The 54826-nt window shown below is 68.8% G+C and carries 54 protein-coding genes and 4 tRNA genes (1 of these 58 cut by a window edge); 28 read left to right on the forward strand and 30 right to left on the reverse strand.

All coding sequences use genetic code 11. The annotated features are described in order from the left end of the window. From Q8L83_RS05005 to Q8L83_RS05015, 3 genes are all read right to left on the reverse strand, one after another. Positions 1–201 (reverse strand): GTP-binding protein (locus Q8L83_RS05005; protein ID WP_305285002.1); only part of this gene is annotated, 201 nt, incomplete at its 3' end. A gap of 52 nt (positions 202–253) precedes the next feature. Beyond that, positions 254–327, reverse strand: a tRNA-Gly gene (locus tag Q8L83_RS05010). A 47-nt stretch (positions 328–374) separates the two neighbouring features. Beyond that, positions 375–460, reverse strand: a tRNA-Tyr gene (locus Q8L83_RS05015). Between the two features lie 132 nt (positions 461–592). Between Q8L83_RS05015 and rlmB the strand changes: the two genes are divergently transcribed. The 6 genes from rlmB (at position 593) to Q8L83_RS05045 (ending at position 6510) form a co-directional block, all read left to right on the forward strand. Beyond that, positions 593–1384 (forward strand): 23S rRNA (guanosine(2251)-2'-O)-methyltransferase RlmB, encoded by a 792-nt coding sequence (gene rlmB, locus Q8L83_RS05020; RefSeq protein WP_370868355.1) that lies wholly within the window; start codon positions 593–595, stop codon positions 1382–1384. 115 nt (positions 1385–1499) lie between these two features. Beyond that, on the forward strand, positions 1500–2672 hold the full coding sequence (locus Q8L83_RS05025; protein ID WP_305285117.1) for a hypothetical protein: 1173 nt from the start codon (positions 1500–1502) through the stop codon (positions 2670–2672). Positions 2673–2808: 136 nt separating this feature from the next. Further along, positions 2809–3537 carry a TerC family protein gene (locus tag Q8L83_RS05030; RefSeq protein ID WP_305285118.1) on the forward strand — a complete coding sequence of 243 codons (729 nt, stop codon included), beginning with the start codon at positions 2809–2811 and terminating at the stop codon, positions 3535–3537. Between the two features lie 53 nt (positions 3538–3590). Continuing rightward, positions 3591–4640, forward strand: coding sequence for a DUF2157 domain-containing protein (locus tag Q8L83_RS05035; protein ID WP_305285119.1), 1050 nt, complete (start codon positions 3591–3593; stop codon positions 4638–4640). Then, positions 4637–5284 (forward strand): GDYXXLXY domain-containing protein, encoded by a 648-nt coding sequence (locus tag Q8L83_RS05040; RefSeq protein WP_305285120.1) that lies wholly within the window; start codon positions 4637–4639, stop codon positions 5282–5284. Before Q8L83_RS05035 ends, Q8L83_RS05040 begins: the two co-directional genes overlap by 4 nt. A 2-nt stretch (positions 5285–5286) precedes the next feature. After that, entirely contained in the window at positions 5287–6510 is a 1224-nt protein-coding gene (locus Q8L83_RS05045; RefSeq protein ID WP_305285121.1) for a TIGR03862 family flavoprotein, read from the forward strand. Here the strand turns inward: Q8L83_RS05045 and metG are convergent. Together metG and Q8L83_RS05055 are read right to left on the reverse strand one after the other, a co-directional pair. Continuing rightward, positions 6507–8321 carry a methionine--tRNA ligase gene (metG, locus tag Q8L83_RS05050; RefSeq protein WP_305285123.1) on the reverse strand — a complete coding sequence of 605 codons (1815 nt, stop codon included), beginning with the start codon at positions 8319–8321 and terminating at the stop codon, positions 6507–6509. The genes Q8L83_RS05045 and metG overlap by 4 nt on opposite strands. A 91-nt stretch (positions 8322–8412) precedes the next feature. Beyond that, positions 8413–8796 carry a DMT family protein gene (locus Q8L83_RS05055; protein ID WP_305285124.1) on the reverse strand — a complete coding sequence of 128 codons (384 nt, stop codon included), beginning with the start codon at positions 8794–8796 and terminating at the stop codon, positions 8413–8415. Between the two features lie 93 nt (positions 8797–8889). Between Q8L83_RS05055 and Q8L83_RS05060 the strand changes: the two genes are divergently transcribed. From Q8L83_RS05060 to Q8L83_RS05085, 6 genes are read left to right on the forward strand one after another with little or no spacing between them, the layout of a single operon-like run. After that, the gene (locus tag Q8L83_RS05060) at positions 8890–10002 is read left to right on the forward strand and encodes a polyamine ABC transporter substrate-binding protein (RefSeq protein WP_305285125.1); all 1113 of its coding nucleotides are present in this window, start codon (positions 8890–8892) and stop codon (positions 10000–10002) included. Positions 10003–10036: 34 nt separating this feature from the next. Next, complete coding sequence (locus tag Q8L83_RS05065; protein WP_305285126.1) at positions 10037–11194, forward strand: ABC transporter ATP-binding protein; 1158 nt, start codon at positions 10037–10039, stop codon at positions 11192–11194. Continuing rightward, on the forward strand, positions 11191–12141 hold the full coding sequence (locus Q8L83_RS05070; RefSeq protein ID WP_305285127.1) for an ABC transporter permease subunit: 951 nt from the start codon (positions 11191–11193) through the stop codon (positions 12139–12141). The genes Q8L83_RS05065 and Q8L83_RS05070 overlap by 4 nt, the downstream gene beginning before the upstream one ends. Continuing rightward, complete coding sequence (locus tag Q8L83_RS05075; RefSeq protein WP_305285128.1) at positions 12141–12932, forward strand: ABC transporter permease; 792 nt, start codon at positions 12141–12143, stop codon at positions 12930–12932. The genes Q8L83_RS05070 and Q8L83_RS05075 overlap by 1 nt, the downstream gene beginning before the upstream one ends. A gap of 56 nt (positions 12933–12988) precedes the next feature. After that, positions 12989–13165, forward strand: coding sequence for a hypothetical protein (locus Q8L83_RS05080; protein WP_300574980.1), 177 nt, complete (start codon positions 12989–12991; stop codon positions 13163–13165). Further along, the gene (locus Q8L83_RS05085) at positions 13162–13356 is read left to right on the forward strand and encodes a hypothetical protein (RefSeq protein WP_305285130.1); all 195 of its coding nucleotides are present in this window, start codon (positions 13162–13164) and stop codon (positions 13354–13356) included. Before Q8L83_RS05080 ends, Q8L83_RS05085 begins: the two co-directional genes overlap by 4 nt. Positions 13357–13469: 113 nt before the next feature. On the opposite strand, the gene Q8L83_RS05090 is transcribed toward Q8L83_RS05085, so the two are convergent. Beyond that, positions 13470–14879, reverse strand: coding sequence for an amidase (locus tag Q8L83_RS05090; RefSeq protein ID WP_305285131.1), 1410 nt, complete (start codon positions 14877–14879; stop codon positions 13470–13472). A 156-nt stretch (positions 14880–15035) separates the two neighbouring features. Here Q8L83_RS05090 and Q8L83_RS05095 point away from each other — a divergent pair, with 156 nt between their 5' ends. Next, the gene (locus Q8L83_RS05095; protein ID WP_305285132.1) at positions 15036–15779 is read left to right on the forward strand and encodes a dienelactone hydrolase family protein; all 744 of its coding nucleotides are present in this window, start codon (positions 15036–15038) and stop codon (positions 15777–15779) included. Positions 15780–15785: 6 nt separating this feature from the next. On the opposite strand, the gene Q8L83_RS05100 is transcribed toward Q8L83_RS05095, so the two are convergent. Beyond that, positions 15786–16937: a DSD1 family PLP-dependent enzyme gene (locus tag Q8L83_RS05100; RefSeq protein WP_305285133.1), complete on the reverse strand. Its 1152-nt coding sequence runs from the start codon at positions 16935–16937 to the stop codon at positions 15786–15788. Between the two features lie 318 nt (positions 16938–17255). Between Q8L83_RS05100 and Q8L83_RS05105 the strand changes: the two genes are divergently transcribed. Both Q8L83_RS05105 and Q8L83_RS05110 read left to right on the forward strand, forming a co-directional pair. Beyond that, positions 17256–17331, forward strand: a tRNA-Thr gene (locus tag Q8L83_RS05105). 71 nt (positions 17332–17402) lie between these two features. Beyond that, positions 17403–19316, forward strand: a complete 1914-nt coding sequence (locus Q8L83_RS05110; RefSeq protein ID WP_305285135.1) for a DEAD/DEAH box helicase — start codon at positions 17403–17405, stop codon at positions 19314–19316. Positions 19317–19333: 17 nt separating this feature from the next. Here the strand turns inward: Q8L83_RS05110 and Q8L83_RS05115 are convergent, their stop codons facing one another. After that, positions 19334–20884, reverse strand: a complete 1551-nt coding sequence (locus tag Q8L83_RS05115; RefSeq protein WP_305285137.1) for a class I adenylate-forming enzyme family protein — start codon at positions 20882–20884, stop codon at positions 19334–19336. 201 nt (positions 20885–21085) lie between these two features. Between Q8L83_RS05115 and Q8L83_RS05120 the strand changes: the two genes are divergently transcribed. Beyond that, complete coding sequence (locus Q8L83_RS05120; protein WP_305285139.1) at positions 21086–21616, forward strand: cytochrome c family protein; 531 nt, start codon at positions 21086–21088, stop codon at positions 21614–21616. 222 nt (positions 21617–21838) lie between these two features. On the opposite strand, the gene Q8L83_RS05125 is transcribed toward Q8L83_RS05120, so the two are convergent. From Q8L83_RS05125 to glpK, 4 genes are all read right to left on the reverse strand, one after another. Continuing rightward, the gene (locus Q8L83_RS05125; protein WP_305285140.1) at positions 21839–24955 is read right to left on the reverse strand and encodes an efflux RND transporter permease subunit; all 3117 of its coding nucleotides are present in this window, start codon (positions 24953–24955) and stop codon (positions 21839–21841) included. Then, positions 24952–26091: an efflux RND transporter periplasmic adaptor subunit gene (locus Q8L83_RS05130; protein WP_305285141.1), complete on the reverse strand. Its 1140-nt coding sequence runs from the start codon at positions 26089–26091 to the stop codon at positions 24952–24954. The genes Q8L83_RS05125 and Q8L83_RS05130 overlap by 4 nt, the downstream gene beginning before the upstream one ends. A 247-nt stretch (positions 26092–26338) precedes the next feature. After that, entirely contained in the window at positions 26339–27109 is a 771-nt protein-coding gene (locus tag Q8L83_RS05135; protein ID WP_305285143.1) for a class II aldolase/adducin family protein, read from the reverse strand. 73 nt (positions 27110–27182) lie between these two features. Beyond that, positions 27183–28679: a glycerol kinase GlpK gene (gene glpK, locus Q8L83_RS05140; RefSeq protein ID WP_305285144.1), complete on the reverse strand. Its 1497-nt coding sequence runs from the start codon at positions 28677–28679 to the stop codon at positions 27183–27185. A 125-nt stretch (positions 28680–28804) separates the two neighbouring features. Here glpK and Q8L83_RS05145 point away from each other — a divergent pair, with 125 nt between their 5' ends. From Q8L83_RS05145 to Q8L83_RS05155, 3 genes are all read left to right on the forward strand, one after another. Next, a complete protein-coding gene (locus Q8L83_RS05145; protein WP_305285148.1) occupies positions 28805–29932 on the forward strand; it encodes a DUF2336 domain-containing protein in 1128 nt (375 codons plus the stop codon). 57 nt (positions 29933–29989) lie between these two features. Then, the gene (locus Q8L83_RS05150) at positions 29990–30772 is read left to right on the forward strand and encodes an NAD kinase (protein WP_305285149.1); all 783 of its coding nucleotides are present in this window, start codon (positions 29990–29992) and stop codon (positions 30770–30772) included. Between the two features lie 62 nt (positions 30773–30834). Further along, positions 30835–31326, forward strand: coding sequence for an Hpt domain-containing protein (locus Q8L83_RS05155; RefSeq protein WP_370868356.1), 492 nt, complete (start codon positions 30835–30837; stop codon positions 31324–31326). A 4-nt stretch (positions 31327–31330) separates the two neighbouring features. Here Q8L83_RS05155 and Q8L83_RS05160 read toward each other — a convergent pair whose 3' ends face one another. Further along, positions 31331–32116 carry an NUDIX hydrolase gene (locus Q8L83_RS05160; protein ID WP_305285152.1) on the reverse strand — a complete coding sequence of 262 codons (786 nt, stop codon included), beginning with the start codon at positions 32114–32116 and terminating at the stop codon, positions 31331–31333. Positions 32117–32174: 58 nt separating this feature from the next. Further along, the gene (locus Q8L83_RS05165) at positions 32175–33314 is read right to left on the reverse strand and encodes a DUF2336 domain-containing protein (protein ID WP_305285153.1); all 1140 of its coding nucleotides are present in this window, start codon (positions 33312–33314) and stop codon (positions 32175–32177) included. A 162-nt stretch (positions 33315–33476) separates the two neighbouring features. Between Q8L83_RS05165 and Q8L83_RS05170 the strand changes: the two genes are divergently transcribed. Further along, positions 33477–35276, forward strand: a complete 1800-nt coding sequence (locus tag Q8L83_RS05170) for an ATP-binding protein (protein ID WP_305285155.1) — start codon at positions 33477–33479, stop codon at positions 35274–35276. Between the two features lie 124 nt (positions 35277–35400). Continuing rightward, positions 35401–36597, forward strand: coding sequence for a CaiB/BaiF CoA-transferase family protein (locus Q8L83_RS05175; protein ID WP_305285156.1), 1197 nt, complete (start codon positions 35401–35403; stop codon positions 36595–36597). Here Q8L83_RS05175 and Q8L83_RS05180 read toward each other — a convergent pair. Together Q8L83_RS05180 and Q8L83_RS05185 are read right to left on the reverse strand one after the other, a co-directional pair. Continuing rightward, entirely contained in the window at positions 36594–37424 is an 831-nt protein-coding gene (locus Q8L83_RS05180) for a transglycosylase SLT domain-containing protein (RefSeq protein WP_305285157.1), read from the reverse strand. The genes Q8L83_RS05175 and Q8L83_RS05180 overlap by 4 nt on opposite strands. A gap of 56 nt (positions 37425–37480) precedes the next feature. After that, the gene (locus Q8L83_RS05185) at positions 37481–38500 is read right to left on the reverse strand and encodes an FAD-binding oxidoreductase (protein ID WP_305285159.1); all 1020 of its coding nucleotides are present in this window, start codon (positions 38498–38500) and stop codon (positions 37481–37483) included. A gap of 94 nt (positions 38501–38594) precedes the next feature. Here Q8L83_RS05185 and Q8L83_RS05190 point away from each other — a divergent pair, with 94 nt between their 5' ends. Further along, positions 38595–39107: a CinA family protein gene (locus Q8L83_RS05190; RefSeq protein ID WP_305285160.1), complete on the forward strand. Its 513-nt coding sequence runs from the start codon at positions 38595–38597 to the stop codon at positions 39105–39107. Between the two features lie 38 nt (positions 39108–39145). Here the strand turns inward: Q8L83_RS05190 and Q8L83_RS05195 are convergent, their stop codons facing one another. Both Q8L83_RS05195 and Q8L83_RS05200 read right to left on the reverse strand, forming a co-directional pair. After that, a complete protein-coding gene (locus tag Q8L83_RS05195) occupies positions 39146–40276 on the reverse strand; it encodes a ferritin-like domain-containing protein (protein ID WP_305285162.1) in 1131 nt (376 codons plus the stop codon). An 88-nt stretch (positions 40277–40364) separates the two neighbouring features. Next, positions 40365–40952: a TetR/AcrR family transcriptional regulator gene (locus Q8L83_RS05200; RefSeq protein WP_305285163.1), complete on the reverse strand. Its 588-nt coding sequence runs from the start codon at positions 40950–40952 to the stop codon at positions 40365–40367. Positions 40953–41126: 174 nt separating this feature from the next. On the opposite strand from Q8L83_RS05200, the gene Q8L83_RS05205 reads away from it, so the two are divergent. Continuing rightward, positions 41127–41267, forward strand: a complete 141-nt coding sequence (locus Q8L83_RS05205) for a hypothetical protein (RefSeq protein WP_305285164.1) — start codon at positions 41127–41129, stop codon at positions 41265–41267. Positions 41268–41352: 85 nt separating this feature from the next. On the opposite strand, the gene Q8L83_RS05210 is transcribed toward Q8L83_RS05205, so the two are convergent. Beyond that, positions 41353–42171, reverse strand: a complete 819-nt coding sequence (locus tag Q8L83_RS05210; RefSeq protein ID WP_305285165.1) for an RNA methyltransferase — start codon at positions 42169–42171, stop codon at positions 41353–41355. A 105-nt stretch (positions 42172–42276) separates the two neighbouring features. Between Q8L83_RS05210 and Q8L83_RS05215 the strand changes: the two genes are divergently transcribed. Then, positions 42277–43533: a cytochrome P450 gene (locus Q8L83_RS05215; RefSeq protein ID WP_305285167.1), complete on the forward strand. Its 1257-nt coding sequence runs from the start codon at positions 42277–42279 to the stop codon at positions 43531–43533. Between the two features lie 103 nt (positions 43534–43636). Further along, entirely contained in the window at positions 43637–44311 is a 675-nt protein-coding gene (locus Q8L83_RS05220; protein WP_305285168.1) for a spermidine synthase, read from the forward strand. A 46-nt stretch (positions 44312–44357) separates the two neighbouring features. Here Q8L83_RS05220 and Q8L83_RS05225 read toward each other — a convergent pair whose 3' ends face one another. Beyond that, positions 44358–44759, reverse strand: coding sequence for a type II toxin-antitoxin system VapC family toxin (locus Q8L83_RS05225; protein ID WP_305285169.1), 402 nt, complete (start codon positions 44757–44759; stop codon positions 44358–44360). Further along, positions 44756–44989 carry an antitoxin gene (locus Q8L83_RS05230; protein WP_305285170.1) on the reverse strand — a complete coding sequence of 78 codons (234 nt, stop codon included), beginning with the start codon at positions 44987–44989 and terminating at the stop codon, positions 44756–44758. Before Q8L83_RS05230 ends, Q8L83_RS05225 begins: the two co-directional genes overlap by 4 nt. Before the next feature lie 146 nt (positions 44990–45135). On the opposite strand from Q8L83_RS05230, the gene Q8L83_RS05235 reads away from it, so the two are divergent. Then, entirely contained in the window at positions 45136–45609 is a 474-nt protein-coding gene (locus tag Q8L83_RS05235; protein WP_305285171.1) for a hypothetical protein, read from the forward strand. Between the two features lie 116 nt (positions 45610–45725). Here Q8L83_RS05235 and Q8L83_RS05240 read toward each other — a convergent pair whose 3' ends face one another. The 6 genes from Q8L83_RS05240 to Q8L83_RS05265 all read right to left on the reverse strand — a co-directional run bounded on the left by Q8L83_RS05240 (position 45726) and on the right by Q8L83_RS05265 (position 49994). Then, positions 45726–46394, reverse strand: coding sequence for an alpha/beta hydrolase (locus Q8L83_RS05240; protein WP_305285173.1), 669 nt, complete (start codon positions 46392–46394; stop codon positions 45726–45728). A gap of 6 nt (positions 46395–46400) precedes the next feature. Then, on the reverse strand, positions 46401–47480 hold the full coding sequence (locus Q8L83_RS05245) for a fatty acid desaturase (protein ID WP_305285174.1): 1080 nt from the start codon (positions 47478–47480) through the stop codon (positions 46401–46403). 205 nt (positions 47481–47685) lie between these two features. Continuing rightward, entirely contained in the window at positions 47686–47859 is a 174-nt protein-coding gene (locus Q8L83_RS05250) for a hypothetical protein (protein WP_305285175.1), read from the reverse strand. A 59-nt stretch (positions 47860–47918) separates the two neighbouring features. After that, on the reverse strand, positions 47919–48647 hold the full coding sequence (locus Q8L83_RS05255) for a dienelactone hydrolase family protein (RefSeq protein WP_305285177.1): 729 nt from the start codon (positions 48645–48647) through the stop codon (positions 47919–47921). Then, positions 48644–49213 (reverse strand): hypothetical protein, encoded by a 570-nt coding sequence (locus Q8L83_RS05260; RefSeq protein ID WP_305285179.1) that lies wholly within the window; start codon positions 49211–49213, stop codon positions 48644–48646. The genes Q8L83_RS05255 and Q8L83_RS05260 overlap by 4 nt, the downstream gene beginning before the upstream one ends. Positions 49214–49223: 10 nt before the next feature. Beyond that, positions 49224–49994 (reverse strand): SDR family NAD(P)-dependent oxidoreductase, encoded by a 771-nt coding sequence (locus Q8L83_RS05265; protein WP_305285180.1) that lies wholly within the window; start codon positions 49992–49994, stop codon positions 49224–49226. A 187-nt stretch (positions 49995–50181) separates the two neighbouring features. Between Q8L83_RS05265 and Q8L83_RS05270 the strand changes: the two genes are divergently transcribed. Together Q8L83_RS05270 and Q8L83_RS05275 are read left to right on the forward strand one after the other, a co-directional pair. Beyond that, entirely contained in the window at positions 50182–51381 is a 1200-nt protein-coding gene (locus tag Q8L83_RS05270; RefSeq protein ID WP_305285181.1) for a parallel beta-helix domain-containing protein, read from the forward strand. Then, positions 51378–52439 carry an SO2930 family diheme c-type cytochrome gene (locus Q8L83_RS05275; RefSeq protein WP_305285182.1) on the forward strand — a complete coding sequence of 354 codons (1062 nt, stop codon included), beginning with the start codon at positions 51378–51380 and terminating at the stop codon, positions 52437–52439. Before Q8L83_RS05270 ends, Q8L83_RS05275 begins: the two co-directional genes overlap by 4 nt. 29 nt (positions 52440–52468) lie before the next feature. Here the strand turns inward: Q8L83_RS05275 and Q8L83_RS05280 are convergent, their stop codons facing one another. From Q8L83_RS05280 to Q8L83_RS05290, 3 genes are all read right to left on the reverse strand, one after another. Further along, the gene (locus Q8L83_RS05280; RefSeq protein ID WP_305285183.1) at positions 52469–53923 is read right to left on the reverse strand and encodes an alkaline phosphatase; all 1455 of its coding nucleotides are present in this window, start codon (positions 53921–53923) and stop codon (positions 52469–52471) included. 289 nt (positions 53924–54212) lie between these two features. Further along, positions 54213–54289, reverse strand: a tRNA-His gene (locus tag Q8L83_RS05285). A 134-nt stretch (positions 54290–54423) separates the two neighbouring features. After that, positions 54424–54826, reverse strand: the 3' portion of a protein-coding gene (locus Q8L83_RS05290; protein WP_305285185.1) for an energy transducer TonB. 302 nt of this gene lie beyond the right edge of the window; 403 of the gene's 705 nt are visible here — the last part of the coding sequence; the start codon falls outside the window, past its right edge; it ends in the stop codon at positions 54424–54426.

The raw sequence follows: 54826 nt of genomic DNA on the forward strand, positions 1-54826 counted from the left end.
GTGCGCGGTGTTGATCGTGATCCCGCGGGCCTTCTCTTCCGGCGCCGCATCGATCTCGTCGTACTTCTTCGCCGTCGCACCGCCAGACTTCGCCAGCGTCATCGTGATCGCCGCCGTCAACGTCGTCTTGCCATGGTCAACATGACCAATCGTGCCGATGTTGCAATGCGGCTTATTGCGTTCAAACTTCTCTTTGGCCATCAGGGTCCTGCCGGCGATGCGCGCGAGGCGCTCTGTAAAAGGTGTCGGTTATTGGAGCGGGTAGCGGGAATCGAACCCGCATCCTCAGCTTGGAAGGCTGCTGCACTACCATTGTGCTATACCCGCGCCGAAGGATGCGGGGGCGCCGCAATACTCCTTTTTAAACCGAGGCGTGGTGGGGGAAGTAGGACTCGAACCTACGAAGGCTAACGCCAGCGGATTTACAGTCCGCCCCCTTTGCCACTCGGGACATTCCCCCGCGCGCTCGGAACCGTCCTGAGCCCTGAACAAATTCCTTCCGCTCGGGGTTGCGGCCTCTGCTAGAAGCATCGCCAACACCCCCGGAACGGGCGGAGACCTGTCCCGGCCTCAAAATGGAGCGCGTCTTATAGTGTCGTCGATCCGGGAACGCAACGCGCCCCGAAACAAGCGTCGAAATGGGCGTGAAACCCCTTCCCCCACAAGGGCCGAAGCCCCCTCAGCCGCCTGGATCTGGGGCTGGCACGCCATGCTGGCGGCCCTCGAAAATCCGCTCAGAGCCCCTCCGGAGCGAATCCTCGCCACCGCCGAGCGGGCCGCCGATCTGGCCAAGCGCTTTCCGGATTTCGCCATCGAGGTGGCGGACGCCCAGCGCCTGAGCAATCTGCTGCCCGGCGCCGTTCACCAGGGGGTGGCCCTGCGCCCGGGCGAACTGCCCGACGTAGATCTGGAGTCCTTCGAGGCCAGGCCCGGCGCGGTGCTGTTGATGCTGGATCAGGTGACCGATCCGCAGAATGTGGGCGCCATCCTGCGTTCGGCCGCCGCCTTCGGCTGCGTCGGGGTCATCCTGCAGGATCGCAACGCACCGCAGCTGACAGGCGCTCTGGCCAAGGCCGCCGTGGGGGCGGTGGACAAGATCCCCGTGGCTCGGGTGGTGAACCTTTCCCGCGCCCTGGACGCCCTGGCCGATATGGGCTGGCGCGCCGTGGGGCTGGATGGCGAGGCCAAGGTCAATCTCGACCAGGCCATGGACGGCGCCCCCAGCGTGCTGGTGATGGGTTCGGAGGGCGCAGGTCTCCGGCGTCTGGTGGCCGAGCATTGCGATGTGCTGGCCAAGATCCCCATGCCTGGCGGATTCGAGAGCCTGAACGTCTCGGCCGCCGCCGCCATCGCCCTCTATGAGGCCGCCCGGCCTCGCCCCTAAGGCGAAGCTTGTTCCCTTAAGCCGATCCCGGCTTTGATTTCACTGTTATGTCGTGGTTTGGTTGTTAACCATAGATGCGACACTCGAAGTCGGGCACGGGTACGGGGGACGTCCCATGGCGATCAGGATCTTCAGGCGGACGCTTGGCGAGCAAGGCCTCGGACTCCTAGCGACCGCGGGCCTGCTCGCCGTCGCTGGCTGCAGCGCCCCCTCGGGTCCCTCGGCCCAGAACAGCGACTATTACGCTGAAGCCCCGCCGCCCCCGCCGCCGCTGATGGGCGGGGCGCCGGGCGCGGCCGACGACGGAACCGGCCTGATGGGCGGCCCGCCGCCCGCGCCGGGCGAGGTGTCCCAGTCGCCCCTCGAGTCGGCCCAGGCTCGCAACGAAGCCGTGGTCAGATTCCGCAGCGCCGACGGCATGCTCGTCACCACCATGCGGCCGGTGGCCAATCCCGAAGACATGGATGCCGCCGAGCGCCAGCGCGTCTATGGCGCAGCCAGCGCCGCCCGGGCCCCAGCCCCGACGGAGACGCGCGCCCGGGCCTACAGCGCCGACGCCCGCGTCGCGCCCGCCCCTCGCCCGGCCCCAACGCCCACCGTCACGCCGGCTGCGCCCCAGGTCGCCCAAAGCGTGACGCCAGCGCCCGCCCCCGCCGCGCCTGGCCCCCTCGCCAAGGCGCCCCAGCCCAAGCTCGCGCCAACGCCGGCCCCGGCTGCGCCCCCGACCACCGCCCAGGCGCCCAGCGCCGCGGTCGACGCCGAGGCCGAGGCGAAGACCGGTGAGCCGAAGACCGGCGGCCTCTTCAGCTTCCTGGAGCGGTTCAAGTTCTGGGATCGCGAGGTCACCCCGCCCGACGCCGGCGAGGCCGCCGAGCAGGCGGGCCAGGCCGCGCAACAGGCGGGCCAAATGGCTAACCAGGCGGTCGAGGCCGCCCGCACGGCGGCCGGTGACGCCACCGCCGATCAGGATGGGTTCTCCACCCGGAACATTCTGCTGGCCCTGGCCGTCCTGGCGGGCGTCCTGATCCTGGCCGCCATCTCGCGCAACGCCACGTCGCGAAAACAGGCCCAGCGTCGCCGCCGGTTCCAGACCTATGGCTATGGCGCCGGCGAATCCAATTTCGACCGTGACGATGACCGTGGACCGGGCCTGGCCGCGCCCCTCGCCGCCGCCGCGGCGGGCGCCGTGGCCGCCACCGCCTACGCCCATCATCGGGAGAAGGCGGAGAACGAGGCCGAGGCTGGCGCCGAGACAGAGGCGCCTGCCCGAGAGCCTGAGCCCGCCTAGAACATGAGCGCCTCTCACGCGGTAAAACGGGATTTCAGCCATATGGAACGCGCTCTGCCGCGCCCCATAAAGATTCTATAGTCGACCTTAAGAATAGGCGTTGCGGCGGCCCTGAGCCTGTCGCATTGAGGCGGCCATGTTTGAGTCATTGCTCGCCGAATACGGCCCCGCCCTAACCGCCCTCTTCCAGGTCCTTTTGATCGACCTCGTCCTGGCCGGCGACAACGCCGTCGCCGTGGGCCTGGCCGCCGGCGCCCTGCCGGCCGACCAGCGCAAGAAGGCCATCCTCTACGGCCTGATCGCCGCCGTGATCATGCGGATCGGCTTTGCGCTGATCACCACACAGCTTCTCGGCATCATCGGCCTGTTGTTCGCCGGCGGCCTCCTGCTGCTGTGGGTCTGCTGGAAGATGTGGAAGGAGCTGCGCGAGCAGGCCGTCCACGACGAGGCCGACGCCGAGGCCGTGCTCGATGGCGACCCCACCACCGAGCCCACCGCCCGGCCGGTCAAGAGCTTCCGCGCCGCCTTCATCCAGATCCTGATCGCCGACCTGTCCATGTCGCTGGACAATGTGCTGGCCGTGGCCGGCGCGGCCCGCGAGCATCCCGGCATCCTGGTCTTCGGCCTGATCCTCTCCATCGCCCTGATGGGCGTGGCCGCCACCTACATCGCCAGCCTGCTGCACAAGTATCGGTGGATTGGCTATATTGGTCTGGCCGTCGTGCTCTACGTCGCCCTGTCCATGGTCTGGGAAGGCCATCGCAACGCCATCGTGAAGCTCGACAATGTGGACTCCTACAACGCCGTGATGCCGGGCTTCCTGGACATCTCGCCTGAAGAGGCGGCAGAACACCGCCTCCACTAGTCGGAGGGCCCGGGCGATATCGCCCGGGCCCTCCCCTTTGGCCGGAGCGCAGTATGGCGGGCTACAAGGCGCGGCTGAGCGGGGATCTCGATCGCTGGATCGACCAGGGTCTGGTCGCGCCTGAATCCCGCCAACCCATTCTCGCCAGCGTGGCCGAGGCCCGCCGCATGGACGCCGGGGTCGCCCTGGCCGTCATGGGGGCGATCCTGGCCGGTCTCGCCGCCATCGCCTTCGTCGCCGCCAACTGGGACGTCATTCCCCGCCTGGCGCGTTTCGCCCTGATCCTCAGCGTCTTCGCGGCCACCTGTGCGGGCGCCGCCTGGGCCGCCTGGCGCGGCCGGCCCCTGGTCCGCGACGTGCTGCTGGGGGTGGCGGCGCTGATCTATGCCGGGGCCATCGGCCTGACCGGGCAGATTTTCGACCTGGCGGGCGATCCGCAGGCCGCCCTGCGGGGAGCGGGCCTGGCGGCGGCCCTGCTGGCCCTGGCCGGCCGCGCCAATGCTGCGGCCATCGCCTCGGTGGCCCTGATCGCGCTGGGCGACTTCGCAGGGCCTGAGGGCCTGTTCGGCCTCCAGCTGCGCTGGCTCGCCATCGCCGCGCCAGCCGGGGTGCTGCTGGCGCTCGCCTGGCGCAGCCGCAGCCTGGCCCATCTGGCCGGTCCGGCCATGGTCGTCGGCTGGCTGTTCGCCGCGCCGGACATCAAGCCCGAAGCCTATCTCGCCCTGGCGGCGGCCTTCGCCATCGCCGCGGGCGCCAGTCGCTGGGCCAGCGAGCGCGAGCTGCGGGCGGGCGGCGTTATCTATGCCTGGATGGCTGCCGGCGCCCTGCTCGCCTTCGCCGTAGCCGGCTTCGCCGACGAGTCCCTGGGCCTGATCCACCGCCTGGCCTGGCTGATCCTGTCGGGCGCCGTCATCGCGCTTGGCCTCCACGACCGGGCCGGCGCCGTCACCGCCGCAGGCGTGCTGGCCGCCATCGGCGCCGTCAGCACCATCCTGATGGATCTGGGCGTCAGCCTGATGACCGCCGCAGGCGTCTTCGCCGGCTGCGCCGTGCTGGCGCTGGCGGCCGGCGGCCTGCTACGCCGCAGGAGGGCCAAGGCATGAACCGGTTTTCGAGCCCCCGGGCCCTGGTCCTGCGCATCGGCCTCGTCGCAGCCCTGCTGATCCTGGCCCTGATCGGCCTGCTGGTGCGCGAGGATCGCGCCCGGGCCGGCGGTCAGGAGGTCCGGCTGACCATGGAGGCGGTCGATCCCCGCAGCCTGCTCAGCGGCCACTATGCGGCCCTCCAACTGGTCGAGACCCTGCCCCAGGGCCAGGACTGCCCGCCGGACCTGGAAGCCCACTATGGCGGCGACGAGAGCTGGGTGGCCCTGTCGCCAACCGCGGACGGTCATCACCGCGTCACGGGCGCCGGCGCGAGCCGCGAAGCCGCTCTGCGTCACGGCCCCCTGGCGGTGCGCGGCAGCGCCAGCTGCCGCCAAGCATTCGCAACCCCGCCGCGGGACCCCGCCAGCGGCGAACCTCCCGAAGACGATCGCCCCCGCGAGACCGCGGTCACCCTGGATGTCGGCGTCGACCGATTCTATGCCGACCAGGAGAAGGCTGTGGCGCTGGAAGAGGCCCTGCGGGAGGCTGGCCAGCCCGGCGGCCCGGCCGCCTTCGCCATCGTCTCCATTGGCCAGGACGGCCGCGCCCGGCTCAAGGGCGTCGAGGTCGATGGGACCCGCGCAGACCTGAACTGGTTCTAGATATGAATGCGCCCAAGCGCGACGTCGCCGTCATCGGCGGCGGGCCGGCCGGTCTCATGGCCGCCGAGACCCTGGCGGGCCAGGGCCGGTCGGTGGATGTCTATGAGCGCATGCCCAGCCTCGGCCGGCGCTTTCTCATGGCCGGGCGGGGCGGGCTGAACCTGACCCATTCCGAACCCCTGGACGACCTCATCGCCCGCTATGGCGAGGCTGCCGCGCACCTGCGCGCTTCGGTGGAGGCGTTTGACGCCCAAGCCCTCCGCGCCTGGGCCGAGGATCTGGGCCAGGAGACCTTTGTCGGCTCCAGCGGCCGGGTCTTTCCCCGCGCCCTGAAGGCCTCGCCCCTGCTGCGGGCTTGGCTCGGACGGCTGGACGCCGCCGGGGTTCGCTTTCATCTGCGCCACGACTGGACCGGCTGGAGCGCCGACGGGGCCCTGAGGTTCGCCACGCCCGCGGGCGAGGTCGAGGCCCGCCCCGCCGCCACGGTGCTGGCGCTCGGCGGCGCGAGCTGGCCAAGGCTCGGCGCCAATGGGGCCTGGGCAGGCCCCCTGGCCGAGGCCGGCGCGCCCCTTGCCCCGTTCGCCCCGGCCAATATGGGCGTGCTGACCGGCTGGAGCCCGGGCTTCGCCGCGCGCTTCGCCGGCGCGCCGCTCAAGGCGGTGGCGCTGACCTTCGGCGACCACACCGTCCGGGGTGAGGCCCTGGTGGCCGCCTATGGCCTGGAAGGCGGCGGAGTCTACGCCCTGTCCGGCGACATCCGCCGCGCCCTGGCTAAAGGTGGCGAGGCGCAGCTCCTCATCGATTTGCGGCCGGAGATGCGCCGGGGCGACCTGGCCTCTCGCCTCATCGGCGGCCGGGCCGGCGACAGTCTGTCCAACCGCCTGCGCAAGATGCTGAAGCTCTCGCCCGTGGAGATCGGCCTGCTGCGCGAAGCCTTCGGCGCAGACCTGGCCCGCAGCCCCGTCGGCCTGGCGCAGGCGATCAAGGCCGTTCCTGTCACCCTGACCGGGACCGCCGGCATGGACCGCGCCATCTCCAGCGCCGGGGGGCTGAAGTTCGAGGGCCTGGACGCGCGCCTGATGGTCAAGGCGCGCCCGGGCGTCTTCGCCGCCGGCGAGATGCTGGACTGGGAGGCGCCGACCGGCGGCTATCTGCTGCAGGCCAGCTTCGCCACCGGCCGCGCTGCGGCGCTGGGCCTCAAAGCCTGGTTGGCTGAGCAAACCTAGGCCGGCTCGACCTCGGCCCCGAACCGCTCGCGCCACTCCGCCACCTGGACGTCCTCGATCTTCCGGAACAGGACGTCAGGGGCCGCGACCTTCGTGCCTGGCTGCACCGCATTCAGCAGGGCTGCGCCCTCCCCTTGCGGCCAGCGTCCGGGGAAGGCCTCGCCCACCCCGCCGGCGATCTTCTCGGCGGCGAACGGGATGAAGGGCTCGGACACCTTGGCGAACAGGGCCACCAGGTTGAGACCCGTCCGGACAGCGACGGCGGCGCGGTCCCGATCGGTCTTGATGGCGGTCCAGGGGGCGGCCTCGGTCAGGTACTGGTTGCCCAGCACCCAGAGCTGGCGCAGCGCCTGGGCCGACTTGCGCATCTCCATGGCTTCCATGAGCTCGGTCAGCTCGGCGAGCTTGGCCGATACGTCGGCGGCCAGCTTGATCTCCAGCTCGCCGGGCTCGCCGCCGTCAGGCACGACAGCCTCGAAACGGGTCTCGGTGAACTTCAGGATGCGGTTGACGAAATTGCCCAGCACATCGGCCAGGTCGGCGTTCACCTGGGTCTGGAACTGCTCCCAGGTGAAGGTGGCGTCAGACCCTTCCGGCGCATTGGCCACCACCCACCACCGCCAGTAGTCGGCGGGCAGCAGTTCGAGCGCCTGATCCATGAACACGCCGCGCTTCTGCGAGGTGGAGAACTTGCCGCCGTAATAATCGAGCCAGTTGAAGCCCTTGAGCCGGTCCACCAGCTTCCAGGGCGCATTGTTGACCGCACGCCAGGCGCCATCGGGACCGCGCTGCTCGTTGGCCCCGATCAGGGTGCAGGGGAAGCCGACGGTATGGAAGGGCACGTTGTCCTTGCCCATGAACTCCACATAGGTGACGTCGGCCGCCAGGGGCTGGCGCCACCAGCGTTCCCACTCCGCCTCATCGGCCGCGCCCCGCCCTTCGGCCGCGGCCTTGGCGTCCGCCCACTCCCAGGTGGCGCCGATATATTCGATGGGGGCGTCGAACCAGACGTAGAAGACCTTACCGGCCAAGCCTTCCACGTCGGGCGTGGCGCCGTCGGGATTGGGGCCCCAGTCGGCGGCGTTGACCGGCACGCCCCATTCCAGGTCGCGGGTGATGCCCCGGTCCTGCAGGCCTTCATCCAACCATTTCAGGGCGATGGAGGTGACCAGCAGCGGCCAGTCGCCCTTCTTGCCGTCGATCCAGGTCCGCAGCTTGTCTGAGAACAGGCTCTGGCGAAGGAAGAGGTGCTTGGAGGGGCGAATCTCGATGTCGTCCGAGCCCGAGACCGCCGAACGCGGCGAGATCAGGTCGGCGGGATCGAGCACCCGGGTGCAGTTCTCGCACTGGTCCCCGCGGGCGGCCGGATAGGCGCAGTGCGGACAGGTGCCGATGACGTAGCGGTCGGGCAGGAAGCGCTTGTCGGCGTTGGAATAGACCTGCTGGGTGACCTTCTCCTCGATGAAGCCGGCCTCCCACAGGGTCTGGGCGAAGCGCTGGGTGAGCTTGTGATTCTGCGGCGAGGATGAACGGCCGAAATGATCCCAGGACAGGCCGAACTTGGCGCCGAGCTCGGCCTGAACCTCATGCTGGCGGGCGCAGAAGGTCGCCGGGTCGATGCCGGCCTCAGCCGCCGCCAGCTCGGTGGGCGTGCCGTGTTCGTCGGTGGCGCAGATATAGAGGGTCTCGCGGTCCCGGGACCGCTGGAACCGCGCATAGACGTCGGCCGGCAACATGGAGCCCGCGAGCGTCCCCAGGTGCTTGATCCCGTTGATGTAGGGCAAGGCCGAGGTGATGAGGATGCGGGACATGGGGCTGCCGGTCGTGTGTGAGGGGTCGTGAGGGCGGGCTTATATGGCGCCGCGTCCGGCTTGCCAAAAGCCGTGACCAGGGCGGCGCATCTCAGACCCGGATCGGCCCCTTGAAGATGAACAGGGCGCCAGCCGCGATCAGGCCAAAGCCGATGGCGTGGTTCCAGGTGAATCGCTCCCCCAGATAGGTCACCGAGAAGACGGCGAAGACGGCGAGCGTGATCACCTCCTGCATCGTCTTCAGTTCGGCCGGGGAATAGACGGCCCGGCCCATGCGGTTGGCGGGCACGGCCAGGCAGTACTCGAAGAAGGCGATCCCCCAGCTGACCAGGATGATGATCCACAGCGGCCGGTGCTCCACCTTCAGGTGGCCGTACCAGGCGAACGTCATGAATATGTTGGAAAACACCAGCAGAACGACAGGCGCGGCGAACGCCATCAGGGGCGTCAGCCCAGTCGCCAGGGTCGGGGGCATGGCAAGGCTCCATAACGATCGGCGCCGATTGGGCTCTTAACCCCCGCGCCATCGGCCTTATAAGCTGAGGTTGGGCTGATCAGGGAGATCGAGATGCGGGCTTGGGGTGTGAAGACGGGGCTGGCTGTCGCCAGCGTGGCGGCCTTGCTGGGCCTTGGCGCCTGCGGCCAGGGCGAGAGCGCCAACGAGACGGTGCGGATTTACAACTGGTCGGACTATATCGACCCCCAGTTGCTGGAGGCTTTCACCAGCGATACGGGCCTTGAGGTCGTCTACGACACCTTCGATTCCAACGAGGTGCTGGAGACCAAGATGCTCCAGGGCGGCACCGGCTATGACGTGGTCACGCCGTCCAACCACAACATCCCGCGCTATATCGAGGCCGGCGCCCTCGCCGAGCTCGACAAGGCCAAGCTGACCAATATCGGCAATCTCTCGCCGCGCATCATGGCCTATATGGAGCCCTTCGATCCGGGCGGTCGCTACACCGTGCCCTACATGTGGGGCACCATCGGCATCGGCTTCAATCCGCAGAAGGTGGCCGAGCGCCTGCCGGGCGTGACCATCGATTCCTGGGACGTGCTGTTCAAGCCGGAGAACATGGCCAAGCTGGCCGACTGCGGCGTCCACTTCCTGGACGCCTCAGAAGACATGTACGCCGTGGCCCTGAACTATCTGGGGAAGGATCCCAACTCGACCACCGTGGCCGACTATGAGGCCGCCACAGAGATGCTGATGGCCGTGCGCCCGCATGTGCGCAAGTTCCACTCCTCGGAGTACGTCAACGGCCTGGCCAATGGGGATATCTGCGTGGCCATCGGCTATTCGGGCGACATCTTCCAGGCCGCCGACCGGGCCGAGGAGGCCGGCGCCGGCGTCGAGGTGGACTATGTGATCCCCACCGAAGGCAGTCAGGTCTGGTTCGACGTCTTCGCCATCCCCGTGGACGCGCCCAATCCAGACGCGGCCTACGCCTTCCTGGACTTCATGCTGCGGCCCGACGTGATCGCCACGGCGTCCAACTACACCGCCTACGCCAACGCCAATGAACCGGCGACGGCCCTCGTAGACGCCGAGGTGCGTGACGATCCGCGCATCTATCCCAGCGAAGAGGTGATGAGCCGCCTGTTCGTCACCACGTCCAAGGGTCAGGACCTGGTTCGCGAGGTGAACCGGCTCTGGACCCGGGTCCAGACGGGCCAGTGACCCGCCGCGCCGCATCCCCGGAGCTCGACCTTTCGTGAACGCCAAGCCGCGTTTGAACATCGGCGCGGTGCGCTCGAGCTTCGCCCCCTGGGCCGACGCCTCGGCCAAGCCGCTGGTGCGGTTCGAGGCCGTGACCAAGCGGTTCGGGGGCGAGACCGCCGTCGATGCGGTGTCGCTGGACATCTATGAGGGCGAGTTCTTCGCCCTGCTGGGTCCCTCCGGCTGCGGCAAGACCACCCTGATGCGGATGCTGGCCGGCTTCGAGACCCCGGACGCAGGGCGCATCACCCTGGCCGGGCAGGACCTGGCGGGCCAGCCGCCGCATCTGCGGCCGGTGAACATGATGTTCCAGTCCTACGCGCTCTTCCCTCACCTGAGCGTCGCCCAGAACATCGCCTTTGGCCTGCGCCAGCAGAAGAAGCCCAAGGACGAGGTCGCCGCCCGGGTGGATGAGATGCTGGCCCTGGTGCGCCTGGAGGGCCTGGCCCACCGGAAGCCCCACCAGCTCTCCGGCGGTCAGAGGCAGCGGGTGGCGCTGGCCCGCGCCATCGCGCCCAAGCCCAAGATGCTGCTGCTGGACGAGCCCCTGGGCGCCCTGGACCGCAAGCTGCGCGAAGAGACTCAGTTCGAACTCATGGCCCTGCAGCAGCGGCTGGGCATGACCTTCCTGATCGTCACCCACGACCAGGAGGAGGCGATGATCACCGCCGACCGGATCGCCGTGATGCGGGCCGGCCAGTTGGCGCAGATCGGTCGTCCGGCCGAGGTCTATGAGGCGCCCAATTCCCGCTATGTCGCCGACTTCATCGGCGACGTGAACCTGTTCGAAGCCCGGGTGACGGAGGACGGCGGCGACATTATCCGCCTGATGAGCCCCGAAGCGCCGGACGGCCTGGAAGCCATCGAGGACGACGAGGTCCCGGTGGGCTCCACCGCCTGGCTGGCGGTGCGGCCGGAGAAGATGCGGGTGCATCTCGATCCGCCCCCGCCCGGCCCCAACCGGCTGGAAGGCCAGGTGGCCGACATCGGCTATCTGGGGGACTGGACCACCTATCTGGTGGAGCTGCCCGGCGGACGCACCATCCGGGCGGCGCGCGCCAACGCCAGCCGCGTGGTCGAGCGCCCCGTGGACTGGGATGACAAGGTCTGGCTGACCTTTGCGCCGGATTCCGCCGTGGTCCTGACCCGATGAGCGTGACGGGCGCCCCGCGCCCACGTCGTCCCTGGAAACGGCTGGGGCGCCCTCGGCTAAGCCCGAGCTGGGAAGCCCGGGCGGCCTTCCTCCCCTATCTATGGCTGGGGCTGTTCTTCCTCGCGCCCTTCCTGCTGGTGGCGAAGCTGTCCCTGTCGGACGTGGTCCTGGCCATTCCGCCCTACGCCCCCAAGCTGGACTGGAGCGCCGGATTGGGCGGCGTCGTGGCCTTCGTCCGCGCCCTGGACTTCGAAGCCTATGCCCGCATGGGCCAGGACGGGCTCTATCTGGCGGCCTATCTCTCCAGCCTGAAGTTCGCCGCGGTGGCGACTCTGATCCTGCTGCTGACCGGCTACCCGCTCGCCTATGGCATGGCCCGGTGCCGGCCCAGCGTGCGCCAGGCCCTGCTGATGGCGGTGATCCTGCCCTTCTGGACCAGCTTCCTGATCCGAGTCTATGCCTGGATCGCCATCCTCAAGCCCGCCGGCCTGCTGAACATGGCGCTGGCCCAGGTCGGCCTGCCGGCGGTGGACATCCTCAACACCGACACGGCGGTCTATATCGGCCTGGTCTACGCCTACCTGCCTTTCATGGTCCTGCCGCTCTATGCGGTGCTGGAGCGGCAGGATGACAGCCTGCTGGAGGCCTCAGCCGACCTGGGCTGCACGCCCTTCCAGACCTTCTGGCGGGTGACCTTCCCCCTGTCCCTGCCCGGCGTCGCGGCCGGCGCCCTGCTCTGCTTCATCCCCATGGTCGGCGAGTTCGTGATCCCCGACCTGCTGGGCGGCTCGGGCACCCTGATGCTGGGCAAGACCATCTGGACGGAGTTCTTCTCCAACCGCGACTGGCCGGCCGCCAGCGCCGTGGCCATCGTGCTGCTGGCCACCCTGGTGATCCCGATCGTGCTGTTCCAGCGCCAGCAGACCAAGATGATGGAGCAGCGCTGATGCGGCGGGGACCCAGCGCCTTCAACATCGCCGCCATCACGCTCGGCATGGGATTCCTCTACCTGCCCATCCTCCTGCTGGTGATCTATTCGTTCAACGCCAGCCGGCTGGTGACCGTCTGGGGCGGCTTCTCCACCCGCTGGTACGCCAGCCTCTTCCAGAACGAGCAGCTCCTGGCGGCGGCCTGGGTCACCCTGCGGGTGGCCTTCGTCTCGGCCACCCTGGCGACCGTCCTTGGCGCGCTGGCCGCCCTCGGCCTGGTGCGGGCCGGCCGGTTCCGGGGCCGCACCCTGTTCTCCAGCATGACCTATGCGCCCCTGGTCATGCCCGAGGTGATCCTGGGCCTGTCGCTGCTGCTGCTGTTCGTCTCGGTCGGCCTGCCGCGGGGCTTCTGGACGGTGACCATCGCCCACACCACGCTGACCCTCTGCTACGCCACCGTGGTGGTGCAGGCGCGCCTGGTCTCTTTCGACGAGGCCCTGGAAGAGGCCGCGCGGGACCTGGGCGCCCCGCCGTGGAAGGCCTTCGTCCTGGTGACCCTGCCCAATATCGCGCCAGCCGTGGCGGCGGCCTGGATGCTGGCCTTCACCCTGTCCCTGGACGACCTGGTCATCGCCAGCTTCACCTCAGGACCCGGCGCCACCACCCTGCCGATCCGCATCTACAGCGCCGTGCGCCTGGGCGTCAGTCCGGAGATCAACGCCATCTCGACCCTGCTGATCGGCCTGGTGGCCACCGGCGTCATCGCCGTCTATCTGCTGAACATGCGCAGGCGGACGCCCGGGGCCTGATGTGTCATAGGTGGGGTGGCCCTGGAATCGGGGGGCCTTCACGCCGCGATGACCCCATGAAGCCGCCGCCCAAACGACTGTCCGATCTGAAGCCGGCGGCCCCGCCCATGGAGGTCTATGCGCCGCCCAAACCACGGGTGTCGCGCCAGAAGCCCGGCAAGGTGCTCAGCGCCGCCGAGCGGGCCGCCTTCCTGGCCGCCCGTCCAGACCTCGACGCCGGATCCAAGACATGAACGACACGCCTGCAGACGATGGTCCCCCAGAAGGCGGTCCCGAGGACGAGACCCCAATTCAGCGGGCCCTGCGCCTGAAGAAGGCCGCCCTCGATGCCAAGCCCAAGCCGCCCCGCGGCGGGCGGTTCCAGCGCGAGCAGGCGGCCGCCCACCAGTCCTCGTCCAAGTCCAAGCCCTGGATGGGCCGTTAGGTCACGTACAGGGTCACGGCCGCGCCTGCCGCGGCGCCGAGCAGCGCCTCAGGGGGCCGCCGTCCGCCAGGTGGGCAAGCGGCGCACCCTGCGGCCCGCAGCCTCTGTATCCCTCATAGCGGCGCCACCCGGTCGAACCAGGGCCTGGCCTGCTCCAACTGGCCGGCCAGTCGGAAGAGCCGCGCCTCCTCCCCCATGGGCGCGACGAACTGCAGGCCGATGGGCAGGCCCTCGTCGCTCCAGGCCAACGGCACGCTCATGGCCGGCTGGCCGGTATTGTTGAAGGCCTGGGTGTTGCTCATGAACGAGAAGAGCCGCCGGGCGTACTGGCTGAGGTCCTCGGTCAGCCAGCTCACGGGCGGCGGGGGCCGACCGGTGGTGGACAAGAGCAGGATGTCGTAGTCGGCGAACAACCCGGCCACGGCCCGGCCGAAGGCATGCACCGCGGCCACAGCCTGGACGTATTGCGGCGCAGACAGCTCGCGCCCACGGCGGTAGCTCATCCAGGTGGTGAACTCGACCTCGTCCTCGCCGATGGGCCGGCCGCGCCGCTCGGCCTCGGCGTCCAGGGTCGCCGCGACGCTGGCGGCGATGATCACGCCCGCGGCCTGCGAGAGGGCGGCCAGATCGCCCGGCAGGCTCGCCTCTTCCACCCGATGCCCCAGGCTCTCGCAGAGGCGGGCGGCGTCGCGCACGGCCTCGGCGCACTCAGGATCGAGCTCGGGGCTGGCGAGGGACGCCGTGGTGAAGGCGATGCGCAGCTTGCCGGGGTCGCGGCCGACCTCCTGGGCGAAGGGCCGCCCCGGCGGAGCCAGGAAATAGGGATCGCCCGCCTGCGGCTGGCAGACCACATCCAGCAGGGCGGCGCTGTCGCGAACCGAGCGGGTGAGCGCATGCTGCATGGAGGCCCCCGCCCACCCCTCTCCGGCCGGCGCGAAGGAGACGCGGCCCCGCGACGGCTTCAGGCCGAACAGGCCGCAGGACGCCGCCGGCACGCGGATGGAGCCGCCGCCGTCGCTGGCGTGGGCGCCGGGCGTGATCCCGGCCGCCACCGCCGCCGAGGCTCCGCCAGAGGAACCGCCCGGCGTGTGGTCCAGATTCCAGGGATTGCGGCTGGGACCAAAGAGCGCGGGCTCCGTCACCGGCGCCAGGCCGAATTCCGGCGTGTTGGTCTTGCCGAAGATCACCAGGCCCGCCTGGCGGTAGGCCGCGACGATGGCGCTGTCGGCCTCGGCGCGGACATCCTTGAAGGCGCGCGAGCCACTGGTGGTGACGGTTCCGGCCAGCTGAGCGCCCAGGTCCTTCAGCAGAAAGGGCACGCCCGCGAAAGGGCCCTGGGGCTCCCGAGCTATCTCGGCGCGGGCGAAGTCGGCCAGGTCCTGGGTGATGGCGTTGATCTGCGGATTGACCGCGTCCGCCCGGGCCAGGGCCGTCTCCAGCAGCTCGCCCGCCGACACGTCCCGGCGGGCCACAAGCTCGGCCAGGGCGGTCATGTCGTGGCGGCGATAGTCCTCGAACTTCATGGCGCGTCTCCCAAGCGCTTTTCCCTGTTTTGACCAGGGGAGCCGATCCCGCGCGGGAAAGCCAGGGCGGTTGTCGAGGCTTTCACGCCGCGCCCTTTGCGAAAGCGCCGCATCGGCCGACTATCGCTGGGCAGACAAGACCAGGGACGACGACCCATGCGCCAGGACATCAGCATTCCGACCAAGGACGGCGCCATGCGCGCCTTCGCCTTTATGCCCGACGCCGGCGAAGGCCCCTGGCCCGGCGTGATCTTCTACATGGACGCGCCCGCCATCCGCCCGGCCCTGTTCGACATGGGCGAGCGACTGGCCGGCCACGGCTATGTGGTGGTGATGCCCGACCTCTACTGGCGCGCTGGCGCCTACGAGCCCATCGACATGGCCACGATCCGCAACGACGAGGCGCGGCGCGAGGCCTTTGGCCGTCTGCGCGCCTCCACCAACCCCCAGGCCCAGATGGTCGACACCGAGGGCGCCCTGGCCTGGCTCGACCAGGAGCCGCGGGCCAAGGCCGACAAGGTGGGGCTGACCGGCTACTGCATGGGCGGCGGGATCGCCCTGCGGGCCGCGGCGCACTTCCCCGACCGTATTGCGGCGGCCGCCAGCTTCCACGGGGGCAATCTGGCCACCGAGGAGCCCGACAGCCCGCACAGGCTGGCCGACCAGATCAAGGCTCGCGTCCTGGTGGCCGGCGCCGACGAGGACCGCAGCTTCCCGCCCGAGCAGAAGGCCCGGCTGGAGGCGGCGCTGCAGGCGGCCGGCGTCGAGGCCGAGGTGGTCATCTATCCCGGCGCGCGCCACGGCTATGCGCCCACCGACATGGCCGCCTATGACCGCGAGGCCTCCGAGCGGCACTGGCGCGAGATGTTCGAACTGTTTGACGCCACCCTGAAGGGCTGAGGCCGATCAGCGGCTGCGGCCCCGCGCGCTGACGGGCCAGATGTCGGCCAGGGTGTCGCCGGCGACCACGTGATAGCTGTCATAGAGGTTCACGGTCGGGTCGCAGTGGGGCACGGCCAGGGTGACCAGGGCGGCGATCTGCAGGGCTTCGCCGATGTCCTTGGCGATCACCGCCCCGTGCTCGTCCCCCATGAAGGCGAACCGCGCGCCCTCAGGCGCGCCGGCCAGGACCTGGGGCGGGGCGGCGTCGGTGGAGAAGGCCTTGAAGCCTGCATCCACCGTCACCAGCATCGGGCTGTTGGCGCTGACCACCCGGGCGTCCACGAACAGGCTGCGCTCATAGGGCGACGGCCCCTCGGCCGTCAGCGCGCAGGCGGCGTACTGATCGTCCATGAAGACATAGGAGCCCACCTGCCACTCGGTGAAGACGCCGAGCTCCAGGTCGATCCGGTGGGTTCCGGTGCCCCCGCCCGTCACAACCGGGGGCGCAAGGCCCGCAGCCGCCAGCGCCGCGATGGTGGCCCGCAGCGCCTCGGTCTCGGCGACGATGGCGGTGCGGCGCTCGTCATAGGCCTCGATATGCTGCTCGCGGCCGCAGTACTTTTGCACGCCCTCATAGGTCAGGCCCGGCGCCTGCGCGATCTGGCGCGCCAGGGCGACAGCAGCCTCGTCGGAGGCCACGCCCGTGCGGCGGAGGCCCGGATCGATGTCGACGAACACGCCGAGCGGGCGGTCGACCGAGGCGGCGGCGGCCAGGGCGGCGACATTGGCCGGATGGTCAGCCACTACCGACAGGCGCTCGGTCCGGGCGTTGAGCGCCATCAGGCGGGCGATGGCCGGCGCGGAGACCACCGGCGAGGTGATGTGCAGGCCCTCGATCCCGCCCTCGGCCAGAACCTCCGCCTCGCCGAGCTTGGCGCAGCAAAGGCCGACGGCGCCGGCGGCCACCTGCCGCCGGGCGATATCAACGCTCTTGTGGGTCTTGGCGTGAGGCCGCAGGCGCACCCCGGCCTGGGCCGCCAGGTCGGCCATGGCGGCGATGTTGCGGTCCAGGGCTTCGACATCCAGCACCAGCACCGGGGTGTTGAGCGCCCGGCGGGAGCCCTGCTGGCCGATCAGGTGGCCGTGCAGGCGGCGGTCGTCGGAAAGAGCGGTCATGAAAGCTCCGGCTTGGCTGAAGCGGTCAGCCCGTGGGGTGAGCGGCGGCTTGCCAGGACGCCGACGCCCCTTCCCCATTTCCCTGCAGGTGATCAAAGACCAAGGGCGCTGGCAATGGGCGGCCAGGGGGCGCCGGGCTCAATTGGCCGCAGGGTTTGGGCCGGCCGATCAGGTATTCGGCCTTGGCGCCGGTGCGACGACGTGGCATCCGTCGCCACAACAAACGTCTTGCGGCTACGTCCAGTGTCCCATGCGTGCTCCCCAAGGGAGCGGAACAGGATGAGGCTGCACGATGATCTCTTTGATATTCCAAGGTTCGCCGGTTTAGCTCAGCTGGTAGAGCAGCGGTTTTGTAAACCGAAGGTCGCGGGTTCGAGTCCTGCAACCGGCACCACCTTCTCAGGCGATATCAGATCAAAAGGCGCGCGCCGACCGGCGTGAGCCGCCACCGGAAAGAGGATTCCGATGTCATTTCCCGCCACGCATCCGGCGCTCGGCCGGGCGCTCGAGGCGCAAGGCTATGCGACCCCCACCCCCGTCCAGGCCGCCGTGCTGGAGGCGCCGGAGGGCCGCGACCTGCTGGTGTCGGCCCAGACCGGGTCTGGCAAGACCGTCGCCTTTGGCCTCGCCGCCGCCGCCACCCTGCTGGGTGAAGCCGAGACCTTCGACCAGGCCGGCGCGCCGCTGGCCCTGGTGATCGCGCCCACCCGCGAACTGGCCCTGCAGGTCAGCCGCGAACTTGAATGGCTCTACGCCCAGGCTAAGGCCCGCGTGGTCACCTGCGTCGGCGGCATGGATGCGCGGCGCGAGCAGCGCGCCCTGGGCGCCGGCTGCCACATCGTGGTCGGCACCCCCGGCCGCCTGCGCGACCACCTCGAACGGGGCAATCTGGACCTGTCGGCTCTGAAGGTCGCGGTGCTGGACGAGGCCGACGAGATGCTCGACCTGGGCTTCCGCGAGGACCTGGAAGAGATCCTGGATTCCACGCCGATCACCCGCCAGACCCTGCTGTTCTCGGCCACCCTGGCCAAGGACATCGTCGCCCTGGCCCGTCGCTATCAGCGCGACGCCACCCGCATCGACACCACCCGCCGCGACGAGGCCCACGGGGATATCGCCTATCGCGCCGTCCGCGTGGCGCCCAACGAGGTCGAGAAGGCCGTCGTCAACCTGCTGCGCTATTACGAGTCGCCCGGCGCCCTGATCTTCTGCGCCACCCGCGAGGCGGTGCGTCACCTGTATGGCGCCCTGCGCGAGCGCGGCTTCTCGGCCGTGCAGCTGTCGGGCGAACTGAGCCAGAAGGAGCGCGCCGACGCCCTGCAGGCCCTGCGCGATGGCCATGCCCGCGCCTGCGTGGCCACAGACGTCGCCGCCCGTGGCCTCGACCTGCCCGATCTGGGTCTCGTCATCCACGCCGAGCTGCCGGTCAACAAGGCCGGCCTGCTCCACCGCAGCGGCCGCACCGGCCGGGCCGGGCGCAAGGGCGTCTCGGTTCTGGTCGTGCCCTATACCCGCCGCCGCAAGGCCGAGCAGCTGATCGCCTCGGCCGGCGTCGAAGCCGAGTGGGCTGGGCCGCCTTCGGGCGAAGAAATCCGCATCCGCGACCAGGAACGCCTGCTGGCCGACCCGATGCTCAATGAGCCCCTGACCGGCGAAGACCTGACGCTTGCGCAAAAGCTGCTGGCCGACCGCGGGCCTGAGGCCGTGGCCGCGGCTCTGGTGCGTCTGCACCGCTCGCGGATGCCGGCCCCGGAAGAGCTGTTCGACGATGTGCGCGACCGCTCGCCGTCCGAGCCGCGCCCGGCGCGGCCCGAGCGCGGCCCCCGCCCTGACGCCATCTCCGACGGCGTCTGGTTCCGCATGCCCGTCGGCCGCAGCAAGAACGCCGATCCCAAGTGGATCCTGCCGATGATCTGCCGCCTGGGTCACGTGACCAAGAAGGACATCGGCCAGATCCGCATCTTCGACCGCGAGACCAAGTTCGAGATTTCCAAGGCCGCCGAAGAGCGCTTCCGCGAGGCGATCAAGGCCGCAGGCTCCACCGCCGAAATCCCCGTCGAGGCCAGCGAGCCCCCCGGCGCCGCGCCGCCGCGCCGCGCCGGTCCGCCGCGCAATCGCGAGGATGGCGACATGTCCCGTCCGGCCCGGCGCGACTTCGGCCCCCGCCCTGACTCCCGTCCTGACACCCGGGGCGACGCCCGTCCCGACCGCGGCCCGCCCCGCGACCGTCCCCGCGGCGATGGCCCGCCGCCCCGCGGACCGCGCTCGGGACCGCCGGGCGCCGGCTTCGCCGGTCCCAAGGGTCCGAAGAAGCCCTGGGACCCCACTGCGCCCAAGGGCCCCAAGGGTCCCGGCAAGCCGCGGAAACCCCGGGACTAGGGCTTAAGAGCCTGCGCTCACGCGGTGAGCGCAGGGCCCTTGTAGCTGCCGCGCAGGTCCTTCTTGAGGACCTTGCCGATGTGGCTGCGGGGCAGATTGTCGATCAGCACCACGTCGGCCAGGCGCTGGGTCTTGCCGACCCGGGCGTTCAGCCAGGTCTTGATGTCGTCCGGCGTCGCGGTCTTGCCCGGGCGCAGGGTGACATAGGCCACCGGCGTCTCGCCCCAGCGGTCGGACGGCACGCCGACCACGGCCGACTCCAGCACGTCCTCGTGCTTGGCCAGTTCCAGCTCCATGTCGCTGGGATAGATGTTGAAGCCGCCTGAGATGATCATGTCCTTCTTGCGGTCCATGAGCGTCAGGAAGCCGTCCTCGTCGAAGCGGCCTACATCCCCGGTACGGATGAAGCGCAGCCCGTCTGGGCTGTACCACTCGGCGTCGCGGGTCTTGCCGGGCTGATTGTGGTAGCCGACCATCATCGCGCCCGAACGGCCGACCACCTCGCCCACATGGCCCTGGGGAACCTCCTTGCCGTCCTCGTCGATCAGCCGGATGTCGTGACCGTTCATCGGCTGGCCGACCGTGTGCAGCTTGTCGGGATGCTCGTGGGCCACCAGCATGCAGGAGCCGCCCCCCTCGGTCATGCCGTAGAACTCGATCAGGCCGCCGGGCCAGCGCTTCAGCACGTCGGCCTTCACCTCCGGTGAGAAGGGCGCGGAGGTGGAGAACTTCAGCTTGAAGCTGGAGAGGTCATAGGTGTCGAAATCCGGCCGCTCCATGATCCGGCGGTACTGGACCGGCACCAGCATGGCATGGGTGGCCTTGTGCCGCGCCGCCATCTCCAGGAACTTCTGGGCGTCGAACTTGGGCATCAACACCGCGGCGCCGCCATTGCCCAGCGTCGGCAGGAAGCTGACCAGGGTTGTGTTCGAATAGAGCGGCGTGGAGACCATGGTCACCGCATCGGTGGAATAGATCCCCCGCCGCACCTGGCCCCAGCGCATGGCGTGCGGCTGGACGATGCCCTTGGGCGTGCCCGTGGTGCCCGAGGAATAGATGATGTTGAACGGGTCATTCGGCCCAACCGTGACGGCCTGCGGCTTGGCGTCCTCAGGCGCCAGCCAGTCCTGGAAGGCCACGCCGGCCGAGGATCCGTCGAGGGCCACGCGCTTGGCGGTGATCTGATCAGCCACAGGCTCGAGCAGGGCCGCGACGCCTTCGTCCAGGAAGAAGACCTTGGCGCCGCAATCGTTGAGCATCATCACCAGGCTGTCGGCCGTGGATGACGGGGCCAGGGGCGCGGCGGCCGAACCGGCGCGCAGGGCGCCCATGAAGACCGCGGCATATTCCAGCGAGGTCGTGGCGCAGATGGCGGCGGCCTCATGCGGGCCGACGCCGTCGCGCTGAAGCGCCGCAGCGATACGGTCCATCAGCAGGGTCAGGCCCGCATAGTCGAGGGTGCGCTCGCCATCGACCAGGGCTATGTGGTCCCCCCGCTCGCGGGCCTGCGAGGCGATCAGTTCCGCCAGGGTCCCGAAGTCCTGGCCCATCAGTTCCTCGGTGGTCATGGCGGCGTCCCTTCCTGTGCGAAATTCAGGGGTCGGAAGTAGCGCGGAAACCCGAGGCGCAGCAACTGCGGCGAGCCTGGATCGCGCTCTGAGGCGGCTGCGCCGTGCGGCTGTCGGCGAATGGACGCAGAAGCCTCGTCGCCCATTGCATGCCCAGCCGGCTTCGCTAGCTTGCGCGCAGATTTCCAGGGGTCAGCCGACATGCGCACAGTATCGAATTGGGTCGCCGGGGCGATCGTCGCCACAAGCCTGGCCAGCTGCGGTCAGGGCGACAACACGGCGGCTTCGGGCGCTCAGCCCACGCCGGCGCCGACCGCAGCCGAGCAGCAGGCCCTGCTGGCCGCCCTGCCCGCCCCCTACAACACCGCCGACCTGGAGAACGGTCGTCGGCAGTTCGGCCTCTGCCGATCCTGCCACACGGTGGTGGAGGGCGGTCCGAACATGACCGGCCCCAATCTGCACGGCGTTTTCGGCCGTCCGGCGGCCTCGGTCGAGGGCTATCGCTATTCCGAGGCGCTGCAGAAGGCCGGCTTCGTCTGGGACGCCGAGCGTCTCGACGCCTGGCTGGCCAACCCGCGCACCTATCTGCCCGGCAATCGCATGACCTTTGTCGGCCTCGACGATCCCAAGAAGCGCATCGACCTGATCGCCTATCTGAAGGTGGAGTCGGGTTTCGCCCCCGGCGAGGCCCCGGCGCCTGATCCGGAGGCTGTGGCGCCCGCCGGTTCGTAAAACACGAATGACGTGCGATTTCGAGCGCCCACAACCTTGACGATTTGTGTGGCCGACCCCACCTTGATGAGGTCACGGTCACGTTGCATCTGTCGATCGCGGCAATCGCCCCGAAGCCACACAAGGTTTCGGGGCGCCCCCCAATCCTGACGACTGGGCCTTCCCCTGCCCCCCGGGGGAAGGCCTCTTTCGTTTGAGGGCGCCGCCCAGCAGTCCGCGAGACTATTCCGCAGCGTTGGCGACGCGGGCCTGCTCGGCCTCTTCGAAGGCTTCGATGCGCCGGGCCATGTGCTCGGGCGACTTCGTGAACCGGGCCAGCAGGTTGTAGAACACCGGCACGATGAACAGGGTCAGCATCGTGGCGAAGATGGCCCCGAAGAAGATGACCACCCCGATGGACCGGCGGGACTCGCCGCCTGCCCCGCCCCAGACGATCAGCGGGATGGCGCCGGCCGCCGCCGAGATCGAGGTCATGATGATCGGACGCAGACGCAGGGTCGACGCCTCGATCACGGCCTCGCGGATCGACAGGCCCTCGTCGCGCAGCTGGTTGGAGAATTCGACGATCAGGATGCCGTTCTTGGCCGCGATGCCGACCATGATGATCAGGCCGATCTGACTGTAGGTGTTGATGGTCGAGCCTGCGACCAGCAGGCCAAACAGCCCGCCCAGGGCGGCCACCGGCACGGTCAACATGATCACCGCCGGATGGATCCAGCTTTCAAACTGGGCGGCCAGCACCAGGAAGACCAGCAGCAGAGCAAGCCCAAAGGCCAGGCCAACGGCGCCGCCGGCCTCCAGATAGTCTCGAGCGCCGCCGCCCCACAGGACGCCCACCCCGCCAGGCTGCTTCTCCACCTCGGCCTCGAAGAAGGCGATAGCGTCGCCCATCGTATAGCCCGGGTTGAGCTGAGCGCTGAGGTTGATGGACCTGGACCGATCCGTCCGTTCGCGGTCTGGCGTGTCACCGCGCACCTCTGAGGTGACGACAGAGGCCAGCGGGATGGTCGCCCCCGACTCCGATCGCACATAGAGGTTGTTGAGGTCCTCCTGCGTCATCCGCTGGTCGCGGCCCGTCTGAAGGATGACGTCATACTCGCGGCCCTCGCGAATATAGGTGGTGACCCGTCGCGAGCCGAACATGGTCTCCAGCGCGCGACCGACCGCCTGGGTCGAGACGCCAAGAGCGGCCGCCTTTTCCCGGTCGATAGTGACCAGCAGGCGCGGCGACGTCGGCTCATAGTTGAGCCGCACCCGGGCAAGCCCTGGATTCTGCTCGGCGGCGGCCTGAAGCGGCCGGAGCCACGCGGCGATCTGCTCATACTCTGTGCCGACCGCGATCAGATCGACGCTGTTGCCTTCGCTGCCGCGCAAGGCCGGACGGACAAAGGCGATCGCTCGGACCCCGGTGACCTGTTCCAGCTCCTTGTTCAGCTGGGCCGCGAGTTCGTTGGAGTCGACGCCGCCTTCGGGGACGGTCACATTGCCGTTGCCGGTGTTGTACTGCGTGCCGCCGAACCGGGGCATGGAGATGAGGTAGCGAGACACCTCGCCGGCCTCATACATCTCCATCAGACGCGCCTCGATCTGCTTCACAGCATCGTAGGTGTAGTCGAAGCCCGCGCCCTCCGGACCATTGATGCTGATGTCCACGCGGCCGCGATCTTCCTCGGGCACAAGCTCGCTGGGCAGATATCGGAAGACGCCAAACGCCGCGACCGCCAGGACGAGGACCACAAGCCCGGTCGCCCAGGTGGCCGCCCGCTTGCCCAGGAGAAAATCCAGGGACGCGTGATAAGACGCGCGAAGCTTGTCCATAGACCCATCGACCGTGCGGGCGATGATCCCCTGCCCCTTGGCCGGGCGCAGAAGCTTGGAGGCCAGCATGGGCGACAGGCTGAGCGCCAGCACGGAGGAGAAGGCCACGGCCGCAGCGACGGCGACGGCCAGTTCGACGAACAGCCGGCCAATATAGCCCGGCAGGAACATGAGCGGCGCAAAGACCGCCATCAGCACAATGGTGGTCGCCATGACGGCGAAGAACACCTGCCGGGCGCCCCGCTGGGCGGCCACGGGGGCCGGCTCGCCCTCGTCCACCCGTCGCTGGATGTTCTCGACCACGACGATGGCGTCATCCACCACGAGGCCGATCGCGAGCACCAAGGCCAGCAAGGTCAGCAGATTCAGGGAGAAACCAAGCGGGGCCAGGACAATGAAGGTCGAAAGAATGCAGATGGGCGCGACCACGGTCGGAATGATCGCCGCCCGCCAGGTGCCCAAAAAGATGAAGTTCACCAGCCCGACGATCGCCAGGCAGATGCCCATCGTGATCCAGACCTCTTCCAGGGCGTGCCGGGTGAAGACGGTGAAATCGACCGCAACCTCCAGCTGGGTGCCCTCGGGAAGGCCGCGGTTCAGTTCCGGCAGCAGGGCGCGGATGCCGTCGGAGATTTCCAGGTCATTGGCCTGGGACTGACGGGTAACGGGAATGCCGACCTGGTCCCGTCCGTTGGACCGGAACATGCGGCGACGCTCATCGGCCTCTTCGGACACGCGCGCGATATCGCCCAGACGGGTCACATAGCCGCCGGGGCCCGACGTGGTGACCGGCAGGTTCGAAAATTCTTCGGGCGTCGTGTAACCGCGGGCGACCCGGATGGTGAAGTCCTTGGCCTCGGCCTCCAGCGAACCGGCCGGCAGCTCGAGGTTCTGGCTGTTCAGCGCGTTCTCGACATCGGCGACCGTGACGTTGCGAGCCGCCATCGCCTGGGGATCGAGCCAGATCCGCATGGCGTAGTTCTGAGCGCCGCCCACTCCGACCTGGGCGACCCCTGGCACTGTCGAGATGCGCTCCACAAGATAGCGGTTGGCGTAGTCCGTCAGCTGCAGGCGGTTGAGCGTCGTCGACGACAGGGCCAGGAAGATGATCGGCTGGGCGTCGGCGTCGGCCTTACGGATCTGCGGCGGGTCGGCCTGCAGCGGCAGGTTGGCCGAAACGCGAGACACCGCATCGCGCACGTCATTGGCCGCGGCGTCGAGGTCGCGGCTGAGCTTGAACTGGATGTTGATCCGCGACGAGCCGTCCCGTGACCCCGAGGTCATCCGGTCGACGCCTTCGATGCCGGCGACCTGGCGCTCGATCACCTCGGTGATCCGCTCCTCGATCACCTCGGAAGATGCGCCGCGGTAGTCGGTGCTGATCGAAATCACCGGGGGATCGACGGCCGGCAACTCCCGCACCGTCATCTGGGTGAAGGAGGCGAGCCCGACCACACACAGGATGATCGCCGCAACCGCAGCAAATACCGGACGACGGACGGAGAGGTCCGAGAGGGTCATGCGCCTGGCCGTTCCGATGCGGGCTCGACGCCGGCGACGTCAGAGGGCGATTGGGTCTCGGCGACGCGGACCGGCTGTCCGCCGGTGACCTTGTTCACGCCGTTGGCGACGATGCGATCACCAGCCTCCAGGCCACTACGGATCTCGACGAAGCCATTCTGGCGCATGCCGGCCTCCACTGGGCGCTGCTCGGCCCGCGTGCCGTTCTCGCCATCGGCGATCAGGAACACGAAGGAGGACGAGCCCTGCACCGAGACCGACGCCTCAGGCACCGCCAGGCTTTCGCGTTGGCCGCGGGAAAGGGCCACCCGCATCATCATGCCAGGCCTCAGCAGCCGGTCAGGATTGGGGAAGATGGCGCGGGCGGTGATCGCCCGTGTGGACTCATCGACGCGGGTGTCCAGGGTTTCGATCGTTCCGCGGATCTGGGTGTCCGGATAGACGTCGCTGGTGGCGACGATGGTCTGGCCCGTCCGCAACCCGGCCAGGTAACGCTCCGGCACCTGGAAATCGACGCGAACCGAGGACAGGTCGTCCAGGGTCACGATGGTCGTGCCCGGATTGACCAGGGCGCCTGGGGTGATGTCCGTCAGGCCGACCACCCCGGCGAAGGGCGCGCGGATCAGGCGATCGCCGCGACGGGCCTCGGCGGCGGCTAGGTCGGCCTGGGCCGTCAGATAGGCCGCCTGGTGTTCGTCCACTGCGGCCTTCGAAGCGAAGCCCTGCTCGGCCAGCGTTTTCCAGCGCTCCAAGGTGCGCTCGGCCTGCAGGGCGCGAGCCCGGGCCTGCTCGACCCCGGCATTCTGTTCGGCGTCCTTGAGTTCAACGAGAACATCGCCCCGCGACACGAACTGGCCGTCGGTGAACCTCACCCGCTCGACGAGCTGGGTGGCCGCCGCCGTCAGCGTCACCGACTGACGCCCCTTGGCCACGCCGAGGAGTTCGACCGTATCGTTGAAGTTCCGGGTGCTCACCGCCGTGGCCGCCACCGGCACGCCGCCGCCGGGGCCGCCCGGCCCCCCGGGGCCCCGAGCCTGGACCTGCTCGCCGCCCATGACCATGCGCAGGCCGCCCACAATGACCATGATCAAGACGATGACGAGGGCGCCGGCGAGGAAGAAATGGCGTCTTACCAATGCAGGCTCCATCGCTCCGGCGGGGGGAGCGTGCGAATGACGTGACACGGACAAAAGGACTCAGCGGAAAGGCTTACGCCGCGTCCAGTAACAGAACGATGGCCGTACGTGTCGGCTTTGAAACACGAGACCTCTCGCTGAATATTCGAGCCGTCCTAACAAAAAGATGCGCTCATCCGCCTATGAAAATGTCGCCACGTGCTCAAAACGCAGGCTGGCCTTAGCCCGCCCACACCGCACCGGACGATCAGGCGTCGTAGCCCGGCGATTCGCGGTCGAGGCGGCGCAGACAGCCGGGCCAGGCGAGCTTGCCGCCAATGCCGCGGGCGACCTGCGAGCGCACCTCGGCCTGTGAGGTCTCAGGAGCGAAGAGCACGTTCTCCCGACCGGCCGACAGGGCCATGACCTGCTGCTTGCAGGCCCGCTCCAGATAGAACATGCCGATCCAGCAGTCGGCGGCGCTTGAGCCCACGGACAGGGTGCCGTGATTGCGCAGCAGCATCAGCGTCTTGTCGCCGATGTCGGCCACCAGGCGCTCGCGCTCGTCCAGGTTCAGGGCGATGCCTTCATAGTCATGATAGGCGAGCCTCGGCAGCACAATCAGGGCATGCTGCGACAGGGGCAGCAGGCCTTCCTTCTGGGCGGCGACGGCGACCCCCTGGTCGGAATGCAGGTGCATGACGAACTTGGCGTCTTCCCGGGCCTCATGAATGGCAGAGTGGATCGTGAAACCCGCCGGATTGATGAAGTAGGGCGTGTCCTGGAGGATGTTTCCCTGCAGATCGATCTTCACCAGCGACGAGGCGGTGATCTCCTCGAACAGCATCCCATAGGGGTTGATCAGGAAGTGGTGCTCAGGCCCCGGAATGCGCGCCGAGATGTGGGTGTAGATCAGGTCGTCCCAGCCGTGCAGGGCCACCAGCCGATAGAGCGCGGCCAACTCGACCCGAGCCTGCCACTCCTCGGTGCTCACCTTGCCCTGCAGGGACATCACGACGCCGGCGGATCCATCGGCCATGACGGCCTCCCTTGGTTCTTATTCTGTCCCTTCAGAGTCCATCTCCAGCCGGCGATCGTCAAGGGCTGGACGCTCAACCATGGCTGAGCACGCGGCGCACGGCGTCACGCCAGCGGGCCTGGCCAATCTGGCGCAAGGCGGGATCGAGGGCTGGCGCGGAGGGCTCAGTCGTCGGACGCGCTGCGGCGGCGGCTTCGACATCGGGATAGAGGCCGGCCCCAAGGCCGGCGAACAGGGCGGCGCCCAGGGCCGTCGTCTCCTCATAGCTGGCCCGGGCGACACGCTGGCCGGTGAGGTCGGCCAGGCGCTGGGCGAACCAGGGGCTGCGCGACATGCCGCCATCGATCCGCAGTTCCGAGCCCTCGCCGAAGGCGTCGGGGGCGTCTGACGCCATGGCCTCGATCAGATCGGCGGTCTGATAGGCGCTGGCCTCATAGGCGGCCGCAGCGATCTCGGGCAGGCCGGCGTCCCGGGTCAGACCGCTCAAGGAGCCCCGGGCCTCGGCGTCCCACCAGGGCGCCCCCAGGCCCGTAAAGGCCGGCACCAGCACCACGCCATGATCTGGCCGCGCCCGGCGGGCCAGGCCCTCGGCCGCAGCCGGCGACTCGACCCCCAGCCCCTCCACCAGCCACTGGATGGCGGCGCCGGCGATGAAGATGGCGCCTTCCAGGGCATAGGTGGTTCGCCCATCGATCCGCGCGGCGACCGTGGTCAGCAGGCGGGCCTGGGAGACCGGCGCGGTCTCGCCGGTGTTCACCAGCAGGAAGCAGCCGGTGCCATAGGTGGCCTTCATCTGGCCTGGCGCCACGCATCCCTGCCCCATCAGCGCGGCCTGTTGGTCGCCGGCCACGCCGCAGATCGGGATGGCGCGGCCGAGCAACCCAGGCTCGGTCTCGCCGAACAGACCCGCGCAATCACGCACGTGCGGCAGGATGGCCCGGGGCACCCTGAACAGCTCAAGCATGGCCTCCGACCAGGCCTGCGCCCGGATGTCGAACAGCAGGGTGCGCGAGGCATTGGTGGCGTCGGTGACATGGGCCTTGCCGCCGGTCAGTTTCCAGATCAGCCAGGAATCGATCGTTCCGGCCAGCAGCTCCCCAGCCTCGGCGCGGGCCCTGGCGCCTGGAACATTGTCCAGCATCCAGGCGAGCTTGGTCCCGGTGAAATAGGGATCGATCAACAGGCCGGTGACCTCTGTCACATGCGCCTCGGCCCCCTGTCGGCGCAGGCTTTCGCAGAGCGCGGCGGTGCGACGATCCTGCCAGACGATGGCCCGGTGCACCGGAACCCCCGTTTCCCGGTCCCAAAGCACCACGGTTTCCCGCTGATTGGTGATGCCGATCGCGGCGATCTGGCCCATATCGGCCCGGGCGTTGGCCACGGCCTCGACCATCACCTGGGCTGCGGCCTCATAGATGTCCTGGGCGTCGTGCTCCACCCAGCCATCGGCCGGGTAGTGTTGGGCCAGGGGACGGGACGCCTCTCCAAGAGCCTGCCCCGCCAGATCGAAGACAATAGCCCGCGTGCTGGTGGTGCCCTGGTCCAGGGCCAGGATCAGGGGTTGGGCCATGTCGATCTGCTCCTCACGTCACTGTCTTCAGAAACTGCGGCGATTTGGTTGGCGCCGGTTTAAGCATGTTTTCATTTGCAGCCATCAGATTCGCCCGAACGAACGACTCGTAGCCGGAGGTCGCCTTGAGCGCGCTCGCTAGGACCGAAGAGATCCTGAGTCTGGCCAAGAGCCGAACGCCTGGGGATCGCGAACGGCTGCTTCTGGCCGTGGTGGACCTGTGCGACGTCGCCGACAGCGGTCAGATCATGTCGGCGCCGGCCGTCCAGGACCTGCTGAACTCCATTTTCATGAGCCTGGTGGTCGAGGCCGAACGGGACATTCGCAAACGCCTCGCCGAAAAGCTGGCCGGCGTCGACTGGGCTCCGATCGCCCTGATCAACGTCCTGGCCCTGGACGACATCGAGATCGCCAGACCCATCATCGCGGCCAGTCCGATCCTCAAGGACCACGACCTGGTCCGCCTGCTCGTCGAAGCCACCGTCGAGCATCAGATCGAAGTCGCTCGGCGCCCCAGCCTCGGCGCGCCTGTGGTCGCGGCCATCCTGCAGCAGGCCGAACCTGCCGTGCTCACCGCCCTGGTGGGCAACACCCAGACCGCCCTGGCGCCCGACGACATGACGATGCTGGTCAAGGCGTCGCGACGCGTGGCGGCCCTGCGCTCGCCCCTCACCCGACGCGCCGAACTCACAGAAGCCCTGGCCCGCGAGCTCTATGCCTGGGTCGGTCAGGCCCTGCGTCAGGCGCTCGGCCTCCGCTTCCGCCTCGACACCACCGCCCTCGACGCCGCTCTGGGGCAGGCGGTGGGCGAAGCCCACGCCGGGGCCAGCGCCGAGAGCGGCGACGCCATCGTCTGGCAGAAGGATGATGAGCGCGAGGAGATGGAGAAGCGCCTGATCAGCAAGCTGGTGGCCGCCGGCCAACTTCGCCCGGGCTACCTTTTGCGCGCCCTGCGGGAGGGCAAGCTCTCCCTGTTCGTGGGCGTGCTGTCGACCTTGGGCGACTTCCCCGCGGACATGGTGCGCAGGGCCATGGATGGTGATCAGCCCGAGCATCTGGCCCTGGCCTGTGCGGCGGTGAGCATCGACCGAAGCGCTTTCCCGACGATCCTGGAGCTGGTCCGCAGCCTGAACGACAACCGGCCCGGCGGCGGGGCTGAGGGCGCCCGGCGCGCCCTGGCCGCCTTCGGGCCCTTCGCCCCCGACCTGGCCGCCGCCGCCTTCCGTCAGACGATGAGTTCCCGCCAGGGTTAAACCGCCGGCGCGATCGGCGTTTGACAAGGCGCTCGCCCTACCGGCTTTTGCACGCCCATGTTCAAAGCCGAACCCTTCGTGACCCGGCTGGCCTTCGCCGCCAGCGACCGGCCCGAAGCGCAGGATGCGCTGAAGGACCTGACCGCCCGCTATGGCCAGGTTCCTCAGGACCAGGCTCAGGTGATCGTCGCCCTGGGCGGCGACGGCTTCATGCTCGAAACCCTGCACGGCAATATGGGCGCGCCCAAGCCGATCTACGGCATGAACCGCGGTTCGGTCGGCTTCCTGATGAACGAATACAGCCCCGACGACCTGCTCGACCGGATCAACGCAGCAGAGCGGGCGCTGATACACCCCTTGAGCATGGTGGCGGTGGACGCCCGGCGTCGCCAGCACCGGGCCCTGGCGATCAACGAGGTCTCCCTGCTGCGCCAGACCCGGCAGACCGCCAAGCTGCGCATCTCGGTGGATGGTAAGGTGCGGCTGAACGAGCTGTCCTGCGACGGCGCCCTGGTGGCGACGCCGGCCGGTTCGACCGCCTACAACCTCTCGGCCCACGGCCCGATCATCCCCCTGGACGCCAAGGTCATGGCGCTGACGCCGATCAGCGCCTTCCGCCCCCGGCGCTGGCGCGGCGCCCTGCTGTCGCACGCGGCCCGCGTCACCTTCGAGATCCTCGAGGCCGACAAGCGCCCGGTGAGCGCCGTGGCCGACAACTTCGAGGTGCGCGATGTGGCCGAGGTGCATGTGGCCGAGAACCGCGACATCAGCCTGACCATGCTATTCGACGCCGGCCGCAGCCTCGAGGAACGGGTTCTGGCCGAGCAGTTTTCCGCCTGACCCGCCGTCTCATTCGTTGTTAAGGTTCGCTCGCTACGATTGCGTCGTGCGTCCCCGAGGAGATGGCCGTGAGTCAGCAGAATACGGGTCAGGTGATCCAGGTCCCCAACACGCTCCGCCTCAAGGTCGGGGGCCGGTTCGGCGCGGTCGACGCCAGCGCGATCGCCAAGGCCGAAGCGGCGCTGAAAAGCCTGTCGGGAAATTTCGGCGCCTGGCTGCAGGACGAAGTCACCAAGCTCGAAGCCGCCCGCCAGCAGGTCAGGACCGAAGGCGCCACGGCCGAGACGCTTGAAGCGCTTTATCTGCGCGCCCACGACCTGAAGGGTCTGGGGACCACCTACGAATTCCCGCTGATCACCCGCATGGCCGCCTCGCTCTGCAAGCTGATCGACGACAAGGACAAGCGCATGCAGGCGCCGATGGTCCTGATCGACGCCCATATCGACGGGGTCAAGGCCGCCGTTCGCGACAGCATCAAGACCGACGACCACCCGGTCGGCAAGATCCTGGTGGAAGAGCTCGAGCGTCGGGTCGCCGCCTCGGGCCTCGTCTGAATTTCTACATTCCCGGGACGAAAGGCTCGCTGACGGCACCGTAGCCGGCGCTTTCCGGCAGCACCAGCCGCGCGCCATCTGGGCCTGCGCGAACCTCCGGCTGCACCGCTACGAGCGGGCGCGCCCGGGCCGCTGAAATAGCGCCGGCCGCATCGGTCGAACGGGCCAGGCGGCCGAGATTCATCCGGGTCGGAAAGACCAGCTTTCGCTCGCCCCGCACGCCCGCCTCCAGGGCCGCCTGGGGTGAGAGCCAGCAGGCGTCCACGGTCTCCCTTCCATCGCACACCGCCAGCTGCCCGGCCGGGGCGTGCGCGACGTAGAACCAGGTGTCGAACCGCTTGGGCGTCACCGGCGGCGTGATCCAGCGGGCGAAGACGGTCAGGGCCGACAGGTCGAGGCGTGCGCCTGCCGCCCGGACCACATCCAGAAACGGCGTCTCGCCGCGATCCACAGACTGGCGCAGTTCCAGGGAGGCGGGCTCGATGTCGAGCTGGCCGCCATCGCGCCGGGTGGCGAGCAACAGGCCGGCCTCTTCGAACACCTCCCGTATGGCGGCGATCCGCAGACCACGCTGCTCGCCGTCGTGGGCCGACCAGCCCGAGACGTGGTCGCCCCAGGCTTCGTCATGATCGCCGGGATGGGATTTCCCGCCCGGAAACACCAGGGCCCCGGAGGCGAAGTCGATCTGGTGATGGCGCTCGACCATCAGCACCTCGAAGGCCGGGTCATCGCGCAGCAGCAGCAGGGTGGAGGCCGGGCGAATCTCGCCGCTGTCGGTGGGGAGGCTCATCGGCGAAATCTGGGCGCCGCGGCGCCGATCGCCAAGCAAAAGTTCTGGAGGTTACGCCTCAGGCGGTCTGCATGGCGGGCGTGGCGCGGTCGGCCAGCCGGTCCATGCGATCGAGCAGATAGTCGGCGTCGTCCCGGGCGCCCACATGGGGCTGGGTCAGGAAGCGTTCGAGCATCTTCTTCTGGAAGCGGTCGCGATCGCGGGCGCCGCCCTCGAACTCCATGGCGTGGAAGGTGTCCACGCCGGCGCGGAAGGCCGGCAGCAGGCGCGCCGGCAGACCAGCCCGCTCATAGATGGCCTTGAGGCCCAGCGGCCCGGCGTCATGGATCATCAGCCAGGTGCGGTGGTGGGGCACGCCGGCAAGTTCGGCCAGCCCCCACTCGAAGAAGGCCATGTGCCCATGGGCCAGGCCTCGCAGAAGCAGGGAGGCGGTAAGGCGCTCGTTGCGGTTCAGGTGGGCGACGAAGGCCTTGAGGTCGGCGGCGCGTCCAGCCTGGTCCACCAGATCGAGGGTCGCCCGCTCCTTGGCGCCGGTGGCGATCTGCAGGGCCAGTTCCGGCGACACCGGGTGATGGGTCAGCAGATGGTCGCGGACCTGGTCGCTGACCATGTCGATCAGCTTCTCGGTCACCGACAGAGGCAGGGTCTGACGGTAGGCTACGGCGGCCAGCACGCGCTCGGACCGCTCGAACCGCGCCAGGACATTCATCAGCGTGGCGTCGGCGAAATCGGCGTTATCGTTAGCGCAGGCCACTTCGACGGCCCGTTCGGCGCCGGTTTCCACCAGGACATCGGTGACCCGGCGCGAAAGACGCGGCCGTTTGGCGATGGCCACCTGGCGCACAGGACCGCCCAGCCGGACGATCTCGGCCAGTTCTTCATCGGTAAACACCGGCGAGAAGCTGAGGATCGGCTGGCAGACGCTTTCCACATCCCGGGCCAGAGTAAGCGCCACATCGTGGGGCAGAAGCGGCGAACTCCTGAGCGTGACGGCCAGGGCGCGACGCACCAGTTCGGCGGCGTCGGCGGCCATGACCCGCAGAATGTCCTGCGCCAGGGCCTGTTCGTCGGGAGTGAGCGGCAGGGTGTCGATCCGGCGGCAGAGCTTGTGGGCGACCAGGGCGCGCTCGTCCGGGGTCGCGCCCTTCACCAGGGTGCGGATGTCATCCTCGGTCAGCGCCGCCCGCGTGGTCGTCATAGGACCCGTCCCCCTCCGTCGAGACTTCCATCCCGTGCGCCGACAATGATTGGTTAGGCTTAACGGACAGTTTCGCGCGCGCCTGTGGATTAACGCTATCGCGTAACGTCCCGCCAACCCTGAGCCACTACCTTCGCGGGCGTCGCCGCAAAGGATATGCCTGTGTCATCCAAAGCCGATTCTGTGCGGTTTGCCCCCCGTGGCGCAACGTCGCTGACGCTTCAGGCCCTGGAGGCCCAGACGGCGCTCCTGCCCTACGCCCTGGTGGCCTTTCTGGTCAGCCTGCCGATCTTCGTCTGGGCCGGCTCCTTCGCGCCGAATGCGGCGTGGATGACGGCCAGCTTCGCCCTGTTCGCCATCGCCTGCGCCGCCACCTACGCCGCCGTCGGCTGGCTGCGGACCCCGTCGGCTCAGGATCTCGTCAAGCGCGGCCGGGTTCATGTGGCCACGGGTCTGGTCTGGGCCGCCTGCGTGGCCCAGATCGCCGTCTTCGCCGACAACGCCGGACCGATGCGCGAGGCCCTGCTGCTGATGGCCACGGCCGCCTCCGTGGTCTGCATCTTCTTCACCGCTCCCTGGCTGCCCAGCCTGCTGATCGTCGGCTCCGCGGCGGCGGCCGGCCCGCTGATCGCGCTCTTCGCCACGCCTCACAGCCAGAGCGCTGCGAACCTGGCCTGGGGCGGGGTGGCCTTGGCCTTCGCCCTGGCCCTGATCCTCAACCGCATCCTCCGCCGCCAGTTCGCCCTGGCCACCGAGCGCGAGGAGCTGATCGCCGATCGGGCCGGCAAGGTCGAAGAGGCCGGCCGCCTGGCCCGTTCCAAGTCCGACCTGGTGGCGACGCTGAGCCACGAGATCCGCAACGGCCTGACGGGGGTCGCCCATGTGCTGGCCGCCGCCGCCGGGCGCAACGGCCGCGCCGCGCCCTCGCGGGACCAGCTGTCGGCAGCCCTCGACGCGGTCAGCGACCTGATCGCCGTGCTCAACACCACCCTGGATTCCGAGACCGCGGAGGCGGGTCGGCTGGCCATCGACATCCGGCCGATCGACGCCGCCGGCCTGGTGCGGGACCTGATCCTGCTCAATCGCCCGCATGCGGCGACCAAGGGGCTCGAGCTGGACGTGTTCGTCGCTCCCGAGTTGAACGGTCGGGTCGGCGCGGTCATGGCCGACCCCACCCGCCTGCGTCAGATCCTGGCCAACCTGCTGGGCAACGCCATCAAGTTCACCGTCCGCGGCCGGGTCGAGGCGCGGCTGGAACTGACCGAGTCCGGTCGCCTGGCGATCGAGATCGCCGACACCGGACCAGGCCTGTCGCCCAAGGAACTGGAGCGGGCCTTCGAGGCCTTCCATCGGGTGGAGCGCACCAGCGCCGGCGTGCCGGGCGCCGGTCTTGGCCTCTCCCTCTCACGGCAGCTCGCGCGTCTCATGCAGGGGGAGCTGCAAGCCAGCAGCGCGCCGGGCGTAGGCAGCTGCTTCCGCCTGGAGCTGCCCTTCGATGTCGAGGCCGCGCCGCAGATCGATCTGGTGGTCCACGATGCCGACGAGGACCCGACCGAGGGTCGCAAGCTGCGCATCCTGATGGCCGAGGACGACAGCCTGAACGCGGCCATGATGCGCGCCGTGCTGGAACAGCTGGGCCACCAGGTGGTGCACGCCCAGGACGGCCGCCGGGCCGTGGACCTGGCCAACGTCTGCGACTTCGATCTGGCGCTCATCGATGGCCGCATGCCCGGCCTCGACGGGCCGGAAGCCACCGCCGCCATCCGCGCCCTGGAGGGCCCGGCCGGCCACCTGCCAATCATCGCCGTGATCGGCGGCGACGCCGACGAGGCCCAGGCCTGCACTGAGGCCGGCGCCGACGCGGTTCTGCGCAAGCCGGTCAGCGTCACCGCCGTCGCCCGGGCCGTGGCCGACGCCACCGCCGCCCCGCGCCGCCGGGTGGCCGGACGCCGGGTCGCCTGAGCCCCGGACATCTGACCCTACGGCAAGGCCAAGTCCGCCTTTCCCCCCTCGCCCGCCCCGGTCACTATGGCGCCAAGCGGACCGGCGCCGACCAAGGCGCGGCCAGGGCGGAGGACGAAGTTCAGTGATACTCAAGGGTCTGAAGGTGGTGGAGTTCGCCACCTATATCGCCGCGCCCGGCGCGGCCGGCGTGCTGGGCGACTGGGGCGCCGAGGTGATCAAGATCGAGCGGCCGGGCGGCGACGACATGCGCCACGTCTTCGCCGACGCCAAGAGCGACCTGGGCGCCAATCCGACCTTCGAGATGGACAATCGCGGCAAGCGCTCGGTGGTGCTCGACATCTCCAAGCCCGAGGGACGCGACGCCGTGGCCAGACTGGCGGCCAGCGCAGACGTCTTCCTGACCAATGTGCGGCCCGCCTCCCTCAAGCGCGCCGGCCTGGACGAGGCCAGCCTGAGGGGCGCCAATCCGCGACTGATCTACGCCCTGGTCACCGGCTATGGGATGGAGGGGCCCGACGCCCACAAGCCGGGCTTCGACGTCACCGCCTTCTGGTCCCGGGCAGGCGTGGCGCGGATGACCACGCCCAAGGGGGAAGATCCTTTCCTGCTGCGCACGGGCTTTGGCGACCACATCACCTCGCTGGCCACCACCTCAGCCATCCTGGCGGCGCTTTATGAGCGCGAACAGACCGGCGTCGGGCGGATGGTGCAGACCTCTCTGCTGGCCACGGGCGTCTACACCGTCGGCTCAGACCTGGCGGTGCAACTCCGCTTTGGCCGGCTGTCGTCGAACCGGTCCCGGCGTGAGCCGCTGAACCCGCTGGCCAACTTCTTCCAGAGCCGTGAGGGCCGCTGGTTCGTCACCAATCCCCGGGGCGGGTCGGTGGACTGGGCGGCGATGACCAAGGCCGCAGGCCGGCCGGAGCTGCAGGAGGATCCGCGGTTCACGAGCGGACGCCTGCGCAAGGAAAACACCGCAGCCCTGACGGCCGAGTTCGACAGGGCCTTCGGCGCCCTGGACTGGGATGAGATCACCGCCCGCCTGGATTCGGCCGATCTGGTCTGGGCTCCGGTCCAGACCCCGGCCGAGGTGGCGACCGATCCGCAGGTGCGCGCCGCCGGCGCCCTGGTCGAGGTGGAGGACGGTCGCGGCGGGTTTGGCGATTCGCCGGCCGCGCCGGCCCAGTTTCCAGGTGTCGAGACGACGCGCCGGCCGCCGCCGCCGGGTCTTGGCCAGCACACGGCCGAAGTGCTTTCGGAGATCGGCTACAGCGCCGAAGAGATCGAGGCGATGCGGGCGAGCGGCGCGGCGGTCTAGGTGCCGTCGCGGGCCTCAGACAGCATCCGCAGCATTTCGCTCGAGAAGAGCGAGCCGCCCAGGCGCTGGCCCGCCCCGGCCCCCTCGGCGGGCTGAGAGCCGCGAAGGATGAAGTCTACTAGGACCTCCTGCTCGCGCATGGCTTCGGCGCGGCGGGCCGAGGCGTACTGGATGAAGCCGCCATCGGGAACCACGGGCGAGGTCTCCCGCGGACGTACGGCGTCCCCGCCCCCGCCGGTGCGGGTCAGATTGGCGTAGACCTCGGCGACGGTGGCCGGACGCCCGTCCCTGTAGAAGATCGAGCGGTTGGCCCGGGCGGCCTCGGGAAACAGGCTGGCTGCGCTGGCGCCCGGCTGGGAACGCGTCGCCTCGATCAGCCGCGCCGAGCCTTGGGGCCCCAGGAAGTGGGCGGCGTAGAGCTCGCCGGCCGTGGGCGCGCGGCCGACGCGGCCCTTCAGATAGGCGGCATGATCCGTGGCCAATTCGCCAGCCATCAGAGAGGCGGCCTGGGGGTCGAACCGCAGATCCATCACCGTCTTGCGGGCCTCGGCGCCCGACACCCGGTAGCGGCCGTCGGAGCCCTTCTGGATCAGGTCGGCATAGCGGGCATAGCCGTATTTGGAGCCATGCTGCTTCAGCGTGGCGAGCCAGGTCTGCTCGACGAACTGGAAGAGGCCGGCGGCCGACGAGGTCTTGGCCTTGGCGGTGGGATTGTAGCCGCTCTCCCGATGCGCCGTGCCCATCAGGAAGGTGAAATCGACCCCCGTCGCGCTGGACGCGCGCTGGATGGCGGTTTCGACCACACCTCTGAGACCCTGGACGGACATGGCCCCTGAATGCGTCCGGCATGGTTAACGGCCCGCTAACCACGTTTTGCGAGTCCTCAGCCCGAGAAGCGGTCGGCGGCCAGTCTGCCCGCCCAGACACCAGGGTCTTCCCCCCGCGCATAGGCGCAGACCAGGGCGCCCACCAGGGGGGCCAGCAGCCAGCCATTGCGCCGCGCCCCGGCCGCAAGAATGACGCCCGGCGTACGACTTGGCCCCACCAGGGGCAGGCCATCCGGGGTGGCGGCCCGCACGCCCGCGTGCGCCGTCCAGGGGCGCTGGGTCAGGCCAGGGAAGACCGCGCCCGCCGCCTGGGCCAGGTTTCCGGCGACCGCGGCGTCGACCGTGGGGTCTGACACGCCCGTCTCCATGGTCGCCCCCACCCGCAGACCACCAGCGCCCGGAGCCGCATAGGCCCCCGGCCCCCGCAGGACGGGTCCGTCATAGGCAAGGTCGTCGAAGCGCAGGATGTGGCCCTTGATCGGCGACAGGGTCGAGAGCTCGGGCGCCCGGTCGATCAAGTCCTGCGAGGGGCCCGTTGCGACAACCAGCCAGTCCACAGGGTCGGCCGGCGGCTGTGGGCTGAGGCGGACGCCCAGGCCCTGAGCGGCCTCCGTCAAGGCGCCGAGACTGGCCGCATCGATCCGCCAGTCCCCTGCGACCTGAAGACCGCCTTCGATGACCGCGCCATAGCCCCCGGGAAAGGCGGGCAATCGGTCCGTCGGCATGGGCGGCAGGTCGAGCCCCAGAGCTTTGGCCGTCTGCGAGAGCCCCGCCAGGCGCGTGTGGTCGCCCAGCAGGATCGCGCCACGGCGGTCCAGGTCCAGCCCCCAGCGCTCTGCGAAGCGCGGCCAGAGATCGCGGGCGACCATCATGAGATCGAGGTGCGGTCGGGCGACCGGGTCCGTCAGGGCCTCGCTCACCGGCGCCAGCATGCCCGCGGCGACGCCCGAGGCGTTGACGCCGACCGCGGCCGGATCATGCAGGCTGACCTGCGCCCCGGCCCTCGCCAGGGCCAGCGCACTGGCCAGGCCAAACACCCCGGCCCCGGCCACGGCGACTCTCAGTCCCTTCGTCATGGGGCTAACGAGGGGCGCCGGCTGCGGAAATCAAGGGGAACCGACGTCAGCGCCCCCGTGTTGAAGGCCCACCTTCAAGACGGAGCGTCGTGCGATGGCTGAAGCCCTGGACCTTGCCGTTCCCCCCGCGCTGGACGATCTGGTGCGGGACGTTCTGACCCTGGCCTGCGATCGGGATCTGAAACTGGCCACGGCTGAGAGCTGTACGGGCGGCCTGCTGGCCTCGCTGCTGACCGACATCCCCGGCTGCAGCCATGCCTTCGAGCGGGGGTTCGTGGTCTATACCGAGGCGGCCAAGCACGAGATGTTGCAGACGCCGCTGGACATGCTGAAAGCCCATGGGCCGGTGTCCGAACCTGTCGCCCTGGCCCTGGCGGAGGGTGCGATCGCCAACTCCCAGGCCGACATCGTCGTCGCCATCACCGGCTTCACCGAGGCGGGTCCAAATCCCGGCGAGGAGGCAGGCCTGGTGCACTTCGCCAGCGCGCGGCGCGGCAGGGCGGCGCAGCACAGGCTGGTTCACTTCGGCGACATCGGCCGCGGTCATGTGCGCCAGGGGGCGCTGGAGACCGCGCTTTCCATGATGCGCGAGGAAATCCTGCGATAACGCCGCAGGGTTAGCGGCGTCATCGCAGGCGTCATTTCCTATTCGGCGGCGATGGTCACCGGCGCCGTGTGGCGATCCCTGAAGTTGATCTCCTGGAGGTACTTGATGCCCTCCTCGGCGATCTCGTCGCCGACCATCTTCTCGCCCTCGGCCTTCAGCTCGTCCATGTCGACATAGGTCGCATAGAAGGCCCGGGTGCGCTCGGTGATCAGGCCCGCGTTGAACAGGGTCTTGATGAGCACGCGGAAGATGTTGGTCTGGCTTTTCAGGCGCTCGCGCCGGCTTTCGTCGTTCTGGTAGGTGGCGCGCATCTCGGTCATCACCCGCTCCGGGTCCAGACCGAACTGGGTGTAGATCGCCGCCTGCTGGACCGGCGAACCCATGTTGAACAGCAGGGACTGGAAGCAGTGGGCGGCCCAGTCCTCGACGATGTCGCGCTCTTCCTGCGTCATTTTCGGGATGGTGCGGTCGGCCCAGATCTTCCCGAACTTGTGGTGGAAGGCCTCGTCGGTCATCACCAGCTGGAACAGCTTCCTGGCCAGCGGGTCGCGGTTGTACTGGAACCCGGCGGCGAAGGCGCCCATGGCCAGGCCCTCCACCAGCATCTGCATGCCGATGATCTTCTTGTAGACCTCCGGCGCGCCGATGATGTCCACCAGCAGCTGTTGCAGCGTCGCGCCGCAGGGCCGCGGCCGGCCCCAGCGGGCCTTCACGTACTTGGCGAAGGCGGTGACGTGACGGGCCTCTTCGCGGGTCTGGTTGGCGGCGTATTCCTGGGCGCCCTGGTCCTTCAGCACATGGCACAGGCTGGCCGACAGGTTCAGCGCCCCCTGCTCGCCATGCAGGATGGACGAGAAGTTCCACAGCACCATCTCGTTGATGAACTTGACCTTCTGGCCGGTCTTTTCGAGGTGGTCGAGGACGTAGGGCACGCCGAGCGCCATGACCTGATCGTCCGGCAGCAGAGCCTGCGTCTCCATGTCCCAGGGCTCGGAGAAGTCGATGTACTTGGGATCGAGCGGATCCCAGAAGTGGTCGTGGGTCGCGGAGATGATCTTGTCGAAGGCGGTGGAGCGGGCGTTGTAGCGATCCAGCTCCAGCATGGATTCGAAGTCGTCAGGGGCCACCGCGTCATACATGACGTCTTTGGTGATATTGCCGTCGGCCATTGTTTCCTCCCGGTACAGCAGGACGCAAGGAGACGACGTGGAACACCGTTTGGATAGGCCTTGCTGATCGGCGATCACTGAAGCCCGTTCAGCGGCGGCCGAACATCAGCTCCAGCCCCTGGATCACGTCCTCCATCAGCTCGTCCTGGCGATGGGGGTCGGCGGTCCGCAGGGAGGCCGCCCCATGGCCGCAGGCCCAGACGGCGCGGGCGATCTTGTTGATCTCCACTGCGTCCTCGCGGGACGGCAGGGCGACCGCGACGGCGGCTTCCAGCACGGCGAAACAGCGGTCCCGGGCCGTCTCCACGGCGGAATAGTTGGCCACCGTGGGGTCGAACATCAGGCCGAACAGGGCGGCCTCGGCCTTGGAGAAGGCGAAATAGGTCCGCGCCAGGGTGCGGATACGCCCGCCATGGGGGGCGGTGGCCATGGCGTCGCTGAGTTGGAGCTCGAGTTGCTGGAAGCCGAGGGCCGCCAGCTCGGCCAGCAGTTCGGCCTTGCCCGCATAGTGGTGATAGACCGAACCGGGCGCGATCCCCGTCCGCGCCGCAAGGGTGCGCAGGTTCAGTTGCGCCAGCCCGCCCTGATCCAGGATGGCTCGGGCCTCCTCCAGAAGCTGCGCTCGGAGATTGCCCACGTGATAGCGCCGGCGGGCGGCGGCGTCGGACCAGGCCATGGGAGCGAAATTGACCTTTCGGATAAAACTGCGCCGCCGATTGGGCCGCAGCGGCGACGGGAAGTCCAGAGGCGCCGCGCATCACCCATTCCGAGCGTCGCGCTGCAGCCTCGCATGGAACCGGCTCGCTACGGAGCCGTTCGAAAAGTCAAGGAAACACAAGGGACACCTTTGATGGCCCAGACGGCGCCCCACACCACCGCTTCCCGGACCAAGTCCGTTCAAGACAATCATTGGACGGCGCTTGAGACTCTCGCCTTCACCGCCGCCGCCTCAGGCCTGCTGTGGCTGGCGATCATCGGCATCCTCGCCTGAGGCCTGTCCCCGCCCATTCTTGCACCTGCGCCGAAATTCCCCGGGGCTTGGCTGCGGTCGCGCCCCAGCTGATACGGCCTTGCGCCTACGACCGCCCGGCGCCCCTGGCGGCGAAGTGATGCAGCACCACGCCGCTGGTGGTGGCGACGTTCAGGGAATCGAACCCTTCGGCCATCGGGATGCGAACCGTCCGCGCCTCTGAGAGCAGATCAGCCGGCAGGCCCGGCCCCTCGGCGCCAAAAATGACCGCGCTTCGGGCGCCGGGTTGAAAGTGGGCCAGCACATGCTGGCCGGACGGCGTCAGGGCGACGGGGTCGAGCCTGGCAGCCCGCAACGCCTCCAGCAGATCCTCCCCAGCTTCCAGTCGCGTAAACGGCATGATGAGCGCCGCGCCCACAGAGACCCGTATGGCCTTGCGATAGAGCGGATCGCAGCAGGTCGCATCGATCAGCACCGCATCGGCGCCAAAGGCCGCAGCGTTGCGGAACAGCCCGCCCATATTGTCGTGATTGCCCACCCCGTGGACCACGACCACCAGCGCCTGATCCCCCAGCCCCGCCAGGAGTTGGGCCGCGCTCGGACGGGCACGCAGGCGGCCCAGCCCCAGCAGGCCGCGGTGGATCGGAAAGCCGACGATGGAGTCCATCACCGCTTGAGACGCCACATAGATCGGCGCGGCGACCTCGCGATCCCCGATCAGGCTCTTCAGACGCCCCAGACGATCCTCCGCCGCCAGCAGGGCCAGGGGCTCGCAGCGGGATGAGGCCAGCAGGTGGCGCAGCACCACCTCGCCTTCGGCGATGAACTTCCCTTCGCGCCCGATCAGGTCGCGCTCGCGCACCTGGGTGAAGCCCTCGATCCGGGGATCGAGGGGGTCGTCGATCCGCACGACCCCGGCCGTCAAAACCCCGCCCTCTTACCCCAGGTAAAATCGCGCCCTGAGCGAACGCTAAAAGTTGACGCAGGCGTCATCTTTAGACTAGTCTGGTCGAAAATCTGGAGGACTCCCATGGCTGACGGTTCGGTGGACATCTTGAAGGACGCGCGGGCCAAGGCCTACGCCACGGCCCTGGCCGACCTCAACCCGGCGCAGCCGGCCCTCTTCCAGTCCAACACCATGTGGCCGATCTTCGAGCGGCTGCGGAAGGAAGACCCGGTCCACTTCACCGCGGAGAGTGAATACGGCCCCTATTGGTCTATCACCAAGTACAACGACATCATGGCGGTGGACACCAACCACCAGGTCTTCTCCTCCGAGGGCGGCATCACCATCGCGACGCAGGACGGCGATGAAGGCCCCCTGCCCATGTTCATCGCCATGGACCCGCCCAAGCACGACGTGCAGCGCAAGACCGTCAGCCCGGCCGTCTCGCCGATGAACCTGGCGATCCTGGAGCCGCTGATCCGCGAGCGCGCCGCCAAGATCCTCGACAGCCTGCCCATCGGCGAGGAGTTCGACTGGGTCGACAAGGTGTCGATGGAACTGACGGCCATGACCCTGGCCACCCTGTTCGACATGCCGCAGGAAGACCGCCGCAAGCTGACCTACTGGTCCGACGTGGTCACCGCGGTGCCGGGCCACGGCCTGATCGACACCCTCGAACAGAAGATGCAGATCTTCATCGAGTACCACGCCTACTTCACCGAGCTGTGGAACCAGCGGGTGAACGCCGAGCCGGGCGGCGACCTGATCTCCATGCTGGCCCATGGTCCGGAAACCCGGGACATGTCGCCCCGGGAGTATTTCGGCAACATCGTGCTGCTCACCGTCGGCGGCAACGACACCACCCGCAACACCATCACCGGCTCCGTCCTGGCGCTGAACCAGAACCCCGACCAGTACAAGAAGCTGCGCGAGAACCCCGACCTCATCCCCTCGATGGTGTCGGAGACCATCCGCTGGCAGACCCCGCTGGCCCACATGCGCCGGATCGCCACCCAGGACCATGAGATCGGCGGCAAGACCATCAAGAAGGGCGACAAGGTCGTCATGTGGTACGTCTCGGGCAACCGCGACGACGAGGTCATCCACGACCCCGACAGCTACATCATCGACCGCGAGCGCCCGCGCCAGCACATCTCCTTCGGCTTCGGCATCCACCGTTGCGTGGGCAACCGCCTGGCCGAGCTGCAGCTCAAGATCATCTGGGAAGAGATCCTGAAGCGCTTCCCCGACATCCAGGTGGTGGAAGAACCCAAGCGGGTCTTCTCGACCTTCGTGAAGGGCTATGAGTCCATGAAGGTGATCATCCCCACCCGGCTCTGATCTCCCCCGTCGTTTCTAGCGGGCGTCGCAAGGCCCCGTCGTCCCAGCCGGACGGCGGGGCTTTTGCTTTGGCGCCGCGCGAACCGGCGGCTATGCGAGAGCCATGAAGCCCTGGATCCATCTCGACACCGCCGACATGCCCGATGGCGGCGGCGAGCTGCGCCTGATGCGGCGCGACACCGAATTCTCAATTATGGCCGGGCCGATCGAGCTGATGAACAGCCGGCTCAGCGGCTCGGAAGAGGCCCTGGCGACGCTGGCCTGGGAGCGTCTGGCCGGCCGCCCGGCGCCGCGCATCCTGATCGGCGGGCTGGGCATGGGCTTCACCCTGCGCGCGGCCCTGGCCGTCCTGCCGGCCGACGCCAAGGTTACGGTGGCCGAGCTAGTGCCGGCCGTCATCGCCTGGGCCCGCGGGCCCCTGGCCGAGGTCTTCAAGGGCTGCCTGGACGATCCTCGCGTCACCATCCACGAGGGCGATGTCGGCCCCCTGATCGCCGCAGCGCCCACCGCCTGGGACGCTATCCTGCTGGACGTGGACAATGGCCCCGAAGGCCTGACCCGCAAGGCCAATGACAGCCTCTACGACCTGCCCGGCCTCGCCCGCGCCCAGACCGCCCTGCGCCCCGGCGGCGTCCTATCCGTCTGGTCCTCAGCCCCGGACGAGGGGTTTACGAGGCGCATGCGCCGCAGCGGGCTGAAGACGGAGGTCGTGCGCGTCCCAGCCCGCAAGGGCGGCCGCGGCGCCCGGCACGTGATCTGGCTGGGGATGCGGGGTTAGGGGGCGCGAGCGTCCAGCGCGGGCTCTGTTCACCTACAGCTGGGCCTCAGCGGAGCCAGTTCTCGACCTGGAGGTCAGCGACCCTTTCGAACCCCCGCTGGTTGTCCGTCACTATGACGCTTCCCGTCGATAGCGCGTGCGCTGCGATCAGCATGTCGTTGCCGCCAATGGGAAGGCCTGCGGCTTCCAGCTGAGCACGCAGCCGGCCGTAGGCGATATCGGCCGGCGCATCGAACGCCTGGACGTCGAGCGCGCCCAAAATCTTTTCCAGCTGCGCCGTCAGCCGCTCTGAACCACGCTTGGCCGCACCGAACCTGAGTTCGGCCGCGACGATGATGCTGGTGCAGACCGCGCCTTCTCCGACGCGGGCGATCTGCTGCGCGATCTGTCCCTGAGGATGGCGCACCAGATCCGACAGGATGTTGGTGTCGAGCAGGTAGCGCGTCAAAGGGCCACCGGCGCGGGCGGGGGGTCGTCGATATCGGGGAAGGTGTCCTCAACGGGCGCGAGCTCCGAAAGTAGCGCCAGCAGAGACCTGGGCGGCGCCGCCTCAATGATCAGCTTGTCGCCGTCTCGCCATATAATGGCGTCCTCTCCCGGCAGCTCGAACTCACGTGGAATTCTGACGGCCTGGTTGCGTCCGTTCTTGAACAGCTTGATGTGGCGGAACGCGTTCATTGCGGGATGATGGCATAGGTCGGTGGCATATGCCAATCGTGCGGCCCTTAGGAGCGGCACTGCTCTGCCGTCTCACTCAAACCGCCGGCGGCCTTGATCGCGCAAGCTGATAGAAGGGGAGGATCAAGGCTCGTAGGGTGGGGACTATGATTAAGCTTCGCTTCCTCGGCTTGGCGGCCGTCGCAGTTGCGGCGGTGGGCGTTGGCGGCACAGCCCGCACTGGCAAGATCGCGTGCTTCGACGCCGAGGTCACCGCCACCATTGTGCGGCAGACGCCCACGGTTGGGGGACTGTGTGGGGACGGCTGCATCGTCGTGAGTTGGCCGTGGGTGGTCGAGTTGCGTGTTCGTCGTGTCCACAGCGGCCGTCTGGACCCTGGACCTCTCACGGTTTTGAACTTGCAACACGCCGCCTATCGCCGTGACATCGGCGCGCGTCGCTGGTGGCTGAGGGAGAACGCCCTCGGAGGATTCAACGTCCTTCAGATTGACGGGCCTCCCCTTCCGCAATGCCCGCGTGGCGAGACGCCCGAAGCGCCCTTTGTCGTGCCTGCAGAAGGGCAAACGCTGGAAGACCTGCGACGTGAAGGGGAAGCGTACTATGGGCGTGGCGACCACTAGGGCCAGCTTAGCCAGCGCCTAGCTGCGTGACGCGGATACTCGGGTCCAACGGGATATGCGGCCGCAGCACGCCCCTCGGCCTTTACTCGATCACCACCGCACCGGTCGTCTGTCCCCTACCCCGCCGCGCCCAACACCTTCGCCAGGAACTCCCCGCCCAGCCTAAGCCCAGCCTCGTCGATGCTGTGGCCGAGGCCAGGCGAGGTGTGGGTGGTGATGGGGAAGTTCAGGCGGGTGAAGTCGGCCTGCGCCTGGCCAAGCGCTGAGAAGGGCACCATGGGGTCGGCGTCACCGTGGATCAGCAGCAGGGGCGGCCGGGTCTGGACCTCGGTCTCCAGGGCTTCGGGGTCGGCCAGCATGCCGGAATAGCCGACGACGCCGGCCAGGGGTTCGGGCCGGCGGGGCGCCACGTGCAGGGCCATCATGGTCCCCTGGCTGAAGCCGACCAGGGCCACCTTGCGGTTGGGCAGGTCGTAGGCGGCGCGATGCATGTCGATGAAGGCGTTTACCAGGGGCGCGGCCTGGCGGACGCCGGCGGCGCGGCTTTCCCGGCCCAGATCGGTCAGGGACCACCACTGATAACCGCCGGGCGCGCCGGGGCAGGCCTCAGGCGCGTTGGGCGACAGGAAGACCGTGTCGGGCAGGCTCGCGCGCCAATAGGGCACGAGCCCCATCAGGTCGTCGCCGTTGGAGCCATAGCCATGCAGCAGGATCACCATCGACTGAGGATCGCGGCCGCTGGCCGGGGCGGCCATGGGGCCTGTGAGACGGGTCAGGCTGGTCATGGCGGGTCAGGTCTCGGCGGTGGCGGTGGCCCGGCTAGGGGTCTGGGCGTGGGCCGCGGCGCTCGACGTCTTGGTCGGCTGACGGCGGGCCAGGTGGCTGAAGGCCACCAGTCGGCCATTGGCCTCGTCCCACAGGGACAGGCGCGCATAGCCGAAGCTTTCCAGCAGGCCGATCCGACTCATGGCGCGCAGCTCGGGATGGTCGCGCATCACCTGGCCCAGGCGGTAATAGGGGATGCGGCTGGACAGGTGGTGCACGTGGTGGACGCCGATATTGGCCGTGAACCAGTGGAGCACAGGCGGCAGGTCGTATTGCGAACTACCCAGGAGCGCGAAGTCGTGGCGGTTCCACTCGCCGTTCCGCGCCCAGGCGACGCCCTCGTACTGGTGCTGCACGAAGAACAGCCAGACCCCGGTGGTGGCGGCGACCAGCACGGTGGTCAGATAGATCAGCAGCACCGGCCCGAGGCCGAAGATCGCCGCGGCGCCGGCGATCAGCACCATGGCCACGGCGGTGGTGCCGAGCGTGCTGACCCAGGGCCGCCAGCCCAGATGCATCAGGCCCACAGGAATCCGGTTCTGAAGGAAAAAGGTGAAGGCCGGGCCGAGGCCAAACAGCACCAGCGGGTGGCGATACAGGCGATAGCCGAGCCGTCGGAGCCGCGGCAGGGCCAGATATTCGTCCACGGTGAGCAGGTCGATCCCGCCCAGGCCCCGCCGGTCGAGATTGCCGGAGGTGGCGTGGTGCATGTTGTGGGTGCGACGCCAGTAGTCGTAGGGCGTCAGGGTGACGACCCCGATGATCCGGCCCGCCCAGTTGTTGAGCCGCGCGCCCCGGAAGAAGGCGCCGTGGCCGCAGTCGTGCTGGATCAGAAAGAGCCGGACCAGGAACAGACCCGCCGGCAGGGTGAGCAGCAGGGCCGCCCACCACAGGCCGTTCTGCCAGGCGAGACCGGCCAGGGCCCATAGAATCAGCAGGGGTCCGGCCGTGACCGCAATCTCGGCGGCGCTGCGGCCGTGGCCAGGCTCATGATAGCTGGCGAGCTGGCGCGCCCAATTCGATCCGCCCGGCGTCTGTTCAGTCAATGTCGCATTTCCAGATGTGTCGGTCCGATGTCTCGGAAGGCTGATGAGCCAGCCCGGGCTTCGCTGATTGGGGCTCGCCACCGCAGATGAGCTTTTTCGGGAGTCTTCCGAATTTATCAACCGCGATCCGATGAATTCTGCGGCTCCTCGTGTCGCGCCTCGACCTCTCAGAAGCATGGGTCCGCGGCGGAACCAAGGCCTGCCTCTATCGAGGACCGATATCCAGACCGTCTGGTCCCTTTTCGACGTCGTTCCCCAGGGGATCGCCGTGATCGGGCAGTTCAGGGATGTCCTGGCCAAGCCGACCGTCGCTCGGCAGTTCGGCAGGTTGGTCCGGGCGATCGCCGTCGGGGTCGGGGAGGATTTCAGGGTCGGGCATCGGGGCTCCTTGCGGGTTCATGCCCTCAACGCCGGCGCGCAAGCTCTTGATCCTCCGCCCTAGCTTAGATTGCGGCCGAAGAGAGTGATCAGGCGCTCCCAGTGGCGTTCGGCGGCGGCCTTGTCGTAGGCGCCCCGCTGGGGGAAGGCGAAGCCGTGGGAGACGCCGGGATAGAGCTCGAGCTCGGTCGGCGCCTCGCGGCTCTCCAGAGACGCCGCCAGGTCGCGGACCATCTCCAGCGGCGCCCAGCGGTCGGTTTCGGCGCAGGCGAAATAGAGCTCGGCCTCTGTCTTGTGGGCCACCAGGTGCGGGCTGTCGGCCTTGTCGGTGACCAGATAGGTCCCGTAGATCGAGGCCGCCGCGGCGATCAGCTCAGGATGGCGGGCCGCGGCGTTGATCGAGAACTGGCCGCTCATGCAATAGCCCAGGCAACCGGCTGGCCCCTTGGCGGCGGCGGGGTCCTTGTCGGCGAAGGCCAGCAGGGCGTCGGCGTCGCTCATGACCATGGGGATGGTCAGGCCATACATCAGCTCGCCCATCCTGGTGCGCACCGCCTCGTCGGCCATGTCGCCGATCTCCATCACCCCGGCCCGATGATAGAGGTTGGGCAGCATGACGTAGTAGCCGCTGGTGGCCAGGCGCCGAGCCATGTCGCGCAGTTCCTCGCGAATGGCCGGCGCGTCCATGAAGAACAGGATCAGCGGATGCGGCCCGTTCCGCTCGGGATGAACCACGAAGGTGGTCATCGCCCCGTCGGCGGTCGGGACCTCGTGGGTCTGCTCGATCAAGGCTTGGCCTCCGGCGGCGGCACGAGCAGGCAGGCGCGCGCCAAGGACACCCGGGTCAGCTCGCGGCGACGCAGGAAGATCTGCATGGCCTCGGTGGTCGGATCGCGAGAGGTCTGCCATTCGCCCAGGTCGCGATAGCGGGTCATGAGCAGCAGGCGGCGCGCGCCCTGCGCCCGATCGGTGGCGCTTTCGGCCGCCAGGAACAGACCAAAGATGGTGGTCTCGAAGCGGGCCTCGAAGTCGGGCCAGGCCTGGCCCGACAGGTCGACGAACTCATCGACCGCTTCGCCATCGATCGTGAACCAGTTGTGGACATAGACGCCGCCCGCCTGGGGGCGTGCGCCTGTGGCCGGCCGCAGGGTCGGTGACAGGTCGTGAACCTCGGCGCCCTCCAGGGATGGCAGGGCGAACCCCGCCTCCCCCAGCACCAGGGCCTGGTTGGAGGCGAAACCCAGCAGGGGCGCGAAGACGGCGACGCAACCGGCCTCGCCGTAGGCGACCCTGGCCAGGTCGCGCACGGCGGTGCGCTCGCGACCGAGTTCAGCCTGAACGTAGCGATATTCCATGGGCTTGCCCCTAGAAGTTCACGCGGCTGGAGATGGCGCCGTCCACCAGCATGTTGATCCCCGTGGTGAAGGCCGAGCGCGGGCTGGCCAGGAAGACGGTGGCCGCGGCGATCTCTTCGGGCGTCGCCATGCGGCCGGTGGGGTTGCGCTTGATCATGGTGTCGAAGAAGCCCGGCGCATTGGCCTTCACATTGCCCCAGACGCCGCCCTCGAAGAAAACCGTGCCCGGCGAGACGACATTGCAGCGCACGCCTTTGGGCGCGCCTTCCTTGGCCACGCCCTTGGCGTAGTGGATCAGGGCCGCCTTCATCGCGCCATAGGCCGAAGGCCCGCTGGCTTCGGCCGCCGAGACCGACGAGGTGATGATGAAAGCCGCGTCGCCGCCGGCGCCGGCGGCCTTTTCGAGATGGGGCTTGGCCGCCTGATAGGTGCGCACGGCGCCCAGCATGTCGATCTCGAACATGGACCGCCAGTCGTCCTCCGAGCCGCCATTGACCAGGGCGCTCGCGTTGGAGACCAGGATGTCGAGCCCGCCCAGTTCCTTGGCCGCATCCTCGACGAAGGCCTTGATCGCAGGCCCGTCCGCAATGTCCACCGCCCGGCCCCAGGCCTTGACGCCCTTGGCCGCCAGGGCCTGGACCGTCGCATCCACGCCGTCCTGCCCGCGGGCGCAGACCGCCACGTCGCAGCCCTCCTCGGCCAGCAGCTCTGCGATCGCCAGGCCTATGCCCCGCGAGCCGCCGGTGACCACCGCCCTCTTGCCCTTCAGTTGCAGATCCATGGGTGTCTCCTTCGGCCTAATGTTTTGCGTGTTGGGCGACAGTAACGACGCGCCTTGGGCGGCGGATCAAGACCGGGCCCTGAGATTCCTGATCATTGTTCTCTTTGCCGTTGCGCCCCTGCCCGCGCGCCGCCAAGCTGGCGGCAAGGCCCGCCGCCAAGAGCTGGGCTGCTTTGGGAGGATGACCATGCGAAGCCTCGCGCTCGCCCTTTGCGCCTTTGCGCTTGCTGCGCCGGCCTATGCCAAGACCATCGCCGTAGCCCCGGGCTCCCACGCTCAGGAGGCGCTGCAGCTCGCCCTGCTCGACGCCAAGCCCGGGGACGTGGTCGAACTGGCCGCCGGCCGTTTCGAGCTGACCGACGGCCTGTCGCTGGACATCGACGAGGTGACCATCAAGGGCGCGGGGCCGGACGCCACCATCCTGTCCTTCGACGGCCAGCAGGGCGGCGCCGAGGGGCTCCTGATCACCTCCGACAAGGTGACGGTGCGCGACCTGGCGGTGGAGAATTCCAAGGGCGACGGGGTCAAGTCCAAGGACGCCGACCAGATCAGCATGATCAATCTGCGGGTCGAATGGACCGGCGGGCCCAAGGCGACCAATGGCGCCTATGGGGTCTATCCGGTGGGCTCATCCAACGTGCTGATCGATGGCGTCACCGTGCGCGGCGCCTCGGACGCCGGCATCTATGTGGGCCAGTCCAACAACATCATCGTCCGCAACAGCGTGGCCGAGTTCAACGTCGCCGGCATCGAGATCGAGAATTCCAGCTCGGCCGACGTCCATGGCAACACGGTCACCCACAACACCGGCGGCATCCTGGTGTTCGACCTGCCCAACCTGCCGGTGATGGGCGGTCACTCGACCCGGGTGTTCGACAACAGGATCGTCAACAACGACACGCCCAACTTCGCCCCGGAGGGCAACATCGTCGCCAGCGTGCCGGTGGGCGCCGGCGTGATGATCATGGCCAACCGCAACGTCCACATCTTCGACAACGAGATCGACGGCAACCAGACCGCGGCCATCATGCTGGTGGGCTATACCCGCGACTTCGACGACGAGAGCTACAACCCCATCCCCCGCGAGGTGGTGGTGCGCGACAACAGGATCGGCCGCAACGGCTGGGCGCCGGCATTTCCGGGCGGTGAGCAACTGGCCGCGGCCGTCGGCGGGACCCTGCCGCCGGTGATGTGGGATGGTGTGGCGCCTGAGAGCGGACCCCAGGCCATGCGCGTCACCGATGGTCCGGTCCTCAACCTGAACCTGCCCAAGGCCGGGGCCATGGACCAGGCCAATCCCGCGGTCACCCCGACCCTGGAGCGGGGCGAGATCACCGAGCCACCCGCCGTGGTCCTGCCGGAGGCCCAGGCCACCCTGGCCCCATGAGGCGCAAGCTCGCCGTCCTGCTCGGCCTTGCAGCCCTGGCCCTGAGCGGGGCGCAGCAGGCGCCGTCGCCGGTGCGGCTGGACGTTGTGCTGGCGGAGGCGCCTGCGCCTTTGCTCTCGGACTACGGGCTTTTCCAGGATGCGGGCGCCCGCACGCCCAGCCCGCGGGTGACGCCCTATGAGCTGACCACGCCGCTGTTCAGCGACTATGCGGCCAAGCATCGCTATGTCTTCACGCCAGACGGCAGGAGCGCGGCCTATTCGTATGAGGGGCCTCTGGATTTTCCCGTCGGTTCGGTGCTGGTGAAGACCTTCGCCTTCGCACGGGACATGCGCCAGCCCGCCGTCGATGAGCGGTATGTCGAGACCCGGTTGCTGATCCGCAAGGCCGACGGCTGGACGGCGCTCGCCTATGTCTGGAACGCCGCGCAGACCGAGGCCGTCCTGAAGCGCACCGGAGCCCGGCTGGATATCGCCTTCATCGACCCTTCGGGCGAAGATCAAGCGATCAGCTACCTCGTGCCCAACCAGAACCAGTGCAAGACCTGCCATTCGGCCGATGGCGAGCTGGTCCCCATCGGCCCCAAGGCGCGCAACCTCAATCGCGATCTCGACTATGGCGACCGCACGCAGAACCAACTGGCCGCCTGGCGCCGGCTGGGTCATCTCACCGGCGGGCCCGACCCTGCGGAGGCGCCACGGACGGCCGCCTGGGATGATCGCTCAGAGCCCCTGGAGGCGCGTGCGCGGGCCTATCTCGACGCCAACTGCGCCCATTGCCACAATCCAGCCGGCATGGCGTCCACCAGCGGCCTGTTCCTGGGCCTGGAGGAGACGCGGCCGGCCCATCTGGGGATCAACAAGAGCCCGGTGGCCGCTGGCCGCGGGTCGGGCGGGCTGCAGGTGTCCATCGATCCCGGCCATCCCGAGCGCTCGATCATGGTCTATCGGATGGCGTCCACCGATCCCGGCGTCATGATGCCGGAACTTGGCCGCGCCCTGCCGCACCAGGAAGGCCTCGCCCTGGTCGCCGACTACATCGCGAGGCTGGCGCCCTAGGCGTCCGGCCTCCCCTCATCCCTGGATGATCAGGGCGCCTCGACCGGAAGGCGCAGGGCGTGACGCATCACCTGGAACAGATAGGGTTGATCCATGGAGCCGGTCACCAGATAGGCGCCCGGGCCATCGGCATAGGCCGGCACGTCCTCGCCGGTGTGGGCCGCGCTGCCGAGGCGCGCGCCGGCCTGACGGATATGATCGATCGCCGTCACATCGACACCCTCCAAGGTCGGACGTCCCTCGTCGGCCTTGGGGCCGCCCGGGCCGGTGGCGTAGGTGAGGATCGGCAGGGGCTTGCCGTCCTCGGCCAGACGCGGCGCGCCTGTCGGCCCTTTGATCAGGCCCAGGACATCGTCGCCGCGCCCCCCGCCGTTCAGCACCAGGCCATGACTGTGGTCGGCGGTAACGATGATCAGGGTGTCAGCCGGGTCGGTGAGATCCTGCGCGACGGCCACAGCCTTCGACAGCTCGACGCCCTCGGTGAGCGACGCATTCAGCAGGCCCGCGTGGTGCGCCTTGTCGATATGGGCGGCCTCGATCAGCAGCACATAGCCCTGGGGCTCTGACGCCAGGCGGGTGATGGCGGCCCGCGTCATCTCTTCCAGGGTGGGCGTCTGCGGCGCCACGGTGGGGCGGTTCACCTCGTGAGGGATATGCATCTCGGCGAACAGGCCCAGCACATCGCGACCGGCGGCGACCGCGGCGTTCAGGCTGTCGCGATCGGTGACGAAGGCGCTGTCGGGCCGGGCCGACCAGAGAGCGGGCAGATCCTGGCCGTCCTTGCGCCGCCCGCCTTCGGCTTCGGTGCGGAAGAAGGTCAGGCCGCCGCCAAGGGCGATGTCGGGGCGCAGGTCATCCTCCGCCATCACCAGCTGGGCGGCGATATCGACGCAGCCAGCCTCTCGCGCGGCCGCCGGCATGTCGGCGTCGCTCTGCCAGTTGCGGTCGGGCGCATGGGCGTAGAAGGCCGCCGGCGTGGCGTCGGTGATGGCGGCGGTGGAAACCACGCCCACCGCCTTGCCCAGTTCGCGTTTGGCGCGCTGCGCCAGGGTCGGCACGTTGAGCGCCGTGTCGCATACGCCGCGGCGCGCGCGGCCATCGACGCCGATGCCGCCGTTGATCGTGCGATGGCCCGTGGTGATGGCCGAGGCGCCATTGGCCGAGTCGGTCACCAGCCCATCCACCGAATAGGTCCGCACCAGGCCGCCATAGGGCATGGTGTCGAAGGCCAGGTCGTAGGAGGCGCCGTCAACGCCCGCCCGCTGACCCGCCAGGATCCGCATGGCCGTGACCGTGGACACCCCCATGCCGTCGCCGATGAACAGGATGATGTTCTTCGCCGGTTCCGTGTCGGGGGCGCGGGCCAGCGCCGCCTCGAGGGCCGCCTGGGGTTCCCTGGCCTGGGCGGCGGCGGCCGTCATCGTCAGGGAAAGGGTGGCCATGCCGGCCGCCACGAGGGCGCGGGGAAGGTTGGGAAGGATCATGAACGCCTCTGCCTCGGCCCGCTCAACGCCGGCCAGCTAAGGCGCCCGCTTATGCCCAGACTTCATGACGTCCTTGCGAAGGTCATGGCGCAAACTCCAAATCCGCCGCACCGGGCGCCAGGACGGCCAGGCGCGATAGCCCGGGACGATCTGGGTCCCCGCCGATGTGTTCGGCTGGCCCAGCGACTTGGATCTGATCTGGAAAACGGCTGTCGAAGCCGACGTGGCGGAGGCGGCTCACCCGCCGCCCGAACGCAAAAAAGGCCTGATCGCTCAGGCCTTTGCGCGATGGTACCACCTCTCGGGTTCGAACCGAGGACCTCCAGAGCCACAATCTGGCGCTCTAACCAACTGAGCTAAGGCGGCGCATCGCGAGGGATAGGGTTCTAGTGGCGCCGGCCAACCGGATCAAGAGCCATCGGCGTCAGTGCACAGCGCAAAGAAAAGGCCCCGGCGACCTAGGTCTCCGGGGCCAAATTCCTCGGTCCTGACGTCGTCCCTTAGCGGGGAAGACGGAAGGAGATCGGGATCCGAACGGTGCCACCTTCAACAGGGGCGCCGTCGGCGGTGCGCGGACGCATCCGGAACAGTCGGGTCATCCGCATGGCGGCGCTGCCGAAGTCCTGATCCGCGGGGCTTTCTTCCACCACAGAGCAGTTTTGCAGCGTGCCGGTCGCGGTGACCGAGCAGCTCAGCACCACCCGGCCCTCTGCCCCCATCCGCTGAGCGCGGTCGGGATAGTAGCGGGCCACATCCTCCCCACTGGGCAAACGGGCCCAATCGGGATTGGTGATGACCGACGGACGCGGCGGCTCAGGCGGCGGCGGAGCCGGCGGCTTCGGCGTCTCGATCCGCTTCTCGACCGGCGGAACCGGCAGAGGGGGGATCGACGGCGCGTTGATC

The sequence above is a fragment of the Phenylobacterium sp. genome, assembly GCF_030680185.1.
Taxonomy (GTDB): Bacteria; Pseudomonadota; Alphaproteobacteria; order Caulobacterales; family Caulobacteraceae; genus Phenylobacterium.

Excerpts from the sequence above, each read along its gene's own strand:
- Q8L83_RS05025 (WP_305285117.1), top strand. The coding sequence starts at position 1,500 with ATGGCGATCAGGATCTTCAGGCGGACGCTTGGCGAGCAAGGCCTCGGA.
- Q8L83_RS05030 (WP_305285118.1), top strand. The coding sequence starts at position 2,809 with ATGTTTGAGTCATTGCTCGCCGAATACGGCCCCGCCCTAACCGCCCTC.
- Q8L83_RS05035 (WP_305285119.1), top strand. The coding sequence starts at position 3,591 with ATGGCGGGCTACAAGGCGCGGCTGAGCGGGGATCTCGATCGCTGGATC.
- Q8L83_RS05040 (WP_305285120.1), top strand. The coding sequence starts at position 4,637 with ATGAACCGGTTTTCGAGCCCCCGGGCCCTGGTCCTGCGCATCGGCCTC.
- Q8L83_RS05045 (WP_305285121.1), top strand. The coding sequence starts at position 5,287 with ATGAATGCGCCCAAGCGCGACGTCGCCGTCATCGGCGGCGGGCCGGCC.
- metG (WP_305285123.1), bottom strand. The coding sequence starts at position 8,321 with ATGTCCCGCATCCTCATCACCTCGGCCTTGCCCTACATCAACGGGATC.
- Q8L83_RS05055 (WP_305285124.1), bottom strand. The coding sequence starts at position 8,796 with ATGCCCCCGACCCTGGCGACTGGGCTGACGCCCCTGATGGCGTTCGCC.
- Q8L83_RS05060 (WP_305285125.1), top strand. The coding sequence starts at position 8,890 with ATGCGGGCTTGGGGTGTGAAGACGGGGCTGGCTGTCGCCAGCGTGGCG.
- Q8L83_RS05070 (WP_305285127.1), top strand. The coding sequence starts at position 11,191 with ATGAGCGTGACGGGCGCCCCGCGCCCACGTCGTCCCTGGAAACGGCTG.
- Q8L83_RS05075 (WP_305285128.1), top strand. The coding sequence starts at position 12,141 with ATGCGGCGGGGACCCAGCGCCTTCAACATCGCCGCCATCACGCTCGGC.
- Q8L83_RS05080 (WP_300574980.1), top strand. The coding sequence starts at position 12,989 with ATGAAGCCGCCGCCCAAACGACTGTCCGATCTGAAGCCGGCGGCCCCG.
- Q8L83_RS05085 (WP_305285130.1), top strand. The coding sequence starts at position 13,162 with ATGAACGACACGCCTGCAGACGATGGTCCCCCAGAAGGCGGTCCCGAG.
- Q8L83_RS05090 (WP_305285131.1), bottom strand. The coding sequence starts at position 14,879 with ATGAAGTTCGAGGACTATCGCCGCCACGACATGACCGCCCTGGCCGAG.
- Q8L83_RS05095 (WP_305285132.1), top strand. The coding sequence starts at position 15,036 with ATGCGCCAGGACATCAGCATTCCGACCAAGGACGGCGCCATGCGCGCC.
- Q8L83_RS05100 (WP_305285133.1), bottom strand. The coding sequence starts at position 16,937 with ATGACCGCTCTTTCCGACGACCGCCGCCTGCACGGCCACCTGATCGGC.
- Q8L83_RS05110 (WP_305285135.1), top strand. The coding sequence starts at position 17,403 with ATGTCATTTCCCGCCACGCATCCGGCGCTCGGCCGGGCGCTCGAGGCG.
- Q8L83_RS05115 (WP_305285137.1), bottom strand. The coding sequence starts at position 20,884 with ATGACCACCGAGGAACTGATGGGCCAGGACTTCGGGACCCTGGCGGAA.
- Q8L83_RS05120 (WP_305285139.1), top strand. The coding sequence starts at position 21,086 with ATGCGCACAGTATCGAATTGGGTCGCCGGGGCGATCGTCGCCACAAGC.
- Q8L83_RS05125 (WP_305285140.1), bottom strand. The coding sequence starts at position 24,955 with ATGACCCTCTCGGACCTCTCCGTCCGTCGTCCGGTATTTGCTGCGGTT.
- Q8L83_RS05135 (WP_305285143.1), bottom strand. The coding sequence starts at position 27,109 with ATGGCCGATGGATCCGCCGGCGTCGTGATGTCCCTGCAGGGCAAGGTG.
- glpK (WP_305285144.1), bottom strand. The coding sequence starts at position 28,679 with ATGGCCCAACCCCTGATCCTGGCCCTGGACCAGGGCACCACCAGCACG.
- Q8L83_RS05150 (WP_305285149.1), top strand. The coding sequence starts at position 29,990 with ATGTTCAAAGCCGAACCCTTCGTGACCCGGCTGGCCTTCGCCGCCAGC.
- Q8L83_RS05155 (WP_370868356.1), top strand. The coding sequence starts at position 30,835 with ATGGCCGTGAGTCAGCAGAATACGGGTCAGGTGATCCAGGTCCCCAAC.
- Q8L83_RS05160 (WP_305285152.1), bottom strand. The coding sequence starts at position 32,116 with ATGAGCCTCCCCACCGACAGCGGCGAGATTCGCCCGGCCTCCACCCTG.
- Q8L83_RS05165 (WP_305285153.1), bottom strand. The coding sequence starts at position 33,314 with ATGACGACCACGCGGGCGGCGCTGACCGAGGATGACATCCGCACCCTG.
- Q8L83_RS05180 (WP_305285157.1), bottom strand. The coding sequence starts at position 37,424 with ATGTCCGTCCAGGGTCTCAGAGGTGTGGTCGAAACCGCCATCCAGCGC.
- Q8L83_RS05185 (WP_305285159.1), bottom strand. The coding sequence starts at position 38,500 with ATGACGAAGGGACTGAGAGTCGCCGTGGCCGGGGCCGGGGTGTTTGGC.
- Q8L83_RS05190 (WP_305285160.1), top strand. The coding sequence starts at position 38,595 with ATGGCTGAAGCCCTGGACCTTGCCGTTCCCCCCGCGCTGGACGATCTG.
- Q8L83_RS05195 (WP_305285162.1), bottom strand. The coding sequence starts at position 40,276 with ATGGCCGACGGCAATATCACCAAAGACGTCATGTATGACGCGGTGGCC.
- Q8L83_RS05200 (WP_305285163.1), bottom strand. The coding sequence starts at position 40,952 with ATGGCCTGGTCCGACGCCGCCGCCCGCCGGCGCTATCACGTGGGCAAT.
- Q8L83_RS05205 (WP_305285164.1), top strand. The coding sequence starts at position 41,127 with ATGGCCCAGACGGCGCCCCACACCACCGCTTCCCGGACCAAGTCCGTT.
- Q8L83_RS05215 (WP_305285167.1), top strand. The coding sequence starts at position 42,277 with ATGGCTGACGGTTCGGTGGACATCTTGAAGGACGCGCGGGCCAAGGCC.
- Q8L83_RS05220 (WP_305285168.1), top strand. The coding sequence starts at position 43,637 with ATGAAGCCCTGGATCCATCTCGACACCGCCGACATGCCCGATGGCGGC.
- Q8L83_RS05230 (WP_305285170.1), bottom strand. The coding sequence starts at position 44,989 with ATGAACGCGTTCCGCCACATCAAGCTGTTCAAGAACGGACGCAACCAG.
- Q8L83_RS05235 (WP_305285171.1), top strand. The coding sequence starts at position 45,136 with ATGATTAAGCTTCGCTTCCTCGGCTTGGCGGCCGTCGCAGTTGCGGCG.
- Q8L83_RS05240 (WP_305285173.1), bottom strand. The coding sequence starts at position 46,394 with ATGACCAGCCTGACCCGTCTCACAGGCCCCATGGCCGCCCCGGCCAGC.
- Q8L83_RS05250 (WP_305285175.1), bottom strand. The coding sequence starts at position 47,859 with ATGCCCGACCCTGAAATCCTCCCCGACCCCGACGGCGATCGCCCGGAC.
- Q8L83_RS05260 (WP_305285179.1), bottom strand. The coding sequence starts at position 49,213 with ATGGAATATCGCTACGTTCAGGCTGAACTCGGTCGCGAGCGCACCGCC.
- Q8L83_RS05265 (WP_305285180.1), bottom strand. The coding sequence starts at position 49,994 with ATGGATCTGCAACTGAAGGGCAAGAGGGCGGTGGTCACCGGCGGCTCG.
- Q8L83_RS05270 (WP_305285181.1), top strand. The coding sequence starts at position 50,182 with ATGCGAAGCCTCGCGCTCGCCCTTTGCGCCTTTGCGCTTGCTGCGCCG.
- Q8L83_RS05275 (WP_305285182.1), top strand. The coding sequence starts at position 51,378 with ATGAGGCGCAAGCTCGCCGTCCTGCTCGGCCTTGCAGCCCTGGCCCTG.
- Q8L83_RS05280 (WP_305285183.1), bottom strand. The coding sequence starts at position 53,923 with ATGATCCTTCCCAACCTTCCCCGCGCCCTCGTGGCGGCCGGCATGGCC.